General features: G+C 63.3%; 58 protein-coding genes and 1 pseudogene (1 of these 59 cut by a window edge). 32 read left to right on the top strand and 27 right to left on the bottom strand.

Annotated elements, in window-relative coordinates:
* Positions 1–506: 506 nt before the first annotated feature.
* Positions 507–743 (bottom strand): isoleucyl-tRNA synthetase, encoded by a 237-nt coding sequence (locus HV753_RS30755; RefSeq protein ID WP_246288431.1) that lies wholly within the window; start codon positions 741–743, stop codon positions 507–509.
* A 211-nt stretch (positions 744–954) separates the two neighbouring features.
* On the opposite strand from HV753_RS30755, the gene HV753_RS30760 reads away from it, so the two are divergent.
* Positions 955–1905 carry a LysR substrate-binding domain-containing protein gene (locus HV753_RS30760; protein WP_175178358.1) on the top strand — a complete coding sequence of 317 codons (951 nt, stop codon included), beginning with the start codon at positions 955–957 and terminating at the stop codon, positions 1903–1905.
* Between the two features lie 128 nt (positions 1906–2033).
* On the opposite strand, the gene scpC is transcribed toward HV753_RS30760, so the two are convergent.
* On the bottom strand, positions 2034–3551 hold the full coding sequence (scpC, locus tag HV753_RS30765; RefSeq protein ID WP_175178359.1) for a succinyl-CoA:acetate CoA-transferase ScpC: 1518 nt from the start codon (positions 3549–3551) through the stop codon (positions 2034–2036).
* Positions 3552–3798: 247 nt separating this feature from the next.
* Here scpC and HV753_RS30770 point away from each other — a divergent pair, with 247 nt between their 5' ends.
* Positions 3799–4725, top strand: a complete 927-nt coding sequence (locus tag HV753_RS30770; protein ID WP_175178360.1) for a LysR family transcriptional regulator — start codon at positions 3799–3801, stop codon at positions 4723–4725.
* 226 nt (positions 4726–4951) lie between these two features.
* The gene (locus HV753_RS30775; protein ID WP_175178361.1) at positions 4952–7360 is read left to right on the top strand and encodes a DUF3772 domain-containing protein; all 2409 of its coding nucleotides are present in this window, start codon (positions 4952–4954) and stop codon (positions 7358–7360) included.
* Positions 7361–7403: 43 nt separating this feature from the next.
* Here the strand turns inward: HV753_RS30775 and HV753_RS30780 are convergent, their stop codons facing one another.
* The 3 genes from HV753_RS30780 to HV753_RS30790 all read right to left on the bottom strand — a co-directional run bounded on the left by HV753_RS30780 (position 7404) and on the right by HV753_RS30790 (position 9409).
* A complete protein-coding gene (locus HV753_RS30780) occupies positions 7404–8111 on the bottom strand; it encodes a hypothetical protein (protein WP_175178362.1) in 708 nt (235 codons plus the stop codon).
* Positions 8112–8155: 44 nt separating this feature from the next.
* A complete protein-coding gene (locus tag HV753_RS30785) occupies positions 8156–8632 on the bottom strand; it encodes a hypothetical protein (RefSeq protein ID WP_246288432.1) in 477 nt (158 codons plus the stop codon).
* 387 nt (positions 8633–9019) lie between these two features.
* On the bottom strand, positions 9020–9409 hold the full coding sequence (locus tag HV753_RS30790) for a hypothetical protein (protein WP_246288433.1): 390 nt from the start codon (positions 9407–9409) through the stop codon (positions 9020–9022).
* Between the two features lie 105 nt (positions 9410–9514).
* Here HV753_RS30790 and HV753_RS30795 point away from each other — a divergent pair, with 105 nt between their 5' ends.
* Positions 9515–9805, top strand: a complete 291-nt coding sequence (locus HV753_RS30795) for an antibiotic biosynthesis monooxygenase family protein (RefSeq protein WP_175178364.1) — start codon at positions 9515–9517, stop codon at positions 9803–9805.
* A 3-nt stretch (positions 9806–9808) separates the two neighbouring features.
* On the opposite strand, the gene HV753_RS30800 is transcribed toward HV753_RS30795, so the two are convergent.
* The 6 genes from HV753_RS30800 to HV753_RS30825 form a co-directional block, all read right to left on the bottom strand.
* Positions 9809–10168: a nucleotide pyrophosphohydrolase gene (locus tag HV753_RS30800; RefSeq protein WP_175178365.1), complete on the bottom strand. Its 360-nt coding sequence runs from the start codon at positions 10166–10168 to the stop codon at positions 9809–9811.
* 27 nt (positions 10169–10195) lie between these two features.
* Complete coding sequence (locus tag HV753_RS30805; protein ID WP_175178366.1) at positions 10196–10813, bottom strand: 3'-5' exonuclease; 618 nt, start codon at positions 10811–10813, stop codon at positions 10196–10198.
* 4 nt (positions 10814–10817) lie between these two features.
* On the bottom strand, positions 10818–11042 hold the full coding sequence (locus HV753_RS30810) for a DUF1653 domain-containing protein (RefSeq protein WP_175178367.1): 225 nt from the start codon (positions 11040–11042) through the stop codon (positions 10818–10820).
* 112 nt (positions 11043–11154) lie between these two features.
* On the bottom strand, positions 11155–12627 hold the full coding sequence (locus tag HV753_RS30815) for a methyl-accepting chemotaxis protein (RefSeq protein WP_175178368.1): 1473 nt from the start codon (positions 12625–12627) through the stop codon (positions 11155–11157).
* Positions 12628–13077: 450 nt separating this feature from the next.
* On the bottom strand, positions 13078–13788 hold the full coding sequence (locus HV753_RS30820; RefSeq protein ID WP_175178369.1) for a glutathione S-transferase: 711 nt from the start codon (positions 13786–13788) through the stop codon (positions 13078–13080).
* Positions 13789–13813: 25 nt separating this feature from the next.
* On the bottom strand, positions 13814–14896 hold the full coding sequence (locus HV753_RS30825; RefSeq protein ID WP_175178370.1) for a GlxA family transcriptional regulator: 1083 nt from the start codon (positions 14894–14896) through the stop codon (positions 13814–13816).
* 154 nt (positions 14897–15050) lie between these two features.
* Here HV753_RS30825 and HV753_RS30830 point away from each other — a divergent pair, with 154 nt between their 5' ends.
* From HV753_RS30830 to HV753_RS30850, 5 genes are read left to right on the top strand one after another with little or no spacing between them, the layout of a single operon-like run.
* The gene (locus tag HV753_RS30830; protein WP_175178371.1) at positions 15051–16103 is read left to right on the top strand and encodes an ABC transporter substrate-binding protein; all 1053 of its coding nucleotides are present in this window, start codon (positions 15051–15053) and stop codon (positions 16101–16103) included.
* A gap of 13 nt (positions 16104–16116) precedes the next feature.
* Positions 16117–17166, top strand: coding sequence for an ABC transporter ATP-binding protein (locus HV753_RS30835; RefSeq protein WP_175178372.1), 1050 nt, complete (start codon positions 16117–16119; stop codon positions 17164–17166).
* On the top strand, positions 17163–18011 hold the full coding sequence (locus tag HV753_RS30840; protein ID WP_175178373.1) for an ABC transporter permease: 849 nt from the start codon (positions 17163–17165) through the stop codon (positions 18009–18011). The genes HV753_RS30835 and HV753_RS30840 overlap by 4 nt, the downstream gene beginning before the upstream one ends.
* The gene (locus tag HV753_RS30845; RefSeq protein WP_175178374.1) at positions 18008–18799 is read left to right on the top strand and encodes an ABC transporter permease; all 792 of its coding nucleotides are present in this window, start codon (positions 18008–18010) and stop codon (positions 18797–18799) included. Before HV753_RS30840 ends, HV753_RS30845 begins: the two co-directional genes overlap by 4 nt.
* A gap of 53 nt (positions 18800–18852) precedes the next feature.
* A complete protein-coding gene (locus HV753_RS30850) occupies positions 18853–19866 on the top strand; it encodes a proline racemase family protein (protein ID WP_175178375.1) in 1014 nt (337 codons plus the stop codon).
* Between the two features lie 166 nt (positions 19867–20032).
* Here the strand turns inward: HV753_RS30850 and HV753_RS30855 are convergent, their stop codons facing one another.
* The 4 genes from HV753_RS30855 to HV753_RS30870 are packed head-to-tail and all read right to left on the bottom strand — an operon-like array spanning position 20033 to position 24338.
* Positions 20033–21625 carry a GMC family oxidoreductase gene (locus HV753_RS30855; protein ID WP_175178376.1) on the bottom strand — a complete coding sequence of 531 codons (1593 nt, stop codon included), beginning with the start codon at positions 21623–21625 and terminating at the stop codon, positions 20033–20035.
* Between the two features lie 36 nt (positions 21626–21661).
* Positions 21662–22465 carry a shikimate dehydrogenase family protein gene (locus HV753_RS30860; protein ID WP_175178377.1) on the bottom strand — a complete coding sequence of 268 codons (804 nt, stop codon included), beginning with the start codon at positions 22463–22465 and terminating at the stop codon, positions 21662–21664.
* A gap of 16 nt (positions 22466–22481) precedes the next feature.
* Positions 22482–23480, bottom strand: coding sequence for a transketolase family protein (locus HV753_RS30865; RefSeq protein WP_175178378.1), 999 nt, complete (start codon positions 23478–23480; stop codon positions 22482–22484).
* Positions 23481–24338 (bottom strand): transketolase, encoded by an 858-nt coding sequence (locus HV753_RS30870; protein WP_175178379.1) that lies wholly within the window; start codon positions 24336–24338, stop codon positions 23481–23483.
* A gap of 124 nt (positions 24339–24462) precedes the next feature.
* On the opposite strand from HV753_RS30870, the gene HV753_RS30875 reads away from it, so the two are divergent.
* Both HV753_RS30875 and HV753_RS30880 read left to right on the top strand, forming a co-directional pair.
* Positions 24463–25167, top strand: coding sequence for a GntR family transcriptional regulator (locus HV753_RS30875; RefSeq protein WP_175178380.1), 705 nt, complete (start codon positions 24463–24465; stop codon positions 25165–25167).
* A 9-nt stretch (positions 25168–25176) separates the two neighbouring features.
* Positions 25177–26247, top strand: coding sequence for a glycerol dehydrogenase (locus HV753_RS30880; protein ID WP_175178381.1), 1071 nt, complete (start codon positions 25177–25179; stop codon positions 26245–26247).
* Between the two features lie 30 nt (positions 26248–26277).
* Here HV753_RS30880 and kce read toward each other — a convergent pair whose 3' ends face one another.
* From kce to HV753_RS30895, 3 genes are read right to left on the bottom strand one after another with little or no spacing between them, the layout of a single operon-like run.
* Entirely contained in the window at positions 26278–27213 is a 936-nt protein-coding gene (gene kce / locus HV753_RS30885) for a 3,5-dioxohexanoate:acetyl-CoA acetone transferase (RefSeq protein WP_175178382.1), read from the bottom strand.
* Positions 27206–28162 carry a 3-hydroxyacyl-CoA dehydrogenase gene (locus HV753_RS30890; RefSeq protein WP_175178383.1) on the bottom strand — a complete coding sequence of 319 codons (957 nt, stop codon included), beginning with the start codon at positions 28160–28162 and terminating at the stop codon, positions 27206–27208. The genes kce and HV753_RS30890 overlap by 8 nt, the downstream gene beginning before the upstream one ends.
* Positions 28162–28944 carry an SDR family oxidoreductase gene (locus HV753_RS30895; RefSeq protein WP_175178384.1) on the bottom strand — a complete coding sequence of 261 codons (783 nt, stop codon included), beginning with the start codon at positions 28942–28944 and terminating at the stop codon, positions 28162–28164. The genes HV753_RS30890 and HV753_RS30895 overlap by 1 nt, the downstream gene beginning before the upstream one ends.
* Before the next feature lie 331 nt (positions 28945–29275).
* Here HV753_RS30895 and HV753_RS30900 point away from each other — a divergent pair, with 331 nt between their 5' ends.
* The 6 genes from HV753_RS30900 to HV753_RS30925 all read left to right on the top strand — a co-directional run bounded on the left by HV753_RS30900 (position 29276) and on the right by HV753_RS30925 (position 35743).
* A complete protein-coding gene (locus HV753_RS30900) occupies positions 29276–30475 on the top strand; it encodes an ABC transporter substrate-binding protein (RefSeq protein ID WP_175178385.1) in 1200 nt (399 codons plus the stop codon).
* A 121-nt stretch (positions 30476–30596) separates the two neighbouring features.
* Positions 30597–31463, top strand: coding sequence for a branched-chain amino acid ABC transporter permease (locus HV753_RS30905; RefSeq protein ID WP_175178386.1), 867 nt, complete (start codon positions 30597–30599; stop codon positions 31461–31463).
* A 22-nt stretch (positions 31464–31485) separates the two neighbouring features.
* A complete protein-coding gene (locus HV753_RS30910; RefSeq protein ID WP_175178387.1) occupies positions 31486–33267 on the top strand; it encodes a branched-chain amino acid ABC transporter ATP-binding protein/permease in 1782 nt (593 codons plus the stop codon).
* Positions 33260–33964 (top strand): ABC transporter ATP-binding protein, encoded by a 705-nt coding sequence (locus tag HV753_RS30915; RefSeq protein WP_175178388.1) that lies wholly within the window; start codon positions 33260–33262, stop codon positions 33962–33964. Before HV753_RS30910 ends, HV753_RS30915 begins: the two co-directional genes overlap by 8 nt.
* 19 nt (positions 33965–33983) lie before the next feature.
* The gene (locus HV753_RS30920; protein ID WP_175178389.1) at positions 33984–34979 is read left to right on the top strand and encodes an NAD(P)H-quinone oxidoreductase; all 996 of its coding nucleotides are present in this window, start codon (positions 33984–33986) and stop codon (positions 34977–34979) included.
* On the top strand, positions 34976–35743 hold the full coding sequence (locus tag HV753_RS30925) for an SDR family oxidoreductase (RefSeq protein ID WP_175178390.1): 768 nt from the start codon (positions 34976–34978) through the stop codon (positions 35741–35743). The genes HV753_RS30920 and HV753_RS30925 overlap by 4 nt, the downstream gene beginning before the upstream one ends.
* A 164-nt stretch (positions 35744–35907) precedes the next feature.
* On the opposite strand, the gene HV753_RS30930 is transcribed toward HV753_RS30925, so the two are convergent.
* Positions 35908–36561: a thiopurine S-methyltransferase gene (locus HV753_RS30930; RefSeq protein ID WP_175178391.1), complete on the bottom strand. Its 654-nt coding sequence runs from the start codon at positions 36559–36561 to the stop codon at positions 35908–35910.
* A 221-nt stretch (positions 36562–36782) separates the two neighbouring features.
* On the opposite strand from HV753_RS30930, the gene HV753_RS30935 reads away from it, so the two are divergent.
* From HV753_RS30935 to HV753_RS30955, 5 genes are all read left to right on the top strand, one after another.
* Positions 36783–37328, top strand: a complete 546-nt coding sequence (locus HV753_RS30935) for a sigma-70 family RNA polymerase sigma factor (protein WP_175178392.1) — start codon at positions 36783–36785, stop codon at positions 37326–37328.
* Complete coding sequence (locus tag HV753_RS30940) at positions 37325–38014, top strand: anti-sigma factor (RefSeq protein WP_175178393.1); 690 nt, start codon at positions 37325–37327, stop codon at positions 38012–38014. The genes HV753_RS30935 and HV753_RS30940 overlap by 4 nt, the downstream gene beginning before the upstream one ends.
* 86 nt (positions 38015–38100) lie before the next feature.
* Positions 38101–38649, top strand: coding sequence for a fasciclin domain-containing protein (locus HV753_RS30945; protein WP_175178394.1), 549 nt, complete (start codon positions 38101–38103; stop codon positions 38647–38649).
* A gap of 115 nt (positions 38650–38764) precedes the next feature.
* The gene (locus HV753_RS30950; RefSeq protein WP_175178395.1) at positions 38765–39490 is read left to right on the top strand and encodes a tetratricopeptide repeat protein; all 726 of its coding nucleotides are present in this window, start codon (positions 38765–38767) and stop codon (positions 39488–39490) included.
* Positions 39491–39507: 17 nt separating this feature from the next.
* Positions 39508–40293, top strand: a complete 786-nt coding sequence (locus HV753_RS30955; protein WP_175178396.1) for a hypothetical protein — start codon at positions 39508–39510, stop codon at positions 40291–40293.
* Between the two features lie 4 nt (positions 40294–40297).
* On the opposite strand, the pseudogene HV753_RS30960 reads toward HV753_RS30955, so the two are convergent.
* From HV753_RS30960 to HV753_RS30970, 3 genes and pseudogenes are all read right to left on the bottom strand, one after another.
* A pseudogene (locus HV753_RS30960) lies at positions 40298–41035 on the bottom strand (YoaK family protein); the annotation flags it as partial.
* Positions 41036–41175: 140 nt separating this feature from the next.
* Entirely contained in the window at positions 41176–42405 is a 1230-nt protein-coding gene (locus HV753_RS30965; protein WP_175178398.1) for an SMI1/KNR4 family protein, read from the bottom strand.
* A 68-nt stretch (positions 42406–42473) separates the two neighbouring features.
* Positions 42474–43520, bottom strand: a complete 1047-nt coding sequence (locus HV753_RS30970; protein ID WP_175178399.1) for an aldo/keto reductase — start codon at positions 43518–43520, stop codon at positions 42474–42476.
* Between the two features lie 318 nt (positions 43521–43838).
* Between HV753_RS30970 and HV753_RS30975 the strand changes: the two genes are divergently transcribed.
* The 6 genes from HV753_RS30975 to HV753_RS31000 all read left to right on the top strand — a co-directional run bounded on the left by HV753_RS30975 (position 43839) and on the right by HV753_RS31000 (position 48742).
* Positions 43839–44804, top strand: a complete 966-nt coding sequence (locus HV753_RS30975) for an AraC family transcriptional regulator (RefSeq protein ID WP_175178400.1) — start codon at positions 43839–43841, stop codon at positions 44802–44804.
* A 93-nt stretch (positions 44805–44897) separates the two neighbouring features.
* A complete protein-coding gene (locus HV753_RS30980) occupies positions 44898–45869 on the top strand; it encodes a LysR substrate-binding domain-containing protein (protein ID WP_175178401.1) in 972 nt (323 codons plus the stop codon).
* Positions 45870–45997: 128 nt separating this feature from the next.
* Positions 45998–46624: an isochorismate family cysteine hydrolase YcaC gene (gene ycaC, locus HV753_RS30985; protein ID WP_105558014.1), complete on the top strand. Its 627-nt coding sequence runs from the start codon at positions 45998–46000 to the stop codon at positions 46622–46624.
* A 141-nt stretch (positions 46625–46765) separates the two neighbouring features.
* A complete protein-coding gene (locus HV753_RS30990; protein WP_175178402.1) occupies positions 46766–47332 on the top strand; it encodes a DUF3455 domain-containing protein in 567 nt (188 codons plus the stop codon).
* 124 nt (positions 47333–47456) lie between these two features.
* Positions 47457–48026 (top strand): sigma-70 family RNA polymerase sigma factor, encoded by a 570-nt coding sequence (locus HV753_RS30995; RefSeq protein ID WP_175178421.1) that lies wholly within the window; start codon positions 47457–47459, stop codon positions 48024–48026.
* Positions 48023–48742, top strand: coding sequence for an anti-sigma factor (locus HV753_RS31000; protein ID WP_175178403.1), 720 nt, complete (start codon positions 48023–48025; stop codon positions 48740–48742). Before HV753_RS30995 ends, HV753_RS31000 begins: the two co-directional genes overlap by 4 nt.
* A 43-nt stretch (positions 48743–48785) precedes the next feature.
* On the opposite strand, the gene HV753_RS31005 is transcribed toward HV753_RS31000, so the two are convergent.
* Complete coding sequence (locus HV753_RS31005) at positions 48786–49934, bottom strand: sterol desaturase family protein (protein ID WP_175178404.1); 1149 nt, start codon at positions 49932–49934, stop codon at positions 48786–48788.
* Between the two features lie 251 nt (positions 49935–50185).
* On the opposite strand from HV753_RS31005, the gene HV753_RS31010 reads away from it, so the two are divergent.
* From HV753_RS31010 to HV753_RS31020, 3 genes are all read left to right on the top strand, one after another.
* Complete coding sequence (locus HV753_RS31010) at positions 50186–50410, top strand: HP1242/YdcH family protein (protein WP_105558019.1); 225 nt, start codon at positions 50186–50188, stop codon at positions 50408–50410.
* Between the two features lie 217 nt (positions 50411–50627).
* Positions 50628–51230, top strand: a complete 603-nt coding sequence (locus tag HV753_RS31015; protein ID WP_175178405.1) for a LysE/ArgO family amino acid transporter — start codon at positions 50628–50630, stop codon at positions 51228–51230.
* Between the two features lie 105 nt (positions 51231–51335).
* Positions 51336–52244, top strand: a complete 909-nt coding sequence (locus HV753_RS31020; protein ID WP_175178406.1) for a DNA/RNA non-specific endonuclease — start codon at positions 51336–51338, stop codon at positions 52242–52244.
* 20 nt (positions 52245–52264) lie between these two features.
* Here the strand turns inward: HV753_RS31020 and HV753_RS31025 are convergent, their stop codons facing one another.
* The 4 genes from HV753_RS31025 to HV753_RS31040 are packed head-to-tail and all read right to left on the bottom strand — an operon-like array spanning position 52265 to position 55457.
* Positions 52265–53230, bottom strand: a complete 966-nt coding sequence (locus HV753_RS31025) for a tripartite tricarboxylate transporter substrate binding protein (protein ID WP_175178407.1) — start codon at positions 53228–53230, stop codon at positions 52265–52267.
* A 38-nt stretch (positions 53231–53268) separates the two neighbouring features.
* Positions 53269–53781, bottom strand: a complete 513-nt coding sequence (locus HV753_RS31030) for a carboxymuconolactone decarboxylase family protein (protein ID WP_175178408.1) — start codon at positions 53779–53781, stop codon at positions 53269–53271.
* A gap of 18 nt (positions 53782–53799) precedes the next feature.
* A complete protein-coding gene (locus tag HV753_RS31035; protein ID WP_175178409.1) occupies positions 53800–54648 on the bottom strand; it encodes an SDR family NAD(P)-dependent oxidoreductase in 849 nt (282 codons plus the stop codon).
* Positions 54649–54662: 14 nt separating this feature from the next.
* A complete protein-coding gene (locus HV753_RS31040) occupies positions 54663–55457 on the bottom strand; it encodes an SDR family NAD(P)-dependent oxidoreductase (RefSeq protein WP_175178410.1) in 795 nt (264 codons plus the stop codon).
* A gap of 93 nt (positions 55458–55550) precedes the next feature.
* Between HV753_RS31040 and HV753_RS31045 the strand changes: the two genes are divergently transcribed.
* Positions 55551–55897: the beginning of a LysR family transcriptional regulator gene (locus tag HV753_RS31045; RefSeq protein ID WP_175178411.1), read on the top strand. The gene runs 568 nt beyond the window's last position; the window shows 347 of its 915 coding nt (coding positions 1–347); its start codon is at positions 55551–55553; its stop codon lies off the right edge, out of view.

Here is a 55897-nt window from a genome sequence, read left to right on the forward strand (position 1 = left end):
AAGACTATAGCACGATTTTTGCGGATTGTGCAACTGGCTTTTGCCTGATTTGCTGCAATCCTTGCAATAACCGCTTGGCGTTCATTCCTGAACCCTTTGCGGCAGACTGGCTGGGTTGCCCCGGGGTTACCCCCTGCCTAGCCTGTTGTGCTTGCTTGGCTTCGCGGCTCAAAAAACTGCTTGAACTGCGAAGGAGCGAGACTATAGCACAAGTTTTCGGCTTGTCATCTTGAGGTAGCAAAACGATCTGTTATTTCGCCGGACACGGATCGCAGGCGGTGTCTGCCTCTATATATAGAGAGGGATCAGAGTGACATCCGCCTCCAGAGTGACATCCGCCTCTATAGAGTGGCCCCTCTATATAGAGCACGCCCCCTCTATATATAGAGAGCACGCCCCTTCTACCTATAGAGCGCGCCCTTCTACCGACTCGCCAAAGGCAAGGCGCCGGCCTTCTTGCGGGAAGAGCCGGCGCCGTAGAGGAATCCCCACACAACTGGGCGAGCTTACCAGCGCATGTAGTCCGTGTGCTTCAAACGGGCCAAGTCGCGTTCGCGGGTCGTTTCATTGACGAGCCAATTGGGCGCCCCCACGTCTTGCAGGATGTGGGGGTCCATATCGGCCGCCAAGTTACGCAGCCGGGAATCAGCCCGCCGCTTGCGATAGGCCGCCCAAAGCCGGGCAAACCAATTGCCTGTCGATGGCGCCTCATCTTGCGTGGCTTCCATTTGCGTGCCACCCATGGAAGCGGGCTGCGGAGACGCCGCAGGGACGGACTGCCTGGGAGTTCCAAACGGGGCAGAGGGCGAGGCACAAGCGTGAACAGACATGATGGGCTCCTGGGTTTCGACCTTTTGGTAAGCGTAGTCGCCCAAACTCCGCCTGAAAATCGAATTGTTTTCCCTGTATTGGTCAGTTAACCTAACCAAATATTGTCTTTACCCCAATTTCGCCATGCGTTTACCGTTGAACACCCTGCCCGCCTTCCGCGCCGTGGCCGAATTGCAGAACCTGCGCGCGGCGGCCGAGCGCCTGCATCTGACGCACAGCGCGGTCAGCCAACAGATCAAAGGGCTGGAAGAGCAGCTGGGGTTTCCATTGTTTGAGCGCAGTGGACGCGGGATCGTCCTGAACAGCGCGGGCGCCGCGCTGCTATGCAGTGTGCAAAGCGCGCTCTCGCTGCTGGATGAAGGGGTGATGGCCGCTGCGGCGACCGCGACCGGCAGCGAGCAGCGCCTGCGCGTATCGGTGCTGCCGTCTTTTGCGCAACGGTGGCTGCTGCCCCGCATGGCTCGGTGGCGAGTGTTGAATCCCGGATTGTCCCTGGAGATCGAAACCTCTCAGCAGGTGGTCGATCTTGTACGCGACGGGTTTCATGCGGCGTTGCGATTTGGCCGCGGCCCTTGGGCCGGCGTGGAATCCGAACCGCTATTCGATATGCCGCTGCCCTTGATCGCGCTGGCCTCGCCAGAGACGGCAGCCAAGCTGGAAGACAACTCCCCCGAAACGTTGGCACGCCAGCCGTTGCTGGGCGAACGCGAAATGTGGCAGCACTGGTTCAATGCTGCTGGCTTGCGCACGCCCGTCACACCAGTGGCGACGTTCAACGACGCGGGCATGATGTTGCAAGCCGCCGAGCAAGGGTTGGGCATTACGCTGGGCCGCGAGTTGTTGGCTGCGGACGCCATCTGCGCAGGGCGGCTTGTGCGGATATCGCCCATGAGCGTGCATTATGAACAGGCGCAGACCTACCATCTGGTCTATCCGCCGAGCTTGCGGGAATGGGCGCCGCTGGTGGCGCTGAAGCAATGGCTGCATGACGAATTGGAGCGGTCACGCTGCGCCCTGGTCACCACGCAGCCCGAGTCCGACCCGCCCCCCCGGCCCGAAGAAAAAAAAGGGTAAAGCAGCTTTCGCTCCTTTACCCCTACCCAAAACACGGCGTCCGGCGGGAGCGTTCCCGCTAACCAGGATTCGCTTCGCTCGAATGGACTGGCGGACGCCGCGACGGCGGCAGTCGATATCGCGGTCGATCAGGCCCGCTTGAGCGCGACAGGCTCAGCCGGCCGCATCGAATCCGTTTCATTGAAGCGCTGATGCCAGGCAAATGCCTCCTCCAGAAGATGAGGCGTTTGCCCGCCACGCTGGCAGGCGCGATCAAAGTAGTCCTGCAAGGCATCGCGGTACGACGGGTGCACGCAATGCTGGATGATGGCGCGTGCGCGTTCGCGCGGCGCCAGGCCGCGCAAGTCCGCCAGGCCGCACTCGGTGACCAGCACATCGACATCGTGCTCGGTGTGATCCACATGGGACACCATCGGGACCACGCTGGAGATATCGCCGTTCTTGGCCATCGATTTCGACACGAAGATCGCCAGATGTGCATTGCGCGCGAAATCGCCCGAACCGCCAATGCCGTTCATCATGTGCGTGCCCCCCACATGCGTGGAGTTCACGTTTCCGTAGATATCGAACTCCAGCGCCGTGTTGATTCCGATGATGCCCAGACGGCGGACGATCTCGGGCGCGTTGCTGATTTCCTGTGGGCGCAGCACGATGCGTTCACGGTAGTGCTCGATATTGGCCAGGATCTTGTCGTACACGGGCTTGGACACCGTAATCGACGAGGCCGACGCAAACGCGAGTTTGCCCTGATCCAGCAGTTCGATGGCGCTGTCTTGCAGGACTTCCGAGTACATCGTCAGATTGTCGAAGTCTGAGGATTCAAAACCATGCAGCACCGCGTTGGCGATGGTGCCGATGCCGGCTTGTAGCGGTAGCAAAGCGTTGGTCAGCCGGCCGGCGTCGACTTCGCCGCGCAAGAATGTATTGATATGGCGGGCGATGGCATTGGTGTCGTCATCGGGCGGCAAGGCGTTGGACGGGCTGTCGGGCTCATGCGTGATGACGATGGCGGCGATCTTGTCGGGGTCCACTTCAATGAAGGGTTGGCCGATGCGTTGATCCACCGAAACCAAGCCGATCGGCTGACGCGCGGGGCGGTCGGCGGGCACGTAGATGTCATGCAGGCCTTCAATGGCGGCGGGCACGCCCATATTCAATTCAATGATGATCTTGTCGGCCTGCTGCGCGAACGATGCCGAATTTCCTACCGACATCGTTGGCACGATGGCGCCGGATTCCGTGATGGCGGCGGCTTCGATGATGGCAACGTTGATCGGCCCGATATGACCGGCGCGCAGTTGCTCCACGGTTTCGGACAGGTGCTGATCGATGAAGGCGATTTCGCCTTGATTGATCTTTCGGCGCAACGTCGTGTCAACCTGGAATGGCATGCGGCGAGCCAGCGCGTTCGCCTGGGCCAGCATCTTGTCGGTGTCATGTCCCAGCGAGGCGCCGGTGATCAGCGTGATGGACAGGGGTTCGCGTTCAGCTCGGCTGGCCAGCGCCGCGGGCACGGATTTACAGTCCCCGGCACGGGTGAAGCCGCTCATGCCGACGGTCATGCCGTCCTGAATCAGCAGCGCCGCCTGATCGGCGGAAGTGATCTTGGCGCGCAACCCAGGGTGGCGAATACGATCGAGATGCATGGTGTCTCCAAATTTAAAAGCCAACGGCTCGCGGCCGGGCGCGGCGATCTCGCCGTTCCTCGCCCGGGCGCCGTCTGTTGCGGCGTTTCCCGATAGCCCGGTGCTGGCACAGCCCTGCCCCGGGACGAATTTTCCGCAGTATAGGAACGCCCGCCGAAATCTCGTAATGACTTAAAATCATTCAAATCAGTCGTTTTTTTCATTATTTGAAGCTTTTGCGCGCAATGCGCACAGGGAGTCCCAAGCCATGGACGTGCGCGCGTTGCGATATTTCGTGGAGACGGTCAGGCACGCCAGCTTCACGCAGGCGGCCAAGGCGCTGTTCGTCACGCAATCGACCGTCAGCAAGATGATTCGCCAACTGGAGGAAGAAGCCGGCACGCCGCTCTTGATCCGTGACGGCCACACGGCACGGCCAACCGATACCGGACGGGTCATGTACCAGCGCGGCGTGCAAGTGCTGGAGACGATGCGGCAACTGTCGGAAGAACTGCGCCAGACCGCCGACCTGGACCGAGGCGCGCTGGAAGTTGGCATTCCCCCGATGATCAACCTGCTGTTCACCCCGGTGGTGAAGCGCTTCCGCGAGCTGCATCCCGGTATCCATCTGACGTTGCGCGAGGGCACGGGCCAAGCCGTCGAAGGCCTGGTCGCCAGTGGTGAACTGGAGATAGGCGCCACGATTCTGCCGATCGCGCCCGACGGAGGACTTGCCGCCCAGCCTTTTGGCAGCTATCCGATCTGGGTGATCGGCCCGCCCGACGCGCCCTGGGCTGGCAAGACATCGCTGCCCTTGAATGCCCTGCGCGACGCGCGGCTGCTGATCCCCACGGACGATTTCGCCATCACCCGCCGCCTGCGCCAAGCCTTTGCCGATGCCGGCATTCAGCCCAGCATCGCGGCCCAAAGCGCGCATTGGGACTTTCTGGTGGCGATGGCGTCGGCCGGGCTGGGGGTAGCGCTGCTGCCAGAGCCGCTGATGCAGCGCATGAAGACACGGGGCTTGAGCACGGCGAAACTGGCCAAGTCGGGCATGCAATGGGAAGTCGGCCACATCTGGCTGGAATCCGGCTACCTATCGTTTGCTGCCCGTGCCTGGCTGGATGTGTGCGATGCCGTCCTGGGCAAGCCCAAAAAACCCGCTTCCCGGCGCATCCCACCCCGGTCGAGTTGATTCCAAACGTTGGCCTCGTAAACTTGGATTGCGGGCGGCGGCACCTTCTGGCTCGCTTGCGCAGGCCACGTTCGACCTGACCCTGTTTCCGTTCCCCGGCATACCCGGAATGCCTCCCGGAAATGCGGGCGAATAAACCGGGGACGTAGCACTAGTTTTTGTTGCAACGGACAGGTCCGCGGCTTGTTATGCTCCCGCCTCGACGCGAGTGACTCGCCCCAAGAATATGACCTTGATCCGCACCCTCTTTTTCTTACGCGCCTACCGCTTCCACGCGCCCCAGATCGCCGCGCTTGTCGCGGCGTTGTTGTTGGCGCTCTGCCTGACGCCTGCCTCCGCAGCACCCCCACCCACCCCGTCAGAGACAGAAACAGTGCTGGCGGCGGCCCGCAAGCAGATCGACGACATCCGCAAGCGCATCGCGGACGAGACCGATGACGCCACGCTCGTCAAACAACGCGGCGACGCGCTCGACATTCAATCCAAGGCCGACGCGGCCAGCGAAGCGCTGGCCCCCCAGTTGACCAGCCTGACCGCCAGACTGAGCGAATTGGGCACGCCCCCAGAAGGGGCCAAGGAAGCGCCTGATGTGGCGGCCCAGCGCATGCAGCTGGAAAAAAGCAGCCGCGCGCTGGATGCGCAGATCAAGCTGGCCCGGCTGCTGTCCGTGGACGCGGGCCAAACGGCAGAACAGATCTCGGCGCAACGCCGCACGCAATTCCAGGCGCGCATGGGCGAGCGGCGTGATTCTTTCCTGTCCAAACAGTTCTGGGGAGAGTTTCAGCAGGAATTCCCGCGCGACCTGGATCGTCTGGAAGGCTTGCGCGACGACCTGTCGACCGCCATTGGGCAGACGCCGAAATGGGGATGGTTGCTGCTGACCGCCGCCGCCGCGTTGACGATTGCGCTGCGCGTCTGGATTGGCCGGCTGTTCTTGCGATTGACGGCCACCCGGGTACCGCCCGGCCGCTTGCGGCGCTCGTTCCTGGCCGTGGCGCAACTGACGCTGTCTGTCGCAACACCCGGCGTCGTCGCGCTGCTGATCCATGCGGGCCTGGACTGGAATTCGCAGCTGTCCGACAACACGGGGGCCTTGCTGGCAACCCTGGTGGCCACCGTCTGTTTCGGGGGCTACGTGTCAGGCTTGGGCAATGCCCTGCTGTCGACGCATCGCCCGTCTTGGCGCCTGCCGCCCATCGGTGATGCCGTGGCGACGCGACTGCGTTGGCTGCCCAATCTGCTGGGCACGCTGGTCGTGATGATCTGGCTGGCCGAACGCTTGCCAGTCTTGCTGAACGCCAGCCTGACAACCACGATCACGCTGACCGGCATCGTCGCGACGATCATCATGATCACGATGGCCATCGTGCTGGGCATCGGCCGCAGGCTGCGGCGCCAGAGCATCCAGGAAAACGACGCGCCTGCGCCCTTCTGGATTTCGCTTCTGCTGGGCACCGTGTGGGTGGTGCTGATCCTGGGCATGGCCAGCCTGCTGGCGGGCTATGTGGCGTTTGGCGCATTCCTGACCAAGCAAGTGCTGTGGACGCTGATTGTCCTGGCGTCCGCATACCTGGTTTCCACGTTGATCGAGGACGGCTTCAGCACGTTGCTGGGCACCTCGCATCGTGAAGGCGAGAACGATGGCCCCAGCCTGCGCGACCAGGCGGCGGTATTGCTGTCCGGCGTCGGTCGCGTGGCCGTGGGCGTGCTGGCGATCATCCTGCTGTTGGCGCCCTTTGGCGAAGGGCCTGCTGACCTGTTGCAGCGCTTCGACCAATTGCGCAAGGGCTTGGCGATTGGCGAAGCGCAGATCCGTCCGGGCGCGGTGCTGCAAGCGCTGCTGGTACTGGGCTTGTCGCTGCTGAGTGTGAAGATACTCAAGCGCTGGTTGTCGAACCGTTACCTGCCCACCACCGAGCTGGACCCGGGCATGCAGTTGTCGGCGGCTACCTTGTTCGGCTACGCCGGGGTGGTTTTGGCCGTGGCGCTGTCGCTGTCTGCCGCCGGCATCGGCCTGGAGCGTGTGGCGTGGATCGCCAGCGCGCTGTCCGTGGGTATCGGTTTCGGCCTGCAAGCGGTGGTGCAGAACTTCGTGTCAGGCTTGATCCTGCTGGCCGAACGCCCCGTCAAAGTCGGCGACTGGGTATCCCTGGGCGGCGTCGAAGGCGACATTCTGCGCATCAATGTGCGCGCCACCGAAATCCAGATGGGCGACCGTTCCACAGTGATCGTGCCGAATTCGGAATTCGTGACGAAGACGGTGCGCAACGTGACCCGCTCCAACCCCTTGGGGCTGGTGCAGATCAAACTGCCTTTACCGTTGTCGACGGACGCGGAACAGGTCCGTGAATTGATCTTGCAGGCGTTTGCCGACCACGAAGACGTGCTGGACACGCCCGCGCCCAACGTGTTCCTGGATGGCATCGAAGGCGGTAATCTGATCTTCAACGCCAAGGGCTACGTATCGTCGCCGCGCGCCGCCTATGGCGTTCGCAGCGCCATGCTGTTCACGGTGCTCAAGCGCCTGAATGACGCGGGCCTGGAAGTGTCTTCACCCCCCACCATGCTGCTGGCGTCGGCGCCGCAACCGGTGGCGGTGGCGCCCGGCGCCGTCGCGCCGCCCGCCTCCACCTGATCCAGGATCCGCCCGCACGGCCCCACGGCTTGGCGCCAAGACATCAGCCGGGCGAATACAGGTCGGCGAACTGTTGCCGATCAAGCCGTGGGTTGCGCAGAGGCGGCGACGCCAACGCGGTCGCCTGAGCCGACTGCACCGGATATGCCCGCGCCAACGGCACGGGCGCCGGAGCGGGGGCTTGGGCCTGGCTTTGCACCGGCGCGACGGGTACGCCAGCTGCCGTGCTGGTCGGTGCGGATTGCGCGACCGCCGTGGTGTCAAAGCGATGATCGGCCGTCGTCAGGGCGGGATTGGTGCACAGCCCTTGCGCCACCAGTGCGGCCTTGGTGCGGTCATCGGTTTGGCACAGGATGTCGATGGCTGCGGTCTCCAACCGGCGCGAACGATCCGCGTCCTTGGTGGAGGCGGCCGCCTGCATCGTGCGCTCGAAGTTACGACGCAAGCTGCATTTCTGGTCTTCGATCGGAATGGCGACGTTCATGCCGAAGCCCACCACCGAGCCGCCACCGCCTGCGGAAACCATGCAGCTGTCCGAAGAGAACGAACCATAGAAGCTCTGCCCCCCCACCGGTGGAACCGTCTTCACGGTGCTGGAACCGCTGTTGTTGGAATTTAGCGTAATGCCCTGATTGTTGCCGGCATTGGTGGACCCCGACGAAGCGGATGTCGTGGAACTGGAGTTGCTGGTCTGCGCCGCGGCCGTGCACGCCACCAGCGACAGGGAAATTGCAAGCACTATGGTTTTCATGATGTCCCCTCGACCGGACGGCCGAAGCCGTCCGGATAATTGGGTCAGTGATTGAAGCCGGAGATGTGACCCACCCCGCCCACCCCGCCGATCGACCCAAACGCGCCGATGTTGCCAGCAACGAAGGTCCCCGTCGCCGACGCGGCGGTATCGGTTTTGCCGAACGACGCGCCACCGTTGGCGATGCTGTCGCCCACCATGATGGGCGCGTTGCCCGTGACGTTGCCATACGATTCGCTGGTGGCATATTGGCGCGTGCTGGTGACCACTTGCGTGCCGTCACGGTTGAACGTGCCGCCAACCTGCGCGACGCCCCCCGTCTCGCCAAACGATGTCTGGCTGGAAGACCCGTAGCCGTTGACCTGGGTAGCCACCACCGAACTGCCGGTGGAGACGGACGACGCCGTGCCATTGATCGTGCCGGCGTGGCCGGTGATCGACACGGAAGGCATGCTTGGCCCGCCGGCGTAGGCCGACGCGGCGAACAAGGTCATGGCTGCGACTGCTGCGAGCTTTTTCATTTGAGCTCCTCCTGATCCACTTCATGCGGATGCACAGGTGCCGGTGGCCGACCGGCGCGGACCAATACGTCCTCCTCTTTGCCCGGACAACGGCGCGAGGCGTGGGACTTATGTATTGGTACGGAATGATTGCTCCGTCCTAAGCATGTCGATATCGGTTAAACGGGCGACCGCGTCTTTGTGGACGATGCCCACCAATCAAGCGGCGAGCGAAACAGACGAGCACGGGGGCATCGCGCCATGCAAATGGACGATGAAAAATGCGGGATACCGCGGCCGCGCGCACGCGGGCTCAACTTTAAGGATGGGGGAATGCGCCCACGGCTCGGACAAGGTGCCTAGCGCTCACGCCGGGCGGCAAGTCGTTGATGGCCTTTAGGCTTACTGTCAGCCAGCCCGGGCGGGCACCCTATTCAGGAACAGCGCCGCTTCCCGGCGGACCAGCCAAAGATCGCCCGCGACCAGGACCAGCAAAAAGCCGCATTCCGCCAGGTCCAGATCGGCCAGCACGTGGTAACTGGCCAGCAGCGCAATGCCCAGCGCACCTGCCAGCCAGGCCAGCCAGGCGGGTGCCAAGCCTTTGACCGGCGAACGCGAAGCGCGGCTCAGACAGAGCCACGCCATGAGCGGCAGGAACAGCATCGACAGCGGAAGGTAGATGGCGATGGCGGACAACAGCACGACAACACTGAATTGCGTGTGCAACGCCAAGGCCATGATGGCGATAGCGCCGATGCCCACGTACCACAGCAGGCGAACGGCAATAAGACGAGTCAAGGTGACGGCTCGAAGATTCATCGGACAGGCTGAAATTGGAATTTTCAGCCATACTACTCCGGCCGGCCAGGCCTCACCTGGCCCCAATTATTTGGAGACACCGTCATGATCCAGGAGATTGCCAGCATTCACGTCCGTGACGGACAGGAAGCGCTGTTCGAGGCTGGCGTTGCACAAGCCAAACCGCTTTTCTTGCGGGCACGGGGATGCCACGGCATGGAGCTGTATCGCAGCATTGAACAACCGCAGCGCTACACCCTGGTCGTGGACTGGGAAACCGTGGAAAACCACATGGTGGATTTCCGCGAATCAAGCGATTTCCAGGAATGGCGCAAGCTGGTCGCCGGATTCTTCGTTGAACCGCCCCAGGTGCATCACGAACAGAAAGTGATCTGACCGTCAGGCCTGTTCCGGCGGATCGTTGTACTTGCGGGCGCTGCCGGCAAAACGGTCCACCGGATACTTCTCTGCGTTCTTCACCATCTTGCGCGCCACGGCATCGGCAATGCCAATACCCAGTTGATCCGCCAGCGCCACCAGGTACATCTGCACGTCCGCGATCTCATCGGCGGCCTTGGCCAGACGTTCCGGTGACATATTCCGCGATTCGGCCTCGGTCAGCCATTGGAACAGGGACACGAGCTCACCGGCTTCGCCCGACAAGGCCATCGCCAGATTCTTGGGCGAGTGAAAAGGCTGCCACGCCCTTTCTGCCGTGAAGGCCCGCACCGCGAGTTTGATCTGTTCCAGGTCTGACATCGAATTTTCCAAAGATCCCATGCCGCGTCAGGCCAACGCCAGGCGCGAGCTGGCCGCCAACGCCACGGCCACCGTCGTGCGCACGTCAGCCAACGCCCGGTGAGTCGGGTTGGACGCGCCTACGTGACGGGCCAGGATTTCCAGCTTGTGTGAAGGCAGTTCCGGCCAGGCACGCCGTGCCAGCGCCAAGGTGCAATGCGTGGGATTCGCAAATGGCATGCCGGTCAGGTCTGCCGCCGCGCCCAGGAAACGCCGATCGAACGAAGCATTGTGGAAGAACACGGGCAAGTCTTCCACGAACTCCAGGAAGGACGAAAACGCCTGCATGACCGGCACGCCGTGGCGATCAACTTCCGCCTGCGTAATGCCAGTCAGCCGCGTGATGAATGACGGCACGGGCGAGCGCGTGCGCACCACCTGCGTGTATTCACGTGCCAGGGCGCCCGAAGCCTCGACCCGGACGGCGGCAAATTCCAGGATCTCGCAGGTGGAGGTGGACAGGCCGGTGGTTTCCAAGTCGGCCACGATGAACGGGCCACGCAGTGCCAACAACGCCGAGTCCAGCGCGGCGGAGGCCTGCGTCCGATTGACCGCTGTGCGCGAGACCGAGCCGCTGGCCCGGGGACGCCGGTTGTAGAACGTCACAGCGTCACTCCGCCGGGCGCAACGGCGCGAAACGCGGCGAGCCATCGGCAAGCTGACCAAAGAACAACGTGGCCGGCCGCACCCACAGGCCGCGCTCGTGCGGCCAAAGGTGTTCGTACACCACCATGGACTCTTCGGTCTCGGAATGACGGGCGGTGCCCACATACAGGTACAAGCCGCCCTTGTAGTGGCGGTGCGAGGCAAGGGCCAGGGCTTCGGATTCGGTCATGGACGGTGATCGCAAATGATGCGGCCTGGGCGGAAGTGATCCGGCCCAGGCCTGGGATTCAGACAATACCGTCTTTATAGCGCACTCGCGCGGGCACTTGCCCGCGCGGGCGTCAGTAGCGCACGTACTCCAGCACCGGCTTGGGAGGCAGCGGCGTATTCGCCGCGGGCCTGGCCCGCACGGTAGCCGCCACCGGTTTGACCATCCCAACGTGCCGCGCGGCTTGCGCATCGGCCGCGTCTTGAGTCGCCCGCAAGGTTTGGGCGGCTTCGGCGGTCATCTGCGTGATGTCCCCTGTCACTTCCCCAAGCTTGGCCGATTGCGCCAACGATACATTCACCACTTCCGCCATGATTTCAGTGACGCGGCGCGACGAGGCCACGATGTCTTCCATCGTGGTGCCTGCCGATTGCACCTGGCCCGCGCCGCTTTCGATCTGCTCGACGGACGTCGTGATCAGGCCCTTGATCTCTTTCGCGGCGGCGGCGCTGTTCTGCGCCAAGCTGCGGACTTCCGCCGCGACCACCGCAAAGCCCTTGCCGTGCGACCCGGCCCGCGCAGCCTCCACGGCCGCGTTCAGGGCCAGGATATTCGTCTGGAAGGCGATGCCGTCCATCACGCCGATGATTTCGGAAATGCGCCGCGAGCTTTCGGTGATGGCGCCCATGGTCTGCACCACGCCTTTCACCGTCTTGCCGCCCTGCTCCGCAACCTTGCTGGCGTCCAGCGCCAGTGCATTGGCCTGGCTGGCGCGTTCGGCATTCTCCGTCAGCCCTTGCACCGCAACGCGCAAGGTTTGCGCGGCAGTAAATCGCTTGGTGATGTCGGTGGCATATTTGACGACTTTGAAGGGCCGGCCTTCAGCGTCGAAGATCGGGTTATAGCTGGCTTCGATCCACACTTGGCGCCCGCCTTTGCCGATGCGCAGATATTGGCCGGTGTCGTATTCACCGCTGCGCAGTTTGCGCCAGAAGTCCTTGTAGGCCGCGCTGCGCGCTTCTTCCGGTCTGACGAACATGCTGTGATGCCGGCCTTCCACCTCCGATGCCTGATAGCCGACGGCACTCAGGAATAGGTCGTTGGCGCGGATGATCGTGCCATCGAGTTCGAATTCGATAATCGCCTGCACCTTGGAAATGGCGGCCAATTGGCCTTCCGTGTCCGCTTGGCGCTGCTGCTGGTCGGTAATATCGGTGGCGTACTTGACGACCTTTATCGGCCGGCCGCGTTTGTCGAAGATGGGGTTATACGAGGCTTGCAGCCAAACATCGCGGCCGTCCTTGCGCACACGGCGGTAGCGGCCCGCGTCATACGCGCCCTGGCCGAGCTTCTCCCAAAACTCCAGATATTCAGCAGACTGGCGCTCGTCCTCGTCGATGAACATTCGATGGTGCTGCCCCAGAATCTCTTCCAGCGAATAGCCCATGGTGTCCAGGAAATTCTGGTTGGCCATCAGCACGTGGCCTTCCAGATCAAACTCGATGACGGCCTGAGCTTTATGGATAGCTGATATCTGGCCGTATAGATCCGCCTTTTGCATGCCGCGTTGTCCGCGGAACAGGCGATTGAGGGTGATCCATTGCATGGTGGCGTCTCCTGCCAAGGATGGGACGAAGTTGCTGACAATGATCGACAAGCAAAATTTCTGAATCAGAACTGCTTGGCGCGTCCCACACTCAGACCATGCATGCCGCGCCGCATGCACTCGCTACCAGGTAGTCCGTCGCCACAGAGGTAACGGCAGGTCCGGATCAAAAATAAAAACTGAAGAATGTATCCAGTCGAAAATATTTAATCCTAAAAATGAGCGCATCTCAACCTATTACCGATGGCTTTACGAAAAAAACACACAAAGACCGTTGCGTAAAATAATCATTCAGCCATTATTCAACAGCGCCATCAGCCCATACTCATAACGCGGATCAGGGTTAATACGAATCCCGCCAACCATTCCACAATCGGTTGATGGCAACGGGGGAGTTATTAATCGAAGCTGCCCCCATTATTAAATCGGCTTTTAAAAAATCGAGCCGGATCAGGCTGCATCAAGTTCGCGATACTGGCGAAAAATGCACTCCCCGAAAGGCAAGCGCCTGCCGCTGTCAAAATAAGGCTGCAACGCCGGCAGTACGGCCACGCGAGCATGCAAAGCCATCACATTCGGGTAGTGCGAGGCCACCGTGCCCATGCGCTTGGGAAAGGCATAGAGCAGGCCATCGACCAGATGGAACAGCGACAGGTCCACATAGGTCCAGCGCTTGCCGCCTGCCAGCCAGGTCGTTCGACCGGTCAGGGCACGCTCAAAGTACGCCAGGAATTTGGGGATGCGTTCTTCGCGGAAACTCCGTGCCCGGCGGGCAGCCTCGTCTTTCTGGTCTTCGTAATAATCGTTGGCGGAAATTGGGTGATGCGTATCGTGCGCCTCGGTCACCATGTCGGCGATGGTCAGCTGCAATTGATTGACCCAGAGCCGCCCTTCCAGGGACGCCGGCGCCAGCCCGTGTTTCTCACCCAGAAACAGCAGGATATTGGCTGTCTGCGCCAGGGTCATGCCATCGGCCACCAGATAAGGCGGGGCAAAAGGCGGGTGTTTGCGTGGCGACTGCATGTCTTCGATCAGCGCATTTGCCGACGTGCCGGGTTCGCGCACGCGCTCGCGATAGGCAATGCCGCCCGCCTCCAACGCCAGGCGCACGAATTCGCCACGCCCGGGGATACCGTCCCAATACCAGAGCTCATAAGACATGCCTTCTCCTTTCGGTGAACGAAGGCTAGGCAGGAAATACGCTGACACCGCCCTCTTGCCCAATGGCCTGCTGGCCACGGGCCTGTTGATACTGCCGGGGAGATAATCCGAAGTGCGCGCGGAAGTCGCGCGAAAAATGCGCGCCGTCCGCGAAACCGCAGTCCAACGCAATCTGCGTGATGCTGCAAGGATTATTCAGCAACAACCAGCTTCCGTACTCCAGCCGCAACTGGCGCTGAAACGCCATGGGCGACATGCCCGTGGCTAGGCGGAACGCGCGCTCGAGTTGCCGGCGTCCCACCCCCACATACCGCGCGATGGCATCCAGCGGTGGGGGATTATCAATGCGCTGCTCGATGAAGTGCGCGGCTTGGCGTACCCGCAGATCCTGGATGCCGGACAAGTCGGTGCGGAAATGCGCCTGCGGCACCCGGCCCGGGCGCACGCCTTGCAGCATCATGTGCCGCATTGCCTGCTGGGCCTTGTCGCGCCCGCAATGCCGGGCCACCAGATACAGGCCCAGGTCGATTGCCGCCGTCGACCCCGCGCAAGAAATCAAGTCCCCTTCATCCACGAACAGGCGATCCACCACCGCGCGGGTTTGCGGGAAGCGCTCGCGAAAGGCGTCCAGCACATTCCAATGCACGCACACCGTGCGTGGTCCGATCACGTCGGCCTGCGCCAGCGCGAAAGTGCCGGTGCAGATACCCAGCAGGCGCACACGCAACGCGGCCGCCAACCGCAACCAATCGCGCAGCGGCTCGGGCATGCGGCCATTGATGTAGTCATTGCCGCCGCACACGGCCACGTAATCGAATTCGGCCGGGTCGTCGGGCAGGCTGTCGGCCACGTCTATGGTCAAGCCGGCGCTGGAGCAGCGCGGCTTGCCGTCCCAGCTCATGACGCGCCACGCAGTATGGATTTGCCGGCTGCGGCCACCGTGGTCACCTGCCAGGCGCAATACATCCACCAAACCCGCAAACGCGGCCAGCGTGAACTGGTCCATCAGCACGATGCCGATGGTCAGCGCGGGTTTCCCCGGGGGTAAGCCATCCGAGCCCTCCTCATAGGAGGAAGGCGGGAAAGCGGCGGTCACAGCGGTAGTCATGTCGCAATTATTCAAGTTTTTGTCCCGCGCCTTCAAGCTCGTTTTCCCGGGGATCGCCCAAGATGCAGTTATGGCAACGTCACGGCTCCGTCCAGGAGCGCTGTGTTCCCAAACCAGCCGGGACGGGCCGATAAATCAACAAGGGGAATCCGACATGGCAACAACCACCCGCAGCGCAGTCCGCGCCGCCTTGCTGGGAGCCGGGCTCTTGCTGGCCACCCAGGCAATGGCTCAGCAGCAGAAGATCACCGTCGCCTGGTATGGCGGCAATTGGGGCGACGCCTTCCGTGCCTGCGTGGCCGATCCCTACACCAAGGCTACCGGCGTCACCGTCGTGCCCGAAGTCGGCACCTCGACCACCACGCTGGCCAAACTACAGCAGCAAAAGAACGCGCCGACGATCGACGTGGCCTGGATGGACGGCGGCATCAGCGAACTGGCCGCCCAGGCCGGCGTGCTGGACACGCTGGACGCGGCCTCCATCCCCAACCTGAAAAACGTCATTGATCAGGGCGTGTACCGCAACGGCGATGCGGCCTACGCCGTCAGCACCGGCTATTACTCGCTGGGCATCACCTACAACACCAAGGAAGTGCCGCAGCCGCCGACCAGCTGGAAAGACCTGTGGAAGCCTGAGTACGCCGGCGCCGTGGCCGTGCCCTCGCCCGCGAACTCCTCCGGCGTCCCGTTCATCTTCTTCCTGGCGCGCGTGTGGGCCATTGATCCGTCCAACCTGGCGCCGCTCTACGCCAAGCTGGCCACCCTGGACACCGCCCTGTTCTTCGACAGCTCAGGCGCGGCCAGCAATGCCTACCAAAGCGGCGAGGCGATTATCGGCGCGCACTTCAACGTGGGCGCCTGGGACTTGATCGACAAAGGCCTGCCCATCGGCTTCGCGGTGCCCAAGGAAGGCGCCTGGGCCACGGACGCGCGCCTGCATCTGGTCAAAGGCGCACCCAACGCGGCCGCTGCGCGGAAGTTCATCGACACGGCCTTGACGCCGGACGCAGCCGCTTGCCTGGCCACCCGCCTGTACCTGGGACCGGCGGTCAAAGACGTGCAGGTTTCCAAGGATGTGGCGCGCAAGCTGCCATGGGGCGCTGAAGGATCGGTGAAAAACCTGAGCCTGTTCGACTGGAACCTCATCAACAGCCGCCGCGCCGAAGTCACCGATGCGTGGAACCGCCAGGTTGCCCGCAAGCGCTAGGCCGGGGTCGAACATGTCCGCTTTGCTCACCATCGAAGGCGTGTCGATGCGCTTTGGCGCCTACCAGGCGCTGGACCATATCGACCTGGACATCCAGCAGGGGGAATTCGTGGCCCTGCTGGGCCCCAGCGGCTGCGGCAAGACGACCTTGCTGCGCTCGATCGCCGGCTTTCTGAAACCGGAATCGGGCCGCATCCTGATCGAAGGCCAGGACATCAGCCGCCTGGCCGCGCACCATCGCCCGTTGAATACGGTGTTTCAGAACTATGCGCTGTTTCCGCACATGACCGTGCTGGAAAACGTCGCGTATGGCCCGCGGCGCCAGGGCGCCTCCCGCGCTGACGCCGCCGAACGGGCGCGCGCCGCGCTGGACATGGTGGGGCTGGCGGACTTCGGCCCGCGCTACCCCCGCGAAATGTCCGGCGGTCAACAGCAGCGCGTGGCGCTGGCGCGCGCCATCGTCAACCAGCCCAAGCTGTTGTTGCTGGACGAACCGCTGTCCGCGCTGGACATGAAGCTGCGCAAACGCATGCAGCTCGAACTCAAGCACCTGCAAGCCAAGCTGGGCATCGCCTTCATCTTCGTGACGCACGATCAGGAAGAGGCCATGACCATGGCCGACCGGGTCGTCGTCATGCATGCGGGCCGCATCGAACAGGTGGGCGCGGGCACGGACATCTACCGGCAACCTGCCTCGCGCTTCGTGGCGGAATTCATCGGTGACGCGAATTTCATGGCGTTCACCGCCACGGGCGACGCGCTGCAATTGGACGCCCAAGGCCTGCGCGTGCCGCTTGCCGGCAAGCCGGCGCCCGCGCGCGGGGTAGCGGTACTGCGGCCCGAGGACCTGCGCTTCGGCAGTGAGGCGTCGGCCAGCACGCTATCCGGCGCGGTCACCGACGTCATCAACGTGGGCAGCCACAGCATGATCCACGTGGACATTGGCGGCCAGACCGTGGTGGCGCGTCATGGCGGCATCGCGCCGGACGGCCTGCGGCCAGGAACAACGGTGCATCTGGCGTTCGCGCCTGAACACCTGCATTTGATCGGTGATCAGCCATGACCCGACGCGCCTGGCTCTCACCCGGCCTGCTGCTGGCGGCTCCCGTGCTGTTCTTCGCGGCCTTCTTCCTGGCGCCGCTGGCGGTGGTGGCGTTGGCCAGCATCACGGGGGGCCCGGACGGCGCGACGCTGACGTTGCAGCAATACCTGCGCGTGCTGGCCGATCAATATCACTGGGACGTGATCCTGGTGACATTCCGCCTGGCGTTTTTCACCACCATCGTGTGCGTGGTCCTGGGCTACCCGCTGGCCTGGTATCTGGTGCGCGTGGTGCGCTGGCAAGCCTGGAGGCGCTTTTGCGTGATTCTGCTGGTGGTGCCGCTGTTCACCAGCAACATCGTGCGTGCGTTCGGCTGGATGGTGCTGCTGGGCCGCAACGGCCTGGTCAATCAGGCGCTGGTGGGTGTTGGCGCGGCAGATCGACCCGTGCGTTTCATCGGTACCGAGCTGGGCATTCTGATCGGCATGGTCTATGTGCTGCTGCCCTTTGTGGTGTTGGCTGTCGGTAATGCGCTGGCCCGGGTGGACCCGGCCTGCGAGCAGGCTTCCGCCGATCTGGGAGCCGGGCCCGCGGCAACGTTTTTCCATATCACCTGGCCGTTGACGCTGCCGGGCGTCGTGTCCGGCGCCATCATCGTCTTCACCCTGGCGGTCAGCGCGTATGTGACGCCCGCCCTGCTGTCCGGTGGACGGATTTCGGTGCTGTCGATGCTGATCTTCCAACAATACAGTTCGGTGTTCGACTTCCATTACGGCGGTGCGCTGAGCATGGTGCTGCTGGTCTTCACCCTGATCCTGGTTGCGCTGGCGAACCGCGCCGCCACTCTGCCCGGAGCCGCGCGATGATCGCCCGCCACCTGATCCGCTTGATCGCGCTGGCCGTGCTGGCCTACCTGGCCCTGCCGCTGGTGGTGATCATGGGCGCGTCGTTCACGTCCACGCCGTACCTGGCCTTTCCCCCGCAAGGCTGGACGCTGGAGTGGTATCGCACGCTGCTGGTCGAAGCCGGCTACGTGGCCGCGTTCACGACCAGCACGGTGCTGGCGCTGGCGGCGACCCTTGTCGCGGTGCTGCTGACCGTGCCCGCCGCGCTGGCGTTGGCCCGCTATGAATTCCCCGGCAAGGCGGCGCTGGCGTCGGTGTTGATGTCGCCCCTGGTGCTGCCGCACATCGTGCTGGGCGCGGCATTGCTGCAATACGGCGCCTACTTCGGCCTGACGCGCAGTTTCCTGTCGCTGCTGATCGGGCACATCGTCATCATCGCGCCCTTCGTGCTGCGGTCCACGCTGACGCTGTTGACGCCGGAGCAGCGCGCGCTGGAAGAAGCGTCCGCTGACCTGGGCGCCAACCCATGGACCACGTTCTTCCTGGTGGTGCTGCCGCAGATCCGGCCAGGCATCGTCACCGGTTCCATCTTCGCGTTCATCTCGTCATGGATCAACGTGGAACTGTCCATCTTCAACACCACGGCGGACTTGAACACCATCCCCGTCAAGCTCTTCAACTACGTGCAGTACACGATAGATCCGACCATCGCAGCCGTATCGGGCGCCACGATCGTGGTTGCGGTGATCGCCATCGTCATCCTGGATTTGACCGTCGGGCTGGACATGCTCTCCGAACGCGGCAAATAGTTTCTCGACTCCCGGTTTTTTCTCTCATCCTACTTTTGTCTGGAGCCACAGTCATGCGCAAGCAAGACGCATTCGATGTCATCTATACCCATACCGAAGGCGAGCCCCTGTGCATCGTGCATAGCGGCATCCCCTACCCCGCCGGATCCACCATCCTGGAAAAGCGGGCCTTCCTGGAGCAGAACTACGACTGGCTGCGCCGCGCCCTGATGCGCGAGCCGCGCGGCCACAAGGACATGTTTGGCGTCTTCCTCACGCCGCCTTCCAGCCCTGAATACGATGCCGGCCTGATCTACATCGACGGCACCGAGTATTCGCACATGTGCGGCCACGGCACCATCGCGGTCAGCATGGCGATGGTTGCCAACGGCCTGGTGCCGCGCGGCAAGGACGGCATCACCAAGATCCGCTTTGAAACCACCGCAGGCCTGGTCGTGTCGGAAGTGGCCTCCGAAGGCGACAACGTGCTGTGGACGCGCTTCGAGAACGTGCCAGCCTATGTGGCCGCGCAGGACATCCCGGTGGAACTGCCGGGCTACGGCAAGCTGTCGGCGGACATCGTCTGGGGCGGCAATTATTTCGGCATCGTGGACCTGTCGGGCTGCGACCTGCGGATCTCGCCGGACAACGGTACCGAACTGTCGCGCATGGGTCTGATCGTGCGCGATCAGTTGAACGCACGTCACCGCATCCAGCATCCGACCGAAGCGCACATCAATAATCTGAACTTCATCACGTTCTGGCATCAGCCGACGATCGAAGGCGCGTTCTACAAGAATGTCCACGTGTTCAGCGCGGGGCAATTGGACCGTTCGCCCGGCGGCACCGGCACCAGCGCCATGATGGCCATGTTCGAGGCGCGCGGGAAGATGGGGCTGAACCAGCCGATCAAGTCCGAAGGCCTGCTGGGCAGCGGCACGTTTGAAGGCTGCCTGCTCGGTGAGGTGGACCTGAACGGCACGCGCGCGGTTCGACCGACGGTGAAAGGCACGGCCAGCATCCTGGGCACGGCGCGCTGGGTGATCGACCGTGACGATCCGGTGGGGGCGGGGTTTTTGATCCGCTAAGCGTGGGACAGGCGCGCGAGTGTGCTTGCGCGCCTGCCTTGGAGGGCTCGTAGCGGTTTTTTTGGGGGGGTGCTTTCTGTTGGTCGGGTTGATGGGTTGCGCGCGTTGGGCTTCTGCGTTCTGGTTTGGAGTTTCTCGCGCTACACCCATCCTACGGCGGTGGTATTCAGGTGGCGTCTTCCAGGATCATCTCCGCGCCGCGCTCGGCCACCATCATGACGGCGGCCTGCGTGTTGCCGGACACCATCTTCGGCATCACTGAAGCGTCCACCACGCGCAAGCCCGATACGCCGTTCACGCGCAGCCTGACGTCCGTCACGGCGGCGGCGTCCGATCCCATGCGGCAGGTGCCGATCGGGTGATAGATGGTCTGTCCGTTGCGCCGCGCGAAGTCCAGCCATTGCTCGTCGCTTTCCACTGCGGGGCCGGGGTTGACTTCGGCCTGGATGAACGGCTGCATGGCAGGTTGCTCCACGATGCGCCGCGCCACCTTCATGCCGCCCACGAGACTATCGCGGTCGATCTGCGCCGCCAGGAAGTTGGGACGGATCGACGGGCCTGTCAGCGGGTCCGCCGATTTGATGTGAATGGAACCCAGCGATTCGGGGCGCAGTTGCGCCACCCCGATCGTCATGCCCGGATGCCGATCCAGGATGCGTTCGGCAGCGTTGGCGTAACTGGCGTGCACGAAGAAGAACTGCACGTCAGGCGTTGGCAACGTGGGCGCGCTCTTGACGAAGCCATGGACCAAGCCCGTGCCCAAGGTCAGGATGCCCTTGTGGCGGGTGTAGTAGCGCGCCACTTGTTGCGCCAGACGCCACCCCCGTGACATCTCGTTCAAGGTCACCGTGCCTTTCACCCGCCAGTTCATGCGCGTGGCGAAGTGGTCAATGTAGTTTTCACCGACCTGCGTCTGCGCGTGCAACACGGGGATGTTGAACGATTGCAGCAAGGCGGGATTGCCCACACCGGACAATTCCAGCAATTGCGGCGATTGCACTGCGCCCAGGCACAGCACGGTTTCGCGGCGCGCGCGCACCGTATGCACTTGCCCGTTCTTGCGGTACACGACGCCAACGCAGCGCTTGCCTTCAAACATCAGCCGGGTCACGTGCGCGCCGCATTCCACGCTCAGGTTCTTGCGGCCGGCGGCGGGCTTCATGTAGCCATCGACCACGCTCCAGCGCCTGCCTCGGTGTTGAAGTACCTGGTAGTACCCCACGCCTTCCTGGTTGCCGCTGTTGTAGTCGGGGTTCAGCGGCTGGCCGTCTTCCTGCGCCGCGCGCAAAAAGGCGTCGGATACCGGGAAGCGTTCAGCCACTTCCTCCAGATGCATCGGCCCCTGCTTGCCACGGCCTTCACCGCCCGCGTCGTAGTGTTCGACCTTGCGGAAGATGCGCTCGGCCAGCCGGTGGTTCCACCCCGTCGCGCCAGCGGCTTCCCAACCGTCGTAATCCTGTGGCTGGCCTCGCACGTAGATCATGCCGTTGATCAGCGTCGAGCCGCCCACACCCTTGCCACGCGGCACCGCGATGGTCCGGCCGTAGACGTTGTCCTCCGGCTCGGTCGCAAAGCGCCAGTTGTAGTCCGGATTCACCAACAGCTTGGAAAAGCCCGCCGGAATCGATATCCACATGCTGCGCGCTTCGTGCCCGGCTTCCAGCATCAATACCCGATGCTTGCCATCGGCGGTCAGCCGGTTGGCCAGGATGCAGCCCGCCGTTCCGCCGCCCACAATAATGAAATCGTAATCGCCCATCGTTTATCCACCGAGTCCTGAGATTGGCTGCATGCGCTACTTCACGGGGGCGACGCCCAGCATCTCGGCCATCAGCTCGATCTGGCAGGCCAGCATCGGGGCGCCGTAATGGACTTTGCAACCCTTGGCCTGCGCGGCCAGCAGCAACGCCGTGTCCTTGGGCTGCATGATGACTTCGCATACCAGTTGATCCGGCGTCAGGCGGCCGGTATCCAGCGGCAGTGCGTCGCCCTCTTTCATGCCCAGTGACGTGCCATTGATGACCAGGTCATGGCCCGACGGGTCCGGCGTACCTACGTCGATCTGTGCGTTGGGATGCAGCGACAGGATGCGAGCCTTCAGGTCCTGGGCCTTGGCGGGGGTGCGATTGGCGATGGTCAGCCGCGACACGCCAGCCTGGATCAGCGCGAAACCGATCGCGTTGGCCGCGCCACCCGCGCCCGCCAGATAGGCGCTTTTTCCTTGCACGGCCACGCCGGCCGTTTGCAGCCCGCGCACGAAACCTTCGCCATCCAGCATGTGCGCCGTCAGCCGGCCGTCGGCATCGCGGCGAACCACATTGGCCGCGCCAATCTTTTGAGCCACCGGCGTCACCTCGTCCACCAGATCCAGAATGGCGGTCTTGTGCGGCATCGTGACGATGACACCGCCCAGATTTTCCAGGCGGCGCAAGCCTTCGACCACGGCGGCCAAATTATCAGGGCGTGCGTGAAACGGCACGCAAACGCCGTCATACCCAATCTTGGCGAATAGCTCGTTCATGCGCTGAGGCGTCTTCACATGATGGATCGGGTCGGCCAGGATGCCGAACAGGCGCGTGTTTCCGCTGATTTCCTTCATTGTGTTCTCCGGGAGCTCAGGCTTTGCCTGAAGATGCGATCAATTCGCGAGCCACTTCACCGATGCCCGAGGCATCCAGTTTGTAGTGGGCGTACAGCGTGGTAGGCGGCGCGATCAGGCTGTATTCATCATAGATGCCGTGGCGGCACAGGCGCGTGCCCGTGCCAACATCGGCCAAGACCTCGGCAACCGCCGACCCCAGCCCGCCCAGCACGTTGTGTTCCTCCACCGTCATCATCAAGCGCGACTGGCCTGCGGCCGCCAGCACGGCGTCACGATCCAGCGGCTTGATGGTCGGCATGTCGATCACGCCCACCGACAGGCCTTCCTGGCGCAACTGCTCGGCCGCAGCCAACGCGGCGTGCAACGTGATCCCGCAGGCGATGATGTTCAGGTCGGCGCCCGAGGAGTGCACGATGGCGCGGCCGAATTCGAAGGGCACGCCGTCTTCATAGACCTGCGGATCGCGGCCGCGTCCGATGCGGAAGTAGATCGGTTCCGGCCAATTGACCGAGGCCTTGATGGCGGACGCCAACTGCGGGCCATCCGCGGGCGAGACGACCGTCAGGCCGGCCAGCGCGCGCATGGTCGAGATGTCTTCGGTGGCATGGTGCGAGGTGCCGTAAAACCCCAGACTGATGCCGGTATGGTGGCCAATCAGGCGGACGGGCAGCTTGGTATAGGCCACGTCCATGCGGATCTGCTCGCAGCAAAGCAGACCCAGGAATGACGCGAAGGTGGCCACGAACGGCATCATGCCGGTGGTGGCCAGGCCCGCCGCGGCCGACACCATGTTCTGCTCGGAAATGCCGAATTGGACATAGCGATCGGGGTAAGCCTGCGCAAAGCGATTCAGGCCGTTGGAGTATTGCAAATCCGCGGACCCGGCCACCACGGGGTGCCCGGCCTGCGCCAATTCAATCAGTGCGTCGGAAAGATAGGACAGCCCGGGGTTCACCGCGTTCAGGGCGCGGTACTGCCAGGAGTCGGGAGAGAGGACTTGTGCCTGTGCCATTCAGATCTCGCGGGAGAGGATTTCGTCGACGGCGCTTTGCGCGTCCTGCAGCGCCAGGTAGCCCAAATGCCAGCCCGGTTCGGTTTCCATGTAGGACACGCCTTTGCCCTTGAGCGTCTTCGCAATCACGCATGCCGGCTTGGCGCGCGCATCGTCCGCGCGCAAGCGCCGCAGCAACGCCGTCAGTTCCAACAGGTTGTGGCCGTCGACTTCGTGAACTTCCCAGCCGAATGCCTGCCACTTTTCCTTTAGCGATTCCACGCCCATCACGTCGTCCACCTTGCCGTCCAGCTGATAGCCGTTGCGGTCGATGATGGCGATCAGGCGCGATAACCGGTTGTGCGCGGCAAACAGCGCGGCCTCCCAGACCTGCCCTTCCTGCATCTCGCCGTCGCCCAGCATCACGAAGACATTGAAGTCGCGTTGGCTCATGCGCCCGCCCATCGCCATGCCCACGCCGTTGGACAGCGCGTGCCCGATGGAGCCCGAGCTGAAGTCCACGCCCGGCACCTTGCTCATGTCGGGGTGGTCGCCCAAAGGGCTGCCCAGTCGGGTGTAGCCATCCAGCAGCGCACGGTCGATGAAACCGTGGTCCGCCAGCACCGGGAACAAGCCGACGGCGGCATGCCCCTTTCCCATCAGGAAGCGGTCACGGTCGGGCCAGTGCGGTTCGCCCGCACGCAGCCGCATCACGTCGTAGTACAGCGACGCGAATATCTCCGCGCACGAGAAGACCGAGCTGTAGTGCCCGACCTTGGCGATCTCGATAAGCCTGATTGTCTCCAGCCGGATATAGCGGGCCTTTTCCCGCAGCATCCCGACCTCCCCCTCGGTGGGGGCCTCCTGGTTGTGGCGCATGGCGCGTCCTTTCTTCGTTAGGATATATGATATATAATATACCCATTGAGCTTGAATTGGCTATGGCGGGCTAGAATTCATTCCGGATTCACCCGTTCCCTCAATACAGCAAGCCCGAAACGTCATGCCCAGCCTTAAACCGGTAAAAAAAGAGAACCTCTCCGTCAGGGTCTACAACGAAATCCGCAATGCCCTGATTAACGGGCAGTACGAACCCGGAGAACGCCTGATCATTGGCGAACTGGCCCAGGAAATGGGCGTGTCCATCACGCCTGTACGCGAAGCCATCTTCCGCCTGATCAGCGAGCAAGGCCTGGAGATGCAGGCCGCCACCGCGGTCTACGTGCCCTATGTGAATTCGGAAAAGCTGCGCGAAATCCAGCAGATCCGTTTTCACCTGGAAGGCATGGGCGCCGCCGAGGCCGCGCAGAACATCACGCGCAAGCAACTGGACAACCTGATCGCCTTGCAGCGGGACTTCATTTCCTGCACCTCGACAGACCCCAAGCGCGCCAGCTACCTGAACCGCAAGTTCCACTTCGGCATCCTGGAAGCCAGCAACAAGCCCATCCTGCGCAGCACGGTGGAATCGTTCTGGGTGATCACCGGTCCCATCCTGAAGGTCTTCCACGTCAAGACCGCCGGACTGGACTATTCCGAAAACGAACACCGCCACGAAGCCGTGCTGGAAGCGCTGGAAGCGCGCGATTCCGAAGCCGCGCGCAGCGCCATCCAGGCTGATCTGGTCTGGGGCGGCAAGATCATGATCGATTGGTTGGTCGAACGCGAAAAAGAACTCGACTACCGCCCTCCCGTGCCACGCAAATAGGACCACTTCATGCTGAAGATTTTTGGCGCCCCCTGCCGCTACATACAGGGGGCGGGCGCCCTGGACACCCTGGGCCAGTACGCCGCCTTGTTTGGACGCCGCGCCGCGTTGGTCATTGACCGATACGTCCATGGCGTATTGGGACCAAGAATCGAAGCCTTGTGCGCCGAACACGATGTGGCGTTGACACCTTTGATCGTCGATGGCGACCTGACGCCTGAACTGATTGCGCAACTGCGCGCGCAGGCCACGCAGGCCGGCATCGGCATGGTGATCGCGGTGGGCGGCGGCAAGTCGCTGGATGCCGGCAAGGCGGTGGCGAAGGCCGCCCACTGCCACCTGATCACGGTGCCCACGGTGGCGTCCAACGACGCGCCCACCAGCAAGAACTACGTGCTGTATGACGCGCATCACAACCTCTTGGCGGTTGAACACATGCTGTTCAACCCCACGGTGGTGCTGGTGGACACCGCCATCATCGCGACCGCGCCGGTGCATTTCTTCCGCGCCGGACTGGGTGACGCCGTGTCGAAGAAATTCGAGGCCGAGCAATGCCAGCGCAATGGCGGCAAGAACATGTACGACGGCGCTCCATTGCTATCCGCGCAACTGATCGCGGATGGCTGCCTGCGCACCCTGCTGGCCGACGGCGCGGACGCCGTGGCGGTGGCTGGCACCGGACAGCCCACGCCGGCGTTTGAGCGAGTGGTGGAAGCGATGATCCTCATGAGCGGTCTCGGTTTTGAAAGCGGCGGCTTGTCCATTGCCCATGCCCTGACGCGCGGCTTGCCAAAGATCGGCGGCGTGGCGACCGCGCTGCACGGCCTGCAAGTGGCGGTGGGCCTGCTGGTGCAACTGGACCTGGAGCAGCGCAGCGACGGCATGCTGGCGGACCTGACCCAGTGGTACGCCCAGGTCGGCCTGCCCACCACGCTGCACGAACTGGGCGCGGCCGATTCGCCCAGCGACGCGGACCTGACCCTGGCGGCCGAATTGACCTTGAAAGCCCGTCATGCCGCCAATTTTGATCGCGCGCTGACCGTCACCGAGCTTGCCGACGCGCTGCGCCGCCACGCTTGAACAAGGCCGGCGCCCTCGCGCCGGCCCTGATCAGAACTTCACGTTGTAGCGGCCCTTCAGGTCCAGCTTGGCGCGTGCCTCGTCCGGCGTCGCCACTTCCAGGTTCAGCGCTTCCAGAATGGAGCGGATGCGTTCGACCTGCACGCGGTTGGACTCCGCCAGTTGGCCGGGGCCGATCCACAATGAATCCTCCAGCCCCACACGCACGTTGGAACCCATTGCCGCGCCAATGGTGGCCAGCGGCATCTGATTGCGGCCCGCACCCAGAATCGACCATTCGTAATCATTGCCAAACAGCCGGTCGGCCGTGCGCTTCATGTGCATCAGGTCTTCCGGATGCGGACCAATGCCGCCCAGGATGCCGAATACCGATTGAATGAACGGCGGCGACTTCACCAGCCCACGGTCCACGAAGTGCGCCAGGTTGTACAGGTGGCTGATGTCGTAGCACTCGAACTCGAAGCGCGTGCCGTTGGCGTTGCCCAGCGTCAGGATGGATTCGATGTCCTGATAGGTATTGCGGAATATCAGCGACCGGCTGTTCTCCAGGTGTTCCCGCTCCCAGTCATGCTTGAAGTCCTGGAAGCGATCCAGCATCGGGAACAGGCCGAAGTTCATCGACCCCATGTTCAGCGACGCCAGCTCGGGCTGGAAGGTCGTGGCCGGGCGCATGCGCTCTTCCACCGTCATGTGCGGACTGCCGCCGGTCGTGATGTTGATGATGGCGTCGGTCTCGTTCTTGATCCGTTCCAGGAACGGCTTGAACAGCGCCGGGTCTTGGGACGGCTTGCCCGTCTGCGGGTCGCGCGCGTGCAAGTGCAGCACCGCTGCCCCCGCCTTGGCGGCGCCGATGGCGGCTTCCGCGATTTCATCGGCGGTGACCGGCAGGTGCGGCGACATGCTGGGCGTGTGGATGGCGCCCGTCACGGCGCAGGTGATGACGACTTTCTGTTTGGGCTTAGCCATTGTTGTCTCCGTTGTCTTGCTTGTGGCGCATCAGGCGCATCAGTTTTTCATCGCGCCAGAAGCGGCGCTTGGCAAGGTCTTCCTGCGGCAGCAGGCTGCGGCGTTCTTCCGACAACGCATCCACCAGCGCGCCATCCCAGGCCACGCATTCGCCTTGAGTGGCGCCGATGGATTGGTACAGGCCGCCATAGCGGGCGCAGTAGTCGGCAATGCCGCCGGGCGCATTCAGGTCGATGGTCTCGAACGGCCCCATGAACGACCAGCGTAAACCCAGGCCGTCCTTCACGGTGACGTCGATGTCCTCCGCGCTGGCAATACCTTCACTGGCCAGCCGGAAGGCTTCATGCAACAGGGCGCCCTGCAAGCGGTTCAAGATGAAGCCTTCGATTTCTCGGCGTACCAACACCGGCTTCTGACCAATGGCCGTCATGACTTCATTGGCGGTTTCCAGCGCCTGGGGACTGGTCCAGGCGGCGGGACACAGCTCGACGACCGGGATCAGGTACGGCGGGTTGACCGGGTGCGCCACCAGGCAACGGTGGCGCCCGGGCAGATGGTCGGTGAACTGGCTGGCCGGGATGCTGGAAGTAGAGCTGCCGATGACCGCGTCGGGTTCGGCCACCGCGTCCAGCGCTGAGAACAGCGCGCGCTTGATCTCTATCTTTTCCGGCGAGTTTTCCTGGATGTAGCAAGCGCCTTTGACCGCATCGGCCAGGCTGTCCGCCGCGCACACCCGTTCGATGATGGTGTCTGCACCCGTCAACAGTCCCTGTGCTTCCAGTTCGCGCAGTTGTTGCAGGATCAGCGTGCGCGCTTCGGCCAGCATGGCTGCGTTGACGTCATACAAACGCACGTCCCAGCCTTTGCGGGCGAACACGATGGCCCACCCTTGGCCGATCAGCCCCGTTCCGATGATGGCGGCGCAACGCGCCGGGGAGCCGGCGTCCATCAGTAGAGCTTCTGCGTGAAGCCATCCACGACGATGGCTTGCCCGGTGACGCTGCGGGCGGCTTCGCTGGCGTTGAACAGCACCATGTTGGCGATGTCGCGCGCCGTGACCATCCGGCCCAGCACGGCCTGGTTTTCATACTGCGCGGCAATCTCATCCACTGGACGGCCCAGCGTGTCGGCCTTGGCGGCAATGACGGCGCGGATGCGCGGGCCTTCGACGGCGCCGGGCAGGATCGCGTTGACGCGGATACCATGCGGCCCCAATTCGATCGCCAGTGACTTGGTGAACCCGATCACCGCCCATTTGGACGCGGAATACACCGACCGGCCAGCAAAGCCCAGATGGCCAGCGGCGGACGACAGGTTGATCATCACCCCGGCCTTGGACGCCTTCAGCATGCCAATGGCCTGACGCGCGCACAGGAACTGCCCCGTGATGTTCACGGCCAGGGTGCGGTCCCAATCCGCCTTGGACAACGTTTCGACGTAGCCAGTCGGCCCCGCCACGCCCGCGTTGTTGATCAGGATGTCCAGCCCGCCCAGCTTCTGCTTGACTGCGGCGAAGAGCGCGCCCACGCTGTCCTCGTCGGACACGTCGGCCATGGCCGTGTGCACGCCGGGCAGCTCCGATGGCAGTGCGGCCAGGCGCGCTTCATTCACGTCGCAGACAAACACCGTGGCGCCGGCATGGTGAAACACCTTGGCCATTTCCAGGCCCAGACCATCCGCGCCGGCGGTGATCAGGACCCGTTTTCCGGCGAAATCGACTTCCTCGAACATGCTGTTGTCTCCTGGATTTTATGGAAAAGCACGTGTTTTATGATATACGATATATGATTAAAGCAGGTGTTTTCTAGCGTCCGCCAGCGCACCGCCATCGACCTTGATGGTTCAACCGCCTGGCGAAATATTGCGGTTAGTTTCGCCCTTTATCGGCCGCTAAGGCTTTATTCATGCGGCTTTAGGGAATTCCCCGATTCGGCCTGCTGCGCCCCCCACTAGAATCCAAGGCGGGGGTTTCGTACCTGCCCGGCACATATATCATATATTTAAAAAAGACGGACACCACAAAAAACAGTCCGCATCCCATACCGACAAAGGAGCGTAGACAGTGTTCAAGTTCAATAAGATTATTTTGGCGCTGGGCGTGTGCGGCGCACTGGCAAGCGGCACCGCAGCGGCCGACATGAAAGTGGGCGCCCTCTTCCCGTTCAGCGGCGCGCTTGCGCTCCTGGGGCAAGAGAGCTATCGCGGCCTGGAACTGGCCGTGAACGAAATCAACGCCGCGGGCGGCGTCAACGGAGAGAAGATCGAAATCATCAAGGCGGACGCCGTGGATCCGACGCAGGCCGTGTCGGAAACCAAGCGCCTGATCTCGGCGAACGTGGTGGGCGTGTTCGGCAGCTACGCATCGGGCATTTCGTATGCGGCGTCGCCCGTGACGGAACTGGCCGGCGTGCCGTACTTTGAACTGGGCGCCACCGCCCACAAGATCACCACGCGCGGCTACAAGTACCTGTTCCGCAGCAACCCCAACACGGCGCTGTATGGCGTGTCGGTGGTGAATGCGCTGCACGACACGATTGCCCCGGGCATGGGGTTGAACCCCAAGGACATCAAGATCGGCATCATCCACGAAGACGGGCCTTATGGCACCGACGTGGCGGCCACCGAGAAGAAGCGTGCACAGGAACTGGGATACACGGTGGCCGAAGTGCTGCCCTATTCGGCCAAGACGGTGGACCTGTCGTCCCTGATCCTGCGCCTGAAGGGGGCCAAGGTCGACGTGGTGCTGCAAACGGCCTACCAGAACGACGCCATCCTGTACTTCAGCCAGGCGCGTGCCGCAGGCTTCAAGCCCAAGGTCGTGATCGGCGCGGGCGGCGGCTATTCGCTGGCCGATACCGCCAAGGCGGTGGGCGCCGACATGAACGGCGTGTTCGACCTGGACTTCCCCCAGTCGTCCATCAATCCGGCCGGAGCGCCTGGGCTGGACAAGTTCCTGGAAGCCTACAAGGCCACCTACAAGAGCGACCCGCAATCGGGCCACAGCTTGACCAACTACGTCGGCGCCAAGGCCTTCTTTGAAGCCATCGGCAACGCCAAATCCACGGACAAGGACAAGATCCGCGCCGCGGTGCTGGCCTACAAGAAACCTGCTGGCCAGACCGCCAACGGGTGGGCCTTCGAGTTTGGAGAAGACGGCCAGAACAATGCATCCACGTTCTACGTGATGCAGTGGCAAGACGGCAAGCTCGTCACCATCGCACCCAGCAACCTCGCACTTGGCAAGCCCATCTTCAAGAAATAAGCGCGACGCCAGTGATCAGGCGCTCGGGGGCGCCTGACGTTTCCCGGGTCTTGCGCGCCCTGGCGCGGCCGCACATCACGCGGCGGCGCCAGGGCCGCATCCCGCTCTAAGAGGTTGCACCATGGATATATTCATTCAACTGGTCATCAATGGCCTGTTGCTGGGCGGCGCGTACACCATCATCAGCCTTGGGCTGACCTTGATCTTCGGCGTGGTGCGCGTTGTGAACTTCGCGCATGGCGAATTCCTGATGATCGGGATGTACCTGGTCTATCTGATCGCCGCGCAATTCGGCGTCCATCCGTACCTGGGCCTGGTTCCCGTTGCCGTCATTCTGTTCGCGCTGGGTGCGCTGACGCAGAAAGGCATCATCCAGCCCCTGCTGAACGCTGATCAGCACATCCAGATTTTCGCCACGGTGGGCGTGTCCACCATCTTGCTGAACCTGGCACTGGTGATCTTCGGCGCCAACGTGTATCGCGCGCCGGTGGATCTGGGCACGAACGCGATCGACGTGGGTAACTATTCGATGGTGACGGGCCAGTTGATCACCTTTGTGGTCGGCATCAGCCTGGCGGTATTACTGCATCTGTTCATGCATCGCACCTATCTGGGACGCGCACTACGCGCCGTGGCACAGCATCGCTATGCCGCCACCCTGATGGGCGTGAACGTCAACAACGTCTACGCCATCGCCTTCGGCCTGGGCACGGCGTTCGTCGGCATCGCCGCGGGCTTGCTGGCGCCGCAGTATCCGGTGTTTCCCACCGTGGGCACCTACTTTGTGCTGACGGCGTTTGTGATCGTGGTGCTAGGCGGCCTGGGCAGCCTGTACGGCGCCGTCGCGGGCTCCATGATCATCGGCATCGTGGATACGCTGGCCGGCTATTACATCGCCCCCGACCTGAAAGAGGTCGTGTATTTCGGGATCTTCCTCTTGATCCTTGTCCTGCGTCCGAACGGCCTGTTCGGCGTCGGCACAGAGTGATCAGAGCCACAAGGAGCGAGACGTGTTTCCCGATTTTCGACACCCCAAAGCCTACGTCAGCCTGATTCTGCTGATCGTCATGTTCATCGTGCCCGCCGTCATGGGCACGCCCTTCTGGACCAACCTTTTCGTCCTGCTGTTCGTCTTTGCATCCCTGTCCGTCGCCTGGAACATCGTGGGCGGCTACGCGGGACAGCTATCGCTGGGCCATGCGGTCTTCTATGGCATCGGCGGCTACACGGCCACGCTGCTGACCCAGAACTTCGGCATTTCACCGTGGTTCGGCATGCTGGCCGGCGCGATGATATCGGCGGCCGTCGCCGTTCTGATCAGCTATCCGACGCTGCGGCTGCGTGGCCCCTTCTTCGCATTGGCCACCATCGCCATCCTGGAAGTGGTGCGGCTGCTGGTCATCCACGAAGAAAGCTGGACGGGCGGCTCCAGCGGCATCAGCCTGCCGCTCAACATCGGCTGGGCGTGGATTGTGTTCCGCGAAAAGCTCAACTACGTGATCATCGCGTTCGGACTGTTCCTGTTCGTGACGTGGGTGTCCTGGTATGTCCGCAAGTCGCGCATCGGCCACTACCTGATCGCCATCCGTGAACGCGAGGACGCGGCGCTGGCCGTGGGAATTCCGACCGTGCGCGTGAAGATCATCGCGGCGGTCGTTTCGGCCATGCTGACCAGCATCATCGGCACCTTCCACATCACCTACCTGACCTTCGTGGACCCCAGCTCGGCGTTTTCGCTGGAACTGTCGATCCAGGTGGCCATGTTCGCGTTGATCGGCGGGCTGGGGACGGTGGCCGGCCCGATCGCAGGCACCTTCCTGGTGTTGCCGATTGCGGAACTGGCGCGCGGCTGGTTGTCCAGCGTGGGCAACGGCATGCACGGTTTGATCTATGGCTTGATCCTGGTGGCCGTGGTGCTGACCATCCCGCGTGGCCTGGCCGGCGCATTTGGCCCCGCCATCGAGCGTGGACTCGCGCGTCTGCCTTATCTGGGCACCCCTCGCAAGAAGCTCAAACTGGCGGACGAGCTCCGCCTGCACAATGCCACCCGTTCCGAACAACCCGTGCTTAAGGCTGACAAGCTGTTCAAGAGCTTTGGCGGCCTGCGTGCCACCAACGACGTGTCGCTGACGCTGCACCAGAACGAGATCCTGGGCATGATCGGGCCGAACGGCGCGGGCAAGACCACCGTGTTCAATCTGCTGTCGGGCTTTCTTTCCCCGGACAAGGGCGGGATTTCGATGCTGGACACGAACGGCAACTGGGTCACGTGCAAGACGCCAGATGAGTTCGCGCACAGGGGGCTGGGCCGCACGTTCCAGATCGCCAAGCCGTTCACTGGGCTGACGGTGCTTGAGAACATCATGCTGGGCGCCTTCATCCGCACGTCCAGCCGCGACGAGGCCGAGCAGATCGCGCTGAAGGTGGCCGAGCAGACCGACCTGGTGAAGTATCTGAACACCGAAGCCCGCAGCCTGACGGTGGGTGGCATGAAGCGGTTGGAGATCGCACGCGCATTGGCCATCAAGCCACGCATCCTGCTGCTGGACGAAGTGATGGCGGGGCTCAATCCCACCGATATCGAGAAGTCCATTCAGATGATCCGGCGCATCCGCGACTCAGGGGTATCGGTGCTGCTGATCGAACACATGATGCAGGCCACGATGGCGCTGTCCGACCGCATCATCGTCCTGAACGAAGGCGCGGTGCTGGTCAGCGGCGCTCCCAAGGACGTGGTTGAGAATCCCGCCGTCATCGAGGCCTATCTGGGCAAGGAGTACCAAGATGCTTAAGGTGTCGAACCTATCGTCGGGCTACGGCAAGAGCCAGGTGTTGAATGGCCTGAACTTCGAGGTCAACGCGGGCGAGATCGTCACCCTGATCGGCGCCAATGGCGCGGGCAAGACGACCACGCTGAAGACCCTGTGCGGCGTCATCCCCACGATGCAGGGCCGCGTCGAATTTGAAGGCCACGACCTGACCAACCGCAATCCCTATGACATCGTTGACGCCGGGATCACCATGATTCCCGAAGGCCGCCAGTTGTTCCCGCACTTCACGGTGAAGGACAACTTGCTGATGGGCTCCTACAAGCGCGCCGCGCGGCCCATCGTGCAGCGCAAGCTGGACGAGGTGCTGCGCATTTTCCCGCGCGTGAAAGAACGGCTGACGCAATACGCCGGATCACTGTCCGGCGGCGAACAACAAATGGTGGCCATCGCGCGCGGCATGATGGCCGACCCGAAACTGCTGGTGTTCGATGAACCGTCGCTGGGCTTGTCGCCGCTGCTGGTGCAGCAGATGTTCGACATCATCCGCGACGTCACCTCGCACGGCGTGACCGTGCTGCTGGTGGAGCAGAACGTCTTTCGCACCCTGCGGCTGGCGGATCGCGGCTATGTGCTGGAGAACGGCACGATCGTGCGCACGGGCACCGGCGCCGAACTGCTTAGCGACCCCCATGTGAAGAAGGCCTATCTGGGCCATTGATTACCAGGATCATCCTCTTATGTCCCTACGCTGCACATACATCGACCATGGCAAGGGCGGCTCGCCCGATTGCATGCGGATCGCCGAACGCGACATGGCCGCACCCACCGGCCGGCAGGTGCTGATCGAGGTGGCCTACGCCGGGGTCAACCGCCCCGACGTGCTGCAACGATCCGGCTCGTATCCGCCGCCGCCGGGCGCATCGCCCCATCTGGGGTTGGAAGTGTCCGGCGCCATCATCGCCGTCGGCCCGGACGTCACCGCCTGGAAGGTGGGCGACGCCGTTTGCGCGCTGACGCCGGGCGGCGGCTACGCCCAATACTGCCTGGCCGACGAACGCCACTGCCTGCCCGTGCCGCGCGGCATGGATCTGCTGTCGGCGGCCGCCATCCCGGAGAACTACTTCACGGTCTGGACCAATGTCTTTGACCGCGCCCGGCTGTCGGCCGGTGAAAAATTCCTGGTGCATGGCGGCTCCAGCGGCATCGGGCTGACCGCCATTCAACTGGCGCGCGCCTTCGGCGCCGAGATCTGGACCACCGTCGGCAATCAGGACAAGGCAGACGCCTGCTTGAAAGCCGGCGCGCATCACGCCTTGCTGTACCACGACACGGATTTCGAAGCCGATGTGCGCCAGGCCACCGACGGAGCGGGTGTGGACGTGATCCTGGACATGGTGGGCGGCGCCTACATCAACAAGAACATCCGCCTGCTGGCCGTCAATGGCCGGTTGGTGCAGATCGCCTTCCTGCAAGGCAGCAAGGCCGAAATCGACGCCTTGCCCATCATGACCAAGCGTCTACAGTTCACGGGGTCCACGCTGCGTCCGCGTTCGGACGACGACAAGGGCGCCATCGCCCGATCGCTGGCCGAGAAGGTGGTGCCGCTGATGGAGCAGGGGCAATGCCTGCCGCTGATCCATGAGGTGTTCCCGCTGGCCGACGCGCCCCGCGCGCATGCCCTGATGGAAAGCAGCAAGCACATTGGCAAGATCATGCTGAAGGTGCAGGCATGAGCGGCCGCTTCCAGGATCAGGTCGCCATCGTCACGGGCGCGGTGGGTGGCATTGGCTCGGCCATCGTCGAGGGCTTTCTGGCCGAAGGCGGCCGGGTCGGCCTGATTGATTTCAACTCGCAAGCCGGCCAGGCGTTCGAGAAGGAACTCCGAAAGCACGGCCACGACGTCACCTTCGTCCATGCCGATGTCGCGCATTACGACCAATGCCAGGCGGCTTACGACCGCATCACGTCTGAGCTTGGCGCGGCCACCATTCTGGTGAACAACGTCGGCATCTCGCCCAAGACAGACGGGCGCGCGCTGAAGGTCTGGGAAATGCCGCCAGGAGAATGGGACAACGTGGTGTCGGTGAACCTGAACAGCGTGTTCTACATGACGCACCTGGCGACGCCACACATGGTGAAGCAGCGCCAGGGCCGCGTGATCAACATGTCATCGGTGGCCGGCAAGGCTTACTGCGATATCGTGGCAGCGCACTACGCCGCCACCAAGGCCGGCCTGATCGGCCTGACGCGGCACTGGGCGGCCGAACTGGGCGAATACGACGTCACGGTGAACGCGCTGGCGCCAGGGCGCATCAGCACGCCGCTGTTGAAGAGCGTGCCCAAGGAGATCAATGATGCCGTGGCCCAGGTGACGGCGTTGCGCCGGCTGGGTACGCCCGAGGAAGTGGCTGATGCCTGCCTGTTCTTCGCTTCGGATCAGGCCAGGTTTGTCACCGGCCAGGTCTTGGACGTGGCCGGTGGGTGGTTGATGACTTGAGTGGCCCCGGGAGGGCTTGCTGAGTGATGGTTGCGGGCAACGATGATGGGTTGCCGGTGCCGCTGTGGGTTGCGGGCGCCGCTGTGGGTTGCGGGTGCCGATGATGGGTTGCGCGCGATACGCAGCGGTGTTCTTTCGCTGCTGGGTCTCGCGCTTCACCCATCCTACACGCCCAGGCGGTACACCACGGTGTCCAGGCGGCTGACGCCTGAGGCTTGGAACTTGGGTTCCTTGTCCAGGATGTCACGGCGGTCGATGATCACTGCGGGCGATACGCCCGCGAAGATTGCCTGCACCTCGGTATCCACCACCGAAAACGGGGGGCCGGCCATCTCTTCCTGCGGGTAGTCCAGCGTGATCAGCAAGCCCCGGCATGCGGGCGACAACTGCCCGTAGACATGGGTGACGTAGCTGGCGCGCATGGGCTCGGGCAAGGCGACCAGCGCCGCGCGGTCGTAGACGCCCACGCAGTGCGACAGCAGCTGTGAGTCCAGCTTGAAGATATCGCCGCAGATGATTTCGATATTGCCCGCCACGTAATGCTTGCCGTAGACGGATTCGTGCGTAACGGGCCGAAGCTCGTTCTCGGCAAAGAACTGGTCCACGGCGAGCTGAGAGAGTTCGACCCCCAGCACGGAGTGGCCCTGCGCCGCCAGCCAGACCATGTCCAGCGACTTGCCGCATAGCGGCACCAGCACCCGTCCACCCTTCGGTATGGCCAACGTGGGCCAGTACTTCTGCAAGAGCGGCGTAATTCGGGTTTGATGAAAATGCGTGCGCCCTTCGCGCCAGCGTTCCAACCAGAATTCTGCGTCCATATTTTGTCTGCTCCTCCTGTATTTCGGTTGCAAGCTCATCGCTTGTACCGGGCCGGCCGGGGCCCGGACGCCTTGGCGTCACCCAGCGTAGCGGGTATCGCCGCCGGCGCGCTTGATTCCGCGCAATCCGGTGCTGGGCATTGTAGTGCTCCCGAAATGGGTGACGCCGACGCTTGCGCCCGGTATGCTCTGAGGCAGCACGCCCTTCCCCCCAGGAACCGATGCCCGACGCCCAGCACCTCCAGGCCCTGCTTCTCCAGTGTGCGGACAAACGCGAATCCGCACTGGCGGAGATCTATCGCCTTGCGTCCCCGCATCTGTTTGCCCTTGCCAGACGTATGTTGAGAGACCAGGCCGCCGCTGAAGACGTGCTGCAAGAGTGTTTCGTGTCGATCTGGCGTCAAGCCGGGCAGTATCAGGCCGGGCAAAGCCAGCCGATGACATGGATGACCCGCATCGTCAGGAACCGGTGCATCGACCGCCTGCGACGCCCCGATATCGAGGTGCCGGACCCGGACGATACGCTGACGCTGGCGATGGCCGACGACAGTCCCGGCCCGCTTGCCCGTCTGGAAACCAGCCAGGAAGGCCGTCGCCTGGCCGATTGCATGGGCCAGCTGGAAGGCCCGCAGCGCGTTGCGATTGCCATGGCGTTTTTTGACGATCTGGCGCATCCCGATATCGCGCAGCGCCTGGATACGCCGCTGGGAACGATTAAGAGCTGGATACGCCGTGGCATGCAACGGCTGAAAAGGTGCTTGGAATGAACTACCGCCACCCCGAACTGCAAGATCGCCTGGCCGCCGAGTACGTGCTGGGTGGTCTGCGCGCGGGTGCCCGGCGCCGGTTCGTCCAACTGATGCGTGATGATGCGGGCTTGCGCCGGGCCGTGACTGACTGGGAAGACCGGCTGCTGCCGCTGGCCATGGCCCTGCCTCCTGAAACACCTCCGGCGCATGTCTGGAAGGCCATTGCCGCCCAGATCGCGCCCGCCGCAGGTCCCGCGGCAGCCTCGACGCGCGCCTCCGCCGGGCGCGGCCTGTCTTGGTGGCGCACGCTTTCCGCCGGTCTGGCCACCGCCGTGGTCGTGCTGGCTTTCCTGATGCTCAAACCCACGATCGTCCCTCAGGAGGTGCGTACCGTCGCCGTGCTGTCTGGCGAGAAGGCCCCTGGCGCGCTGGTCCTGAATACGCTGCCTGACAAGGGCTTGTCCGTGCAGCCCATGCAAGACCTGGTGGCGCTGGCCGATGGCCGCGCGCTGGAGTTGTGGGCGATATCGCCGGGCAAGGCGCCACGTTCGTTGGGCCTGGTCCTGCCGGGCCAGACCACCGTGCTGACCCCGCGCCAGTTGCCCGTGCAAGGCGATACGGTCGCCGTCACGCTGGAGCCGGCCGGCGGTGCGCCCAACGGCGTGCCAACAGGCCCGATCGTTCTTAGTGGCAAGGTCATCTGACCAGGGTTAGTCCCTAGAAAATAAACGCATCCAATCGCAGGCCAGCCTCGTATCTCCTCATGACGGCCAAACAAAAGGAGATCGTCATGAAATTGCTAGCCTCGATTGCCATTGCCTGCTCTGCCCTGACCCTGTCGCCCACTTACGCGGCTGACGTCATGGTTGGCGGCCAAGCGATGATGCCCTCGAAAAATATCGTGGCAAACGCGGTGAATTCCGCGGACCACACCACCCTGGTCGCGGCGGTAAAAGCCGCAGGCCTGGTGGATACGCTGCAAGGCAAGGGTCCATTCACGGTCTTCGCGCCGACCAACGCCGCGTTCGGCAAGCTGCCAGCCGGCACGGTCGACACCCTGGTCAAACCCGAAAACAAAGCAACGCTGACCAAGATCCTGACCTATCACGTCGTGCCCGGGAAGCTGGACTTCGACGCGCTGGCGGCCAAGATCAAGAAGGGCGGCGGCTCCACCGAATTGACCACCGCCAGCGGCGGCAAGCTGTGGGTGATGATGAATGGCAAGCACAACCTGACCCTGAAGGACGAAAAGGGCGGCATGTCCACCATCAGCACGTATGACGTCTACCAATCCAACGGCGTGATTCACGTCATCGATACGGTGCTGATGCCAAAGTGATGATGGGCGGCAACGCCCGCCCCCAAAGCCTGGCGCTTGCGCCGGGCTTTTTACCGTGCACGGCACTTCCGGTATCGTAGGGCCCACCCCCGCCCTTCCTGGAAACGCCGCCCTCATGCTTGCGATCCTTCGCCGCCGTTTGCTTTCCCTGGTGCTGTGCTCGCCGCTTGTGGCCCTGGCACCGTCCGCACTCCATGCGCAGGACGCATCCCAGCTGGACCACGCCTACCAATCCGAGTTGAAGGCGGAAAACGACGCCTTGCGCGCGCGCATCCAGCACATGCCACCCGACATGCAGACGTTGAATGCGCAAGTCTCGGCGGCGCTGCGCGCGGGCGACCGGCAGGAAGCACAACGCTTGGCCGAAGCGATGGAAGGCAAAGATCCTCGCAACGCCGACATCAAATTGTTCCTGGGCAAGCTGCAAGGCCAACAAGGCAATTCGGCTGCCGCGCTGGACCTGATCGACCAGTCCATCAAACTGAATCCCGACAACAAGTGGGCGTACATCAACAAGGCGGGCGTACTGGCCGAACGTTCGGATCTGCCCCGCGCGCTGGCGGCCACAAGAGAACTGACGCAACGCTTTCCCGACTGGAGCATCGGCTACAACCTACAGGCATCCTTGCTGGACAGCATGGACCGTGAGGCCGAAGCACTGGAGACCTATCAGAAGGGCGTGCGCGCCAAGCCTGCCAGCGCATTGGTCCTGACCAACCTGGGCAATCTACAGCGTCGGCAAGGCCGCCTGACCGACGCCCGCCTGTCCTACGAAGCGGCGCTGCGCGTGCAGCCGGGCTATGCCCTGGCTGAATCCGCACTAGCCAGCATGCCGCAATAGGCCACATGGCACACCCCATGAAACGCCGTCCGCTACTGCTGAGCTTGGGCCTGGGCTTGCTGATGGCCGCACCGCTGCGCGCACTGGCCAGCGCTGATCGCAACGCGCTGATCCGGCAGGTGTACGCCATGCCGCCACAGAGCATCCCATATAACGCGCAGCACGCCGCGCTGATGCGTTTGCTGCGTGTGCAATGGATGCCGGTCGAATCCGGTGCTCCAGGCATTGATTTCGAGCAACCGCTGCTAGGCGGCCGCGATACGCTGGCCATCGCTCGCAATGCATTGAAGACGTCCGACGACGCGCTGGTGCTGCGGCGCATGGCCGAACTCTGCCGGTGGGTGCCGCGCTACGTGGCGTCATTGGGCGCACTTGCACCCGGCCAATACGCCGTGCCCGCCGAGATGAAAGAGGCCTTTGGCTTTCCGGAAAGCGGCGTGGATGCGCTGGGCCGCTTCACCCTGCGCCCCCAGCATCTGACCTTGCTGCGCGCCGCCGTCTGGCATGAAGCAGGCCCGAGCGAACTGGAAGCCGTGCTGCGCGAAGGCGAACGCTTCTGGCCCATGCCGTATATCGACGGCAAGCGCCCCTATGGCAACGCCAGCTATATCCAGGTCGACATGGCCGCGTTGCTGGGCGAGCCCTATCCCCTGGACGCCAAGGGCTACGCGATCACTGCCCCCGCCAAGGATGCCCGGCTAGCGAAGCTGCATCATGAAACGCTGGCGGCCTTGCAGGTGTTCCTGGCCCATGCTTCCGCCGGCAAATCCACGCGGTCAGGACACCCTAGGCGCGGCGGATGAAGCTGCGGACGTCATCGGCAATGGGCACGACCGCCAGCAACGTCAACAGCAGCGCCAGCGGCCAGGTCGAGCCAAAGCCAAAGTGGAAGAAGGAATAGGCGCCCGTCACGCCGCCCACGAAGAACAGGCTGACCATCAGGCTCAGCACAATCAGCTTGCCTCGGTCGGCGCGCACGGGTGGCATGGTCTGGGCATCCCCCTTGGCCACGTTCCAGTAGAACAACTTGCCCAGTTCGATGCCGATATCAGTCACCATGCCCGTCACGTGCGTGGTGCGGATTTCAGATCGGGACACCTTGGTGATCATCGCGTTTTGCAGGCCCATGATGTAGCACAGCAGCATGACCGTGCCGGGCACGTAGAACCAGCGCAACGTCTCCAGATTGGCCCCCAGCAAGCCGAACCCCAGCAATAGCCCCGCTTCGAGCAATAGCGGCAAGGCGTATTCGCTGCTCAGGTGGGAACGGCGCCCGAAGTTGATGAGGAAGGCGGAACTGGCCGCGCCAGCCAGAAACGACAGCAGTGCCGCCACGCCCTGCAATACCACCACCACGCCGCCAAGCGCCATATGGTCGGCCATCATCGAGACAATGCCCGACATGTGCGAGGTGTATTGCTGGACGGCCAAGAAGCCGCCGGCATTGACGGCACCAGCGGTGAAGGTCAGGAAATAGGCCAAATGCCGATTGGCCTGGGGGCTACGGCTGACAGCCGTCAGCCGGCGCAAATACGGAATGGTCACGCGAGTCCCTTGAAGACAAGAATGCGCGCACTGCGAAGTGTCTGCCATTCTAGTCGCCATCCAGGCCAGCCGGCGGGTCGGGAATCAGCAGACAGGGAAATACGCGGCAACCCGTCGCCCCGCCACGGAGACATGCCGCGTCACCATGAAAACTCCCGCAGATTGGTGACACGTTCGGCCAAGCCGTCTGCGCCCAGATAGTGGCCCAGCTTGCCGACGCGCACGCGGCGCAGGTCTTCCTGATAGGAGTTGGCCATGGAGTCGCGGGCTTCGGCAAACGCAGCGGCGATGCCGGCGCCGCCCGCTTGCGCGATCAGCCGTGCGGCCTCGGGCGCCCCGCACGCCACGCAGCGGGCCATGGCCAGGCCATCGGCCACGGCGCCGTGCGCCAGCAACAGCGCCACCAGGTCGGTCGGCGGCTTGCGGTCAATGCGATGGATCGCGGTGTCGCTGACAGGCGACCCCGCTTCCAACAGCGCTTGGGCCACGGCATAGGCATGCTGCATCAAGGCCACGTCCACCGGCCCGGCGCTGCCGCGCAACGGCTGATCGAAACGCATGCCCTGGTGCGCCAATTGGCGCACCAGGGCCGCATCGTCGTTGGCTACCGCGTGTTGCAAAGCCAGATTGGCCAAGCGCGGCGTTGCCGTAATATCGCCCGCCGCCAACGGGCCACGCCAATCGACCAGGGCACGCCGATAAAACGCGATCAGCTTGTCCGCCAGCGCTTGGGGCAGCCCATGCTCAGACACCCGTTCGTCCACGTATTCCAGCACTCGCACACCCGGGCTATCCACGTCCGTCTCCGGATCTGTTTCCAGACAAAGCGCCGCGAATGCGCTGGGCAGGTCAGGAGCAATGGTCGCAATGCCGTCCTGCTGCAAGGCATGCGTCCAACCCGGCAAGCCCTGCTTCCACGCCACGACGCTGCCCGCGCGAGGGCCGGGTTCCATTGCCAGATAGATGCGGTCGCAGTATTCAAATCCGCCGATTGGCAGATAGCGCAACTTGCCGTTCCAGGTCTGGCCGTCTTCCTTGGCGGCTTCGTCGGCGCATTCCTGTTCGTGTTCGATCCAGCCTTGCAGATCGCGGTAGTGGTCGCTGCCGTCGTAGAACAATTCGGCCCAACTCAGGGCCTCTTCGTTGCCGTCCATCCGGGCGCGCAGGTCGTAGGCCAGTTCGCCCCCTGCGGTCAGTCGCCACAGGTCCCGCAGCGCCAGCGGCAGCGGGCCTTCGCACGCCGCTTCGATCTGGGCGATGCGTGCATCGGACAAGGGGGGCTGGGCGTCGATCAGGACTCGATCGGCGAACAACACGATGCCATGCGCTCGCAACGCCTGCTGCTCACTGGCAGTAAAGCCACCATTCATGGTCAACCTTCGGTATGTATGATCTGGTGCGATTCTACTGGCCCGTCCAGCACTGACCGCCGCAGTGACTACGCAGCGCCCGACTCGCTCAGCTGCTTGCGACGGAATTCCCCCTGGCGCACGTGCATCCAGCCCGGATACTCGGGCGGCAGCGCACTCACCTTGTCGAGAGCAGCCAATTCCTCTTGCGTCAGCTTGATGGCGGTGGCCGCCAGGTTGTCGTCCAGCTGATCGACGCGCTTGGCGCCGATGATGACGCTGGTCACCACCTGCTGATGCAGCAGCCAGGCCAACGCCACCTGCGCGACGGACACGCCGCGCGCATCGGCGACCGTTTTCAGGGCATCGATGCTGTCGTAGGCGCGGTCCCGGTCTACCGGCGGAAAGTCGAAGGCGGCACGGCGGCTGCCAGCTTCGGCAGAGCCGTCGCGGCCATATTTGCCACTAAGCAGGCCACCCGCCAACGGGCTCCAGACCATCAAGCCCACGCCTTCGCTTTGCAACATGGGCACCAGTTCGCGTTCCAGATCGCGGCCCGCGATCGTGTAATAGGCTTGCAGCGATTCAAACCGCGCCAGGCCCAGGCGTTCGGCAATGCCCAGCGCCTTCATGATTTGCCACGCGGCCCAGTTGGAAACGCCCACGTATCGCACATGGCCTTGCTGCACCAGGGTGTCCAGCGCGCGCACGGTTTCCTCGACGGGCGTGGCCGGGTCGAAACCGTGGATCTGGTAGAGGTCGATATGATCCAGCTGCAAGCGCGACAGGCTCTTCTTCACACTGTCCAGGATATGGAAGCGCGAGTTGCCGCGCGCATTCACGCCCGCCCCGGTCTGGCCAAAGACCTTGGTGGCGATGACCACGTCGTCGCGCGCCACGTTCAGGTCACGCAGCGCCTGGCCGGTGATGATTTCCGACCGGCCTTCCGAGTACACGTCCGCGGTGTCGATGAAATTGACGCCGGCATCCAAGGCCCGGCCCACCAGGCGGTTCGCGTCCTCTTGTTGCAAGCTGCCGATCTTGCTCCACAGCTCGCCTTCGCCGCCAAAGGTCATGGTGCCCAGGCAGAGTTCCGAGACGAACAGGCCGGTACTGCCAAATTTCTTGTATCGCATGATTGCACTCCTTCTGGGGCAGCCGGCCCATGCGCCCCAGGATGGGACACCAGACGCTTGCTTGCCGGGGGTGCGAACAGTATGCGTCGGACCAGCCGTCCGCGCGCTGCTTGATCCTGCCCTTTTTTTGCCTGATTCTCTGGCACGGGCCCCAGAGAATCAGGCATGCGCACGATCCTACAAACTTTTTGCCCATTTCTCCACACCCCGGAATGGCGACTGTCCAGCATGCCTTTTCCAGGCATACACTGGAGTCCGCCTAATTCTCTGCTGCGCCGCGGATTGTCGCGCGCGGGCCGCACGCCTTCTGGAGCCTCCATGCCTATTACTACCGTACGACCGGGAGACTCCGTCAGCACCGCCCCTCTGGACATTGCCTACGAACCGGCCCGCCGCGAACTACTTTGCACGCTGGACCGGATGACGGGCGACTTGGAAGGGTCGCTGGATACACCGATCGAAGGCTTATATCTACACCGCCTGTCGCAACCCACGGGCGCCAAGCCCGCCTTGCAGAAGGCCGCGCTGGCGGTCATTGCCCAAGGTTCCAAGCGCGTGCTGATCGGCGACGAAAGCTACGAGTACGACCCCTTCCATTACCTGATTTCGTCCGTGGACCTGCCGGTGGTGGCCAAGGTGTCGATCGCCAGCTCCACGCTGCCCTATCTTGGCCTGCGGCTGGACTTGAATCCGGAAGAGATCGCGGAACTGATCAGCGACGAGAATCTGCCGCCGCTGCTGCCCGCCGAGGCATCGCGCGCGCTGTGCGTGAATCCGCTGGGCGGCTCCCTGCTGGATGTCATCCTGCGCCTGTTGCGCTTGTTGGACACGCCACGCGACATCCCGATCCTGGCGCCCATGGTCAAGCGCGAACTGCTGTACCGCCTACTGATGAACGGCCAGGGCGTAGTGCTGCGCCAAACGGTGCTACAGGACAGCCAGCTCAACCGCGTGGCCAAGGCCATCCGCATCCTGCGCGACAACTATGCCCAGCCGCTGCGCGTGGAAGAGATCGCCCGTGACGTACACATGAGCGTGTCGTCGCTGCACCACCACTTCAAGCAAGCCACCGCCATGAGCCCGTTGCAGTATCAGAAGCATCTTCGGCTGCAAGAAGCGCGCCGCCTGATGCTGAGCGACGACACCGGCGTGGCGTTGGCAGCGCACGCCGTGGGCTACGAAAGTTCATCCCAATTCAGCCGGGAATACAGCCGCCTGTTCGGCACGCCGCCGCTGCGCGACAAGCAGCGCTGGAAAGAGGAATCGGCGGGCACGCCGGCCTGATCCCCAGGCAACCCCCACAGGCTTTCCGCTTGAGGACGTGACGGGCGTTATATGCTCGTCGCTACGTCCCACTATCAGAACAGCGGAAAGTCCATGCATGACTTGAATGATCTCTATTACTTTGTCCAGGTCGTCCGAAATGGCGGCTTCGCGCCGGCCGGGCGCGCGCTGGACATTCCAAAATCCCGTCTTAGCCGCCGTATCGCTCTGCTGGAAGACCGCCTGGGCGTGCGCTTGATCCAGCGCTCCACCCGTACGTTCGCCGTCACCGAACTGGGCCAGGAGTACTTCGACCAATGCCTGTCGATGCTGGCGGGGGCCGAAGCCGCGCAAGATGTCATCGACCGCACCCACGCCGAGCCCCAAGGCACGATCCGCATGAGCGCGCCCCCCGCGCTGATCTACTACTTCCTGGGCGATGTCGTCGCGCGCTTCATGGAAAAGTGCCCGAAGGTGCACATTTACCTGAAGAGTTTTTCCCGGTCGGTCGACGTGCTGCGCGAAGGCTTCGACCTGGCGGTGCGCGTGCGCTTCGGCCCCATTGAAAGCAGCGATTTGGTGATGAAGCACCTGGGCATCAGCTGCCAGAGCCTGGTGGCCAGCCCGGCCCTGGCGCGCACCCTGCCCCCCAACGCCGACATCAATCACATCAGCGCATTGCCCACCCTGGCGCTGGGCACCGAGCAGCGGGAATGCCTGTGGCGCCTGGATGGCCCCGACGGCGCCCGGCAAAACGTGCCGTTCACGCCTCGGCTGGTCACGGACGACATGCTGGCGCTCAAGCAAGCCACGTTGCGCGGCGTGGGCGTCGCCGCATTGCCCCTGATGATGATCCGCGACGAACTGAACGCCGGTACGTTGGTGCCGCTGGGAGCCCCCTGGTATCCAGAACCGGGCGCTGTCCATGCCGTCTTCCCCTCTCGGCGCGGATTGTTGCCAGCGGTACGCGAACTTCTGGATTTCATGAACACGGAGTACCGTGAAAACGCCCGGCACGAATACGACACCCAACTGCGCCACGGCATTCCAAACCCGAAGCACGGCCCCTCAGTGTCCGATTTATAGAACGCTGAGACGCGAAAACTCCGTCTACCGATGTTATTGGCTTGTATTTAGAATTCTGTTCATGCACTCACGTGTTCAACCCGCGCAAACACCGCGCACCACGACCTGACGACATAACGGAGCAAACCATGACCAAACCCTATGTGAAGCTGGACAAGAACGAAGCCGCCGTCCTGCTGGTTGACCACCAGGCCGGCCTGCTTTCCCTGGTGCGCGATTTCCAACCCGATCAATTCAAGAACAACGTGTTGGCCCTGGCCGATCTGGCCGAATACTTCAAGCTGCCCACGATCCTGACGACGAGTTTCGAGGATGGCCCCAACGGCCCGCTGGTCCAGGAACTGAAGGACAAATTCCCCAAGGCCCCCTACATCGCCCGCCCCGGCAACATCAATGCCTGGGACAACGAAGACTTCGTCAAGGCCGTCAAGGCCACCGGCAAGAAGCAATTGATCATCGCCGGCGTGGTCACCGAAGTGTGCGTCGCCTTCCCCGCCCTGTCGGCCCTGGAAGAAGGCTTCGACGTGTTCGTCGTGACGGATGCCTCGGGCACCTTCAACGAAGTCACCCGCAACGCCGCCTGGAGCCGCATGGAGCAAGCCGGCGCGCAACTGATGTCGTGGTTCGGCGTGGCATGCGAACTGCACCGCGACTGGCGCAATGACGTGGAAGGCTTGGGCACGCTGTTCGCCAACCACATCCCCGACTACCGCAACCTGATGGCGTCGTATTCCGCCAACCGCGCTGCCAAGTAAGGCACACCTGCCCCCTCTTGCAGGCCGGATGAAAAATATTTGCATCCGGCCTGCATCCAACGTGGCCTCCCGCGTGTAGTACCTGTACCGACGCGCATTCTGCGCGTCGTCTACAGGCTCACACGCCGCTGGAGACCGCTCATGAAGACCCAACGTTCGAATCGCCTTCCCACCGTTGCCGGCCTGTTCGCCGTGTCGCTCCTTGCCGCCTGCGGCACGATGAGCACCAAATCAATGGCTTATTCGCAAGCCAACTTGCCCGCCAGCATCCAGGTTCCCGCCGGCAACAAGGTCGCCTGGGAAACGGTGGGCGTGGGCGAGATCACCTACGAATGCCGCGCCAAGGCCGACATGAAGAGCCAGACGGAATGGGTCTTCGCCGGTCCCAAGGCGGTGTTGAACGACCGCCAGGGCAAGCAAGTGGGTACCTACTATGGCCCGCCCGCCACCTGGGAAGCATTGGACGGGTCCAAGGTGACCGCCACGCAATTGGCCGTGGCGCCCGCTGGCAACGGCAACCTGCCCTATCAGTTGGTCAAGGCCAACCCCGCCATGGGCGCTGGCGCCATGACCGGCGTGACCTACATCCAGCGAGTTGCCCTCAAGGGGGGCGTGGCACCGCAGCAAATGCCGTGCACCCCGGCGACCGTGGGTCAGAAAACGCAAGTGCCGTATCAGGCCGACTACATTTTCTGGAAGGCAAACTGATCCCTGGCCGGCCTGTCGATCCATTCGGCCGGCCGGCCCGCTGCGGGAGTCCGGTAAGATGGCCCATTCCGCCACCGCTCATGCACGCCATGCGCGGTCGCCTACCTCCCGCACCCTTGCTCGCATGCCGAACCGCCGTCCTCCGGATTTCGATTACGACGCTGCTCTGAAGGAGTGCGCCGCCGGCCGCCGGCCTGCGTTGGAAGCCATTTACCGGCAAGAAGGCCCCCGTCTGCTAGGCGTGGCCCAGCGACTCCTGCGCGACCGCGCTTGGGCAGAGGACATCGTGCATGACGCTTTCGTCAAGATCTGGAATCAGGCTGCAAGCTTCGATCCCCTGCGCGGCTCCGGCCGCGGTTGGGTCTACAGCATCACGCGAAATCTGGCGCTGAACGCGCTGCGCGACACGTCGCGCGAAACCGGCATCGACGATGACACGGCCGCCGCCCTGGATGCGCGCGACGCCATCGAGGCTTGGCACGATACCCGTGACGCCTTCGACTGGCGGGCCAACGCCGGCCAGATCGGCCCCTGCCTGGAACAGCTGGAACCCGTGCGCCGCAATTGCGTGCTGCACGCCTATGTGGAAGGCCTGTCGCATAGCGAGATCGCCCAGCGCTTGGGAGCGCCCTTGGGCACCGTGAAGGCCTGGATCAAGCGCAGTCTGCAAGCGCTCAAGGAGTGTCTGGCATGACCGCCCCCCAAGATTCCCAGGACGATCTGGAAGCACTTGCCGGCGAGTATGTGCTGGGGACCTTGTCCGCGGCCCAGCGCCGCAGCGTACAGACTCGCCTGACCCATGACGCCGCATTGCGCGTGGCCGTCGCCCAGTGGGAAGAACGGCTGTTGCCGCTGACAAACCTGTCCGAGCCCGTGGAACCGTCCACCAGCCTGTGGCCGCGTATCGCCAACACGCTGGATGCGGCCCGCGCGCCAGTGCGGCCCGCCGTCCGCCGCTCGCCGGGCTTCTGGGACAGCCTGTTCTTCTGGCGCAGCCTGGCGGCCGGCGGCATAGCCGCGGTGCTGATACTGGGAAGCACATTGGCGTTGCGCCCGGCCCCCGGCGCCCCCCAATATGTGGTGGTGCTGGTGGCGCCGCAATCGCAGGCACCCGGCTGGGTCGTGCAGGCGCAGGCGGGTCAAAGCGCCGTTCAACTGGTGCCCATCGCCGTCACGGAAGTCCCGCCCGACCGCGCGCTGGAATTCTGGACCAAGGCCGACGGTTGGGCCGGCCCCGTGTCTCTCGGCCTGGTCAAGCCGGGCGAACCGGTGCGCATTCCGCTGGATAAACTGCCGCCGTTGGAACCCAACCAGTTGTTTGAACTGACGCTGGAACCCAAGACCGGGTCACCGATCGGCAAGCCCACGGGCCCGATTCAGTTCATCGGGCGCGCGGTCAAGATGCTGTAGGGGAGCGATCCGGGCGCATGGGCCCGGATCACAGACGCGAGAGTCACTTCTTGCGGGCGAAGGGATACGCCTGCTGCGCCAGGAATGTGGTCGGCATGTCGTTGTCCAGAATGCCGTAGTTCTCGGGCAGGCGCTTACCCACGCCACGCACCGCGGTGCCGAAGATATAGTCGATGAACGAGAAATGCGCGGCGTAGTTCTTATCGATCGCCTCGGTGTCCGACGAATGGTGCCAATGGTGGAAATCGGGCGTCACGATGATGTAGCGCAGCCATCCCCACGGCAATTTCACGTTCGAGTGAATCAACACCGCCTGGAAACCGACGATGATGATGTAGGCATCCAGCACTGACTTTGAAAAGCCCAGCACGAACAGCACGCCCAGCACCGCGACGCGCGTAATCAGCAGTTCGACAATATGCAGCCGCGAGCCTGCCAGCCAATCCAGCGTGCGCGTACTGTGGTGCACCGCATGAAAGCGCCACATAACCGGCACCTCGTGATAGACCCGATGCGCCGCGTACTGCGCCAGGTCCGCCACCAAGACCGCCACGAACAGCTCCAGCAGATACGGCATGGACTGGATCGCGGCTTGCAGCGGCTCATAGGCCGCCCAGGAAAACAGGCGATGGATGAAGAAGTTGATGCACAGCAGCACGGCGCCCACCGACAGGTGGTTGAACAGGAAGTGCTTCATGTCCACCTGCCATTCACCGCGAAACACGGGTTGGCCGGGATACAGCGGCGTCAGCTTCTCGAAAATGATGAAGACGGTGCTGGACGCCAGCAAGTCCAGGATGAACCAGTCCAGGCCCAGATAGGGATGGTTCCCCGTATTCGTGGTTGTGACCACGACCTGACTGCCACCCGCTGCCACGGCGCAGCAGACCAGCACGAAAGCGGTGATGTTCAGCCAGCGCTGGCGGCCCAGGATCGTGTTGGCCAGCGCGATCGAACCCGACACCAGCAGCGCGGCGAACAGCAAGGTACGCATCGCATCCACGGAGTAGAACGCGCGCAGTTCCGGAGTCGTCAGATAAGCGGGAAAGTGGAACGCCAGTACGCCAAGCACCGCCAGGATGGCCAGAAACAGCGCGATCACGCCGCTCATCATGCCCGTACCCGAGTGGATACGTCCGTCCTGTCTGAAAAGTTCAAAGACTTGCCGATAGATGGGCACGCGCTGTTTCATGTCACTTTGATGGCTGACCACGGGGAAGCGAGTGTATCGCCGGGCGGAAACACCCATGTAATGAAACGTGAGCATGCGAGACAGTTTCGCTACAGTCGCGCCGCGCTTGCGCGGCGTCAATTCCTGGCGCAGGACGCGCCGGCGCCTCGGTTGACAAGGCGCGGGCGTTGGCGTGTCATGGAATTGACGCCGATGCGCGTCGTGCTTGGCGCGACACCGGTCCTGTCAACTGGTACCCAAGAGAGGCCCCAATGTTCCCTGAATATCGCCAACTCATTACCCAGCTGAAATCCGAGAATGCGCATTTCTCGGCCCTGTTTCAACGTCATAACGATCTGGACCAGGAAATCAAGAACATGGAAGACGGCATCGTGCCGAGTTCCGGCACCAATATCGAGGTGCTGAAAAAGGAAAAGCTGCAACTCAAAGACAAGCTATATGGCTTGTTGAAAGCGGCGGACCAGAACGGCGGCTGATCGCCGCAGCGTTGGCGGCGGCTGCGTACTTCGCGTTCAGGAACGCCAAGTGCGTCACCGTCCGCTGGACGGATTGCCGCAGCCGTGCAATCCCCGAACGCAGCCAGCCGCCTGCACGCCTCAGCGCGTGTTTAGCGGAACTGAACTTGATTTAGCGTATTTAGTTTTTCTAATTTCCCGGAAAAGGCTAGCCTGTCGCCCTTTTACAGGGCAACTCATGACTACCGCCTTCATTCCTGGCTTCCTGCTCAGCTTCGGGCTGATTGTCGCGATCGGCGCGCAAAACGCTTTTGTCCTGCGGCAGGGGCTACGCCAGGAATACGTCTTCGCCATCTGCCTGACGTGCGCGGTGTCCGACGCCATCCTGATCGCCGCGGGCGTCGCCGGCTTCGGACTGGCCGTCAACACCCTGCCCTGGCTGGAACCCGCCATGCGCTACGGCGGCGCCCTGTTCCTGCTCATCTACGGCGTGCGCAGTTTGCGCTCGGCCCTGCGCGCGCAGCACGACAGCCTGGCGCCGTCCACCAAGCAGACGGCGGGCCTGGCCGCCACGCTGGCCGCCTGTCTGGCCTTCACCTGGCTGAACCCGCACGTCTATCTGGACACGGTGGTGCTGCTGGGCTCGATCTCCAGCCAATACGAAGGCGCCAAGACCGCTTTCGCGCTGGGCGCCATGTCGGCATCGTTCGTCTTCTTCTTCACGCTGGGCTACGGCGCGCGCTTGCTGCGGCCGCTGTTCGCCAACCCGCGGGCCTGGCGGGTGCTGGACGCTTTGGTAGGCATCGCGATGCTAGCGATCGGGTTGAAACTGGTGCTGTAGGAAAGGCCGTTCCGATAGGCAAGCAAGGCAGGCGCCAACCGTCATCTACAATCGTCGCCGTGCCGGCCCCAACAAGGCGCTGGCCGGCAGCAACATACAGGTAGCATGACGCGCACGAAGAAACCCGTTCAAAGAAAAAAACGCCCGGCAGCCCGGAGCCAAGCCAAATCGGCAGGCCGCACTTACCGATTCCTGCGGGCGCTCCTTGTGTCGTCGCTGGCCAGTTTCGGCGCGGCCACCTACGTACTGAAGCCGCAATGGCCCGTGCAGTTCTCGCCCGACGCGATCCTCGCCCGGCTGGGCTGGCCCGCCCAAGAGAAATTCGCGCCCGCCGTGGTGCCGACCGGGGCACTCACCCAGACTCGCTTTGCCGACTGCCCCCAGTTCTTTCCGAAAGGGAACATGCCTGTCGTCCCCAGCCGGGGCGATCTGCGCGAATTGTGCTTCTCGGCATTCGCCGTCTTGCATAGTGGCCAGACAAAGACTCCGGTTTTCGTGGCCGAACGCCTGAACCGAAAAACGCTATCCCAGGCTCAGGGAATGCAGCGTACGGACAAGTTCTATGCCGAGGCACGCCTACCCCGCGCTGAACGATCGGACCTGGACGACTACCGGGGTTCCGGCTACTCGCGCGGGCACATGGCGCCGGCGGGCGACATGGCCTCGAAGGAATCCATGGCGCAGAGCTTTTCGCTGGCCAACATGGTGCCCCAGGACCAGACGCAAAACGCCGGCTCTTGGAGCCGCATCGAACAAGACACGCGAAAGTACGTGATGCGCGCCGCGGGCGACGTCTACGTGTTCACGGGGCCGTTCTATGCGGACAAGCCCAAGACGATCGGATCCGGCGTCGCGGTGCCCGGCTACGTCTACAAAGTCGTCTACGACGCGACGACGGGGCGTTCATGGGTGCATTGGCAGGCCAACGCCGCGAGCACCAAAGAAGGCCCGCCGATCAGTTACGAGGAATTCGTACGCCGCACGGGAATGCAGCTACTGCCCGCAGCGGGATAGCCCGGGCAGCAGAGCCGCGCCTACTCCCGGATCAGCCCGATCGCCCGCGAGAACAGCGCGCGCTGCTGTTGCAGATAGGCGCCGTATTCCTTGGGCCCCAGCACGCTGACTTCGGCCCCAAGGCCGGCCAGCGTCTTGTCCACCTCGGCCCCGTGCTCGGCCACCACTTTGCGCGCAGCCTGATAGAGCTTATCGACCACCTGCGGCGGCGTGCCCTTGGGCGCCATGAGGCCGTAGATCGTGGGACTGCCCACCTCGTACCCCAGCTCGCGCAGCGTCGGTACGTCCGGATAGGCTTGCAGGCGCTTGTCGCTGAACACGGCGAGGGGCCGCAAGCCGCCCGCCTGGATATGCGCCTGCGCTGGCCCCACGGCGGACACGGCAATATCCGTATGTCCGCCCAGCAGGGCCGTCACCGCCGGCGTACTCCCCTGGAAAGGAATGTGACGCAGCTTGATCTTCGCTTCCGACGCGAACGTCTCGCCCAGCAGATGGCTGATGCCCATCGCGCCCGAGGTGCCGTAAGCGATGGCGTCGGGTCGTGCCCGGGCGTCAGCGACGACATCGGCCAGCGTTTTGTACTTGGAGTTGCCCTGCGCCACGATCATCATGCCGCCCAGCGCAATGGCCGCGACAGGCGTAAAGGAATCAGTGGTGTACTTGATTTCCTTATTGGCCAACGGCACGACGACAAGCGATCCAGGTGAACTGCCGACGATGGTGTAGCCATCTGGCGCGGCCGCAGCCGTGAAGGCCGCGCCAATGCCCCCGCCCGCGCCCGGCTTGTAGTTCACGATCAACGGCTGGCCCACGTACTGGCCCATCTTCTCCGTGATCGGCCGCAACATCTGATCGGTGTCTCCCGGGGCAAAAGGAATCACCAGCTGGATCGGCTTCGCAGGATAGGCCGGCTCGGCCCGAACCGCAGCGCTCAGCGCCAGCCCCAGCGCGACGGATGCGACGACAGCGCCAAAATGGTTGTGCATGGTTGTCTCCCATTATCGTTATGTCCGGCTTGCGCCGTTTACTCGTGATCGACTTGAATGGCCTCCAGAAACCGCGACACCATGTTGTAGGCGGCGATCGTCGCCGTGATCTCCACGATCTCCTTGTCGTCGAAAGCCAGGCGAAGCGCCGAGAACGTCGTCTCCTGCACCCGGATCTTGCACGTCATTTCATCGCAATAGGCCATGGCCGCGCGCTCACCGCCCTCCAACGCGCTGAAGTCGCCAGCCTTCACGGCGTCGACATCTTGCTTGCCGCATCCCGCCTCCAGCGCAATGGGCAGGTGCTGCTCGAACTCGTAGTCCGCCTCGTTCAAGACCGCCACGCGCAGGATAAGCAGCTCCCTCAAGCGCGGGGGCAGGCCGCCCTTCTGGCGGATGGCAGTAAGGTAGTTCAGCCAGCCTTCGGCCACGGGCGGACTATTGAGCAGCATCTTGTAGAGATTCGGCAAACTGGAACGCTCGCGCTGGATGCGCTCGACCAGCGGCTGGATTTCCGGCTGCTTGATATCCGCGTAGGCGACTCTCGCCATATCGATTTCCCCTTGTAGTCAATCACACCGGGCGCTCATGCCGCCATCGACGACCAGCTCGGTTCCGGTAATGAACCTGGCCTCGTCCGAGACCAGGAAAAGCACGGCGTTCGCCGTGTCCCGCCCATCGCCCATGAAAGGCAAGGGTATGCGCTTCTGACGCTTTTCCAGCAGCGCCTGGACATCGCCCGCCGCCTGTTGCGTGGCGAGGAGCACGTCCACCAAAGGCGTGTGCAACTGCCCGGGCAATACCGTGTTGATGCGCACGCCGTGCTTGGCGTATTCCACTGCGGCCACCCTGCCGAACTGCATCACCCCTGCCTTCGCGGCGGCGTATCCGACCTGCGGCGCCCCGGTCCATCGGATAGCCGACGTCGAAGAAATGTTGACCACCGCGCCACTGCCTTGCCGCGCCATGACGGCCAGCACGTGCCGGCATGTCGTGAACACGGAGGTCAGGTTCAGGTCCAACTGCCCGTGCCAATCCGCTTCGGACAGCGCGGTGGCGCCGCCTGGAACGGGCCCGCCGACGTTGTTGACCAGGATGTCGATGCGCCCGTGCCGGTGCCGCACCGCCTCGACCAGGCGGCCGACCTGAGCGGAATCGCCCACGTCGCAGAGCCGGGTCTCGATGTTCGCGCGGAACTCACCTGCGAGCGCCAGTGTTTCGGGCAGGGATTCCGCTTGCTTGTCCACTGCCACCACCAAGGCTCCCTCCTGGGCCAGGCGGATCGCGATGGCGCGTCCGTTGCCCCAGCCGGGCCCCGTGCAGCCAGCCCCGAAAACCAGGGCGACTTTGCCCGCCACGCGGCCGCGCGATTCGTTTTCATCGCGCTCGTTTGCCTTGTTTTCATTTGCTTTATGCATGCCGTCGTCCTTGCCTAGGGCGTGCTCAGCGTGATGCCGCCATCCACCACCAACTGCTGCCCGGTGATGTAGCGGCTTTCGTCGCAGGCCAGGAACGCCACCGCATGGGCGACATCCCAGCTGTCGCCCATGCGTCCGGTGGGAACCTGCCCGTGGCGATGCGCCACGAACCCCTCGTAATCGCCACCCGCGTACTTTTGGGCAAGGCGCTGCACCAGCGGCGTGAACATCAGTCCCGGCACGACGGAATTCAAGCGCACGCCGTCCTTGGCGTAGATGACCGCCGTGGTCGCGGTCATCTGCATCAAGGCCGCCTTGGCCGCCGCATAACCCACCTGGGGTTTGCCCGCATACCTGAGCCCTGCAATCGATGAGATGTTGATGATGGACCCGCCTCCGGCCGCCTTCATGAGGGGTATCACGTGCTTGCAGCACAAGAACGCCGAGGTCAGGTTGACCTGGATTTGATCATTCCAGGCCTCTTCGGACATCGTGACCGGGTCGCCTGGTTCCGACCGGCCGACGTTGTTCACGAGGATGTCGATGCGGCCATGGGCGGCCAGGCAGGCCTGGACCAGTTCAACCACCTGCCGCGCGTCGCGGACATCGGCCTGCCGCACCTGGATGTTCCCGCCCTCGGCAGCGATCGCCTCGGCGGATTGCCGGGCCGCGTCGATATCCAGGTCGCAACCGTATACCGACGCCCCCAACCTTGCCAGGACCGCCGCGGCGGCCTTGCCGTTTCCCCACCCGTCACCGAGCGTGCCGCACCCGGTCACCAACGCTACCTTTCCATCGAGGCGAAACATTCGAACTCCCTAGACGCATGACTGATGCACAGGCTAAGGCCGCGTGGCGGGCGCGTTAAGTTCCGATCCGGACTTTATTGATAGACAAAAAGAATGAATCTGACGACGAGACAACTGAAGGTCTTCGTGCTGCTGGCCCAGACCCTGAGCTTTCACAAGACCGCCGAGATGCTGCACGTCACCCAGCCGACGCTGAGCAAGCTGCTCAAGGAAATCGAAGCAGGCATGGGGACGAAACTCTTCGAGCGCAGCACCCGCATGGTGCGCCTTTCGCGCGAGGGACAGGACATCCTGGAAATCGCCCGCGCCATCACCTCCCGCTACGATCAAGGCATGCTGGAGCTTGACCAGCGCTTGCGCGACCGCAACAACCGCGTCGCGGTCGCCGCCCTGCCGACGCTTGCCGCGTCCCTGCTGCCCCAGTTGCTCAAGAATCTGGC

Origin of the sequence: Achromobacter pestifer (genome assembly GCF_902859625.1) — a bacterium.
Classification (GTDB): domain Bacteria; phylum Pseudomonadota; class Gammaproteobacteria; order Burkholderiales; family Burkholderiaceae_B; genus Achromobacter; species Achromobacter pestifer.

Excerpts from the sequence above, each read along its gene's own strand:
- HV753_RS30755 (WP_246288431.1), bottom strand. The coding sequence starts at position 743 with ATGGGTGGCACGCAAATGGAAGCCACGCAAGATGAGGCGCCATCGACA.
- HV753_RS30760 (WP_175178358.1), top strand. The coding sequence starts at position 955 with ATGCGTTTACCGTTGAACACCCTGCCCGCCTTCCGCGCCGTGGCCGAA.
- scpC (WP_175178359.1), bottom strand. The coding sequence starts at position 3,551 with ATGCATCTCGATCGTATTCGCCACCCTGGGTTGCGCGCCAAGATCACT.
- HV753_RS30770 (WP_175178360.1), top strand. The coding sequence starts at position 3,799 with ATGGACGTGCGCGCGTTGCGATATTTCGTGGAGACGGTCAGGCACGCC.
- HV753_RS30775 (WP_175178361.1), top strand. The coding sequence starts at position 4,952 with ATGACCTTGATCCGCACCCTCTTTTTCTTACGCGCCTACCGCTTCCAC.
- HV753_RS30780 (WP_175178362.1), bottom strand. The coding sequence starts at position 8,111 with ATGAAAACCATAGTGCTTGCAATTTCCCTGTCGCTGGTGGCGTGCACG.
- HV753_RS30785 (WP_246288432.1), bottom strand. The coding sequence starts at position 8,632 with ATGAAAAAGCTCGCAGCAGTCGCAGCCATGACCTTGTTCGCCGCGTCG.
- HV753_RS30795 (WP_175178364.1), top strand. The coding sequence starts at position 9,515 with ATGATCCAGGAGATTGCCAGCATTCACGTCCGTGACGGACAGGAAGCG.
- HV753_RS30800 (WP_175178365.1), bottom strand. The coding sequence starts at position 10,168 with ATGTCAGACCTGGAACAGATCAAACTCGCGGTGCGGGCCTTCACGGCA.
- HV753_RS30810 (WP_175178367.1), bottom strand. The coding sequence starts at position 11,042 with ATGACCGAATCCGAAGCCCTGGCCCTTGCCTCGCACCGCCACTACAAG.
- HV753_RS30815 (WP_175178368.1), bottom strand. The coding sequence starts at position 12,627 with ATGCAATGGATCACCCTCAATCGCCTGTTCCGCGGACAACGCGGCATG.
- HV753_RS30820 (WP_175178369.1), bottom strand. The coding sequence starts at position 13,788 with ATGTCTTATGAGCTCTGGTATTGGGACGGTATCCCCGGGCGTGGCGAA.
- HV753_RS30825 (WP_175178370.1), bottom strand. The coding sequence starts at position 14,896 with ATGACTACCGCTGTGACCGCCGCTTTCCCGCCTTCCTCCTATGAGGAG.
- HV753_RS30830 (WP_175178371.1), top strand. The coding sequence starts at position 15,051 with ATGGCAACAACCACCCGCAGCGCAGTCCGCGCCGCCTTGCTGGGAGCC.
- HV753_RS30835 (WP_175178372.1), top strand. The coding sequence starts at position 16,117 with ATGTCCGCTTTGCTCACCATCGAAGGCGTGTCGATGCGCTTTGGCGCC.
- HV753_RS30840 (WP_175178373.1), top strand. The coding sequence starts at position 17,163 with ATGACCCGACGCGCCTGGCTCTCACCCGGCCTGCTGCTGGCGGCTCCC.
- HV753_RS30845 (WP_175178374.1), top strand. The coding sequence starts at position 18,008 with ATGATCGCCCGCCACCTGATCCGCTTGATCGCGCTGGCCGTGCTGGCC.
- HV753_RS30850 (WP_175178375.1), top strand. The coding sequence starts at position 18,853 with ATGCGCAAGCAAGACGCATTCGATGTCATCTATACCCATACCGAAGGC.
- HV753_RS30855 (WP_175178376.1), bottom strand. The coding sequence starts at position 21,625 with ATGGGCGATTACGATTTCATTATTGTGGGCGGCGGAACGGCGGGCTGC.
- HV753_RS30860 (WP_175178377.1), bottom strand. The coding sequence starts at position 22,465 with ATGAAGGAAATCAGCGGAAACACGCGCCTGTTCGGCATCCTGGCCGAC.
- HV753_RS30865 (WP_175178378.1), bottom strand. The coding sequence starts at position 23,480 with ATGGCACAGGCACAAGTCCTCTCTCCCGACTCCTGGCAGTACCGCGCC.
- HV753_RS30870 (WP_175178379.1), bottom strand. The coding sequence starts at position 24,338 with ATGCGCCACAACCAGGAGGCCCCCACCGAGGGGGAGGTCGGGATGCTG.
- HV753_RS30875 (WP_175178380.1), top strand. The coding sequence starts at position 24,463 with ATGCCCAGCCTTAAACCGGTAAAAAAAGAGAACCTCTCCGTCAGGGTC.
- HV753_RS30880 (WP_175178381.1), top strand. The coding sequence starts at position 25,177 with ATGCTGAAGATTTTTGGCGCCCCCTGCCGCTACATACAGGGGGCGGGC.
- kce (WP_175178382.1), bottom strand. The coding sequence starts at position 27,213 with ATGGCTAAGCCCAAACAGAAAGTCGTCATCACCTGCGCCGTGACGGGC.
- HV753_RS30890 (WP_175178383.1), bottom strand. The coding sequence starts at position 28,162 with ATGGACGCCGGCTCCCCGGCGCGTTGCGCCGCCATCATCGGAACGGGG.
- HV753_RS30895 (WP_175178384.1), bottom strand. The coding sequence starts at position 28,944 with ATGTTCGAGGAAGTCGATTTCGCCGGAAAACGGGTCCTGATCACCGCC.
- HV753_RS30905 (WP_175178386.1), top strand. The coding sequence starts at position 30,597 with ATGGATATATTCATTCAACTGGTCATCAATGGCCTGTTGCTGGGCGGC.
- HV753_RS30915 (WP_175178388.1), top strand. The coding sequence starts at position 33,260 with ATGCTTAAGGTGTCGAACCTATCGTCGGGCTACGGCAAGAGCCAGGTG.
- HV753_RS30920 (WP_175178389.1), top strand. The coding sequence starts at position 33,984 with ATGTCCCTACGCTGCACATACATCGACCATGGCAAGGGCGGCTCGCCC.
- HV753_RS30925 (WP_175178390.1), top strand. The coding sequence starts at position 34,976 with ATGAGCGGCCGCTTCCAGGATCAGGTCGCCATCGTCACGGGCGCGGTG.
- HV753_RS30930 (WP_175178391.1), bottom strand. The coding sequence starts at position 36,561 with ATGGACGCAGAATTCTGGTTGGAACGCTGGCGCGAAGGGCGCACGCAT.
- HV753_RS30935 (WP_175178392.1), top strand. The coding sequence starts at position 36,783 with ATGCCCGACGCCCAGCACCTCCAGGCCCTGCTTCTCCAGTGTGCGGAC.
- HV753_RS30940 (WP_175178393.1), top strand. The coding sequence starts at position 37,325 with ATGAACTACCGCCACCCCGAACTGCAAGATCGCCTGGCCGCCGAGTAC.
- HV753_RS30945 (WP_175178394.1), top strand. The coding sequence starts at position 38,101 with ATGAAATTGCTAGCCTCGATTGCCATTGCCTGCTCTGCCCTGACCCTG.
- HV753_RS30950 (WP_175178395.1), top strand. The coding sequence starts at position 38,765 with ATGCTTGCGATCCTTCGCCGCCGTTTGCTTTCCCTGGTGCTGTGCTCG.
- HV753_RS30955 (WP_175178396.1), top strand. The coding sequence starts at position 39,508 with ATGAAACGCCGTCCGCTACTGCTGAGCTTGGGCCTGGGCTTGCTGATG.
- HV753_RS30965 (WP_175178398.1), bottom strand. The coding sequence starts at position 42,405 with ATGAATGGTGGCTTTACTGCCAGTGAGCAGCAGGCGTTGCGAGCGCAT.
- HV753_RS30970 (WP_175178399.1), bottom strand. The coding sequence starts at position 43,520 with ATGCGATACAAGAAATTTGGCAGTACCGGCCTGTTCGTCTCGGAACTC.
- HV753_RS30975 (WP_175178400.1), top strand. The coding sequence starts at position 43,839 with ATGCCTATTACTACCGTACGACCGGGAGACTCCGTCAGCACCGCCCCT.
- HV753_RS30980 (WP_175178401.1), top strand. The coding sequence starts at position 44,898 with ATGCATGACTTGAATGATCTCTATTACTTTGTCCAGGTCGTCCGAAAT.
- ycaC (WP_105558014.1), top strand. The coding sequence starts at position 45,998 with ATGACCAAACCCTATGTGAAGCTGGACAAGAACGAAGCCGCCGTCCTG.
- HV753_RS30990 (WP_175178402.1), top strand. The coding sequence starts at position 46,766 with ATGAAGACCCAACGTTCGAATCGCCTTCCCACCGTTGCCGGCCTGTTC.
- HV753_RS30995 (WP_175178421.1), top strand. The coding sequence starts at position 47,457 with ATGCCGAACCGCCGTCCTCCGGATTTCGATTACGACGCTGCTCTGAAG.
- HV753_RS31000 (WP_175178403.1), top strand. The coding sequence starts at position 48,023 with ATGACCGCCCCCCAAGATTCCCAGGACGATCTGGAAGCACTTGCCGGC.
- HV753_RS31005 (WP_175178404.1), bottom strand. The coding sequence starts at position 49,934 with ATGAAACAGCGCGTGCCCATCTATCGGCAAGTCTTTGAACTTTTCAGA.
- HV753_RS31010 (WP_105558019.1), top strand. The coding sequence starts at position 50,186 with ATGTTCCCTGAATATCGCCAACTCATTACCCAGCTGAAATCCGAGAAT.
- HV753_RS31015 (WP_175178405.1), top strand. The coding sequence starts at position 50,628 with ATGACTACCGCCTTCATTCCTGGCTTCCTGCTCAGCTTCGGGCTGATT.
- HV753_RS31020 (WP_175178406.1), top strand. The coding sequence starts at position 51,336 with ATGACGCGCACGAAGAAACCCGTTCAAAGAAAAAAACGCCCGGCAGCC.
- HV753_RS31025 (WP_175178407.1), bottom strand. The coding sequence starts at position 53,230 with ATGCACAACCATTTTGGCGCTGTCGTCGCATCCGTCGCGCTGGGGCTG.
- HV753_RS31030 (WP_175178408.1), bottom strand. The coding sequence starts at position 53,781 with ATGGCGAGAGTCGCCTACGCGGATATCAAGCAGCCGGAAATCCAGCCG.
- HV753_RS31035 (WP_175178409.1), bottom strand. The coding sequence starts at position 54,648 with ATGCATAAAGCAAATGAAAACAAGGCAAACGAGCGCGATGAAAACGAA.
- HV753_RS31040 (WP_175178410.1), bottom strand. The coding sequence starts at position 55,457 with ATGTTTCGCCTCGATGGAAAGGTAGCGTTGGTGACCGGGTGCGGCACG.